Annotated in this window: 44 protein-coding genes and 2 tRNA genes (1 of these 46 running past the window's edge); 8 read left to right on the plus strand and 38 right to left on the minus strand. The window is 46.8% G+C overall.

All coding sequences use genetic code 11. The features are described from left to right. Positions 1-347: 347 nt before the first annotated feature. From G464_RS0101795 to G464_RS0101840, 10 genes are all read right to left on the minus strand, one after another. Positions 348-420 (minus strand) — tRNA-Ala (locus G464_RS0101795). Between the two features lie 67 nt (positions 421-487). After that, positions 488-1,237 carry a histidine phosphatase family protein gene (locus tag G464_RS0101800; RefSeq protein ID WP_022856496.1) on the minus strand — a complete coding sequence of 250 codons (750 nt, stop codon included), beginning with the start codon at positions 1,235-1,237 and terminating at the stop codon, positions 488-490. A gap of 10 nt (positions 1,238-1,247) precedes the next feature. After that, the gene (rsfS, locus tag G464_RS0101805) at positions 1,248-1,637 is read right to left on the minus strand and encodes a ribosome silencing factor (RefSeq protein ID WP_022856497.1); all 390 of its coding nucleotides are present in this window, start codon (positions 1,635-1,637) and stop codon (positions 1,248-1,250) included. Between the two features lie 15 nt (positions 1,638-1,652). Further along, on the minus strand, positions 1,653-3,053 hold the full coding sequence (gene glmU / locus G464_RS0101810; protein WP_022856498.1) for a bifunctional UDP-N-acetylglucosamine diphosphorylase/glucosamine-1-phosphate N-acetyltransferase GlmU: 1,401 nt from the start codon (positions 3,051-3,053) through the stop codon (positions 1,653-1,655). Positions 3,054-3,065: 12 nt separating this feature from the next. Continuing rightward, positions 3,066-3,869: an HAD-IIA family hydrolase gene (locus G464_RS0101815; RefSeq protein ID WP_022856499.1), complete on the minus strand. Its 804-nt coding sequence runs from the start codon at positions 3,867-3,869 to the stop codon at positions 3,066-3,068. A gap of 77 nt (positions 3,870-3,946) precedes the next feature. Then, positions 3,947-4,017, minus strand: a tRNA-Gln gene (locus G464_RS0101820). A gap of 202 nt (positions 4,018-4,219) precedes the next feature. After that, entirely contained in the window at positions 4,220-5,233 is a 1,014-nt protein-coding gene (locus G464_RS0101825) for a ribose-phosphate diphosphokinase (RefSeq protein WP_021618037.1), read from the minus strand. A gap of 248 nt (positions 5,234-5,481) precedes the next feature. Further along, the gene (gene nadD / locus G464_RS0101830) at positions 5,482-6,168 is read right to left on the minus strand and encodes a nicotinate-nucleotide adenylyltransferase (RefSeq protein ID WP_375712269.1); all 687 of its coding nucleotides are present in this window, start codon (positions 6,166-6,168) and stop codon (positions 5,482-5,484) included. Positions 6,169-6,252: 84 nt separating this feature from the next. Next, positions 6,253-6,792, minus strand: coding sequence for a hypothetical protein (locus G464_RS08515; protein ID WP_080651123.1), 540 nt, complete (start codon positions 6,790-6,792; stop codon positions 6,253-6,255). A 32-nt stretch (positions 6,793-6,824) separates the two neighbouring features. Continuing rightward, entirely contained in the window at positions 6,825-8,210 is a 1,386-nt protein-coding gene (locus tag G464_RS0101840; protein WP_022856502.1) for a glutamate-5-semialdehyde dehydrogenase, read from the minus strand. 231 nt (positions 8,211-8,441) lie between these two features. On the opposite strand from G464_RS0101840, the gene thrC reads away from it, so the two are divergent. After that, positions 8,442-9,965, plus strand: coding sequence for a threonine synthase (gene thrC / locus G464_RS0101845; protein WP_208853774.1), 1,524 nt, complete (start codon positions 8,442-8,444; stop codon positions 9,963-9,965). Between the two features lie 736 nt (positions 9,966-10,701). Here thrC and recN read toward each other — a convergent pair. The 22 genes from recN to G464_RS0101960 all read right to left on the minus strand — a co-directional run bounded on the left by recN (position 10,702) and on the right by G464_RS0101960 (position 38,322). Continuing rightward, the gene (gene recN, locus G464_RS0101850) at positions 10,702-12,405 is read right to left on the minus strand and encodes a DNA repair protein RecN (protein WP_021618032.1); all 1,704 of its coding nucleotides are present in this window, start codon (positions 12,403-12,405) and stop codon (positions 10,702-10,704) included. Beyond that, entirely contained in the window at positions 12,405-13,319 is a 915-nt protein-coding gene (locus G464_RS0101855; RefSeq protein WP_021618031.1) for an NAD kinase, read from the minus strand. Before G464_RS0101855 ends, recN begins: the two co-directional genes overlap by 1 nt. A gap of 62 nt (positions 13,320-13,381) precedes the next feature. Beyond that, the gene (locus tag G464_RS0101860; RefSeq protein ID WP_022856504.1) at positions 13,382-14,137 is read right to left on the minus strand and encodes a TlyA family RNA methyltransferase; all 756 of its coding nucleotides are present in this window, start codon (positions 14,135-14,137) and stop codon (positions 13,382-13,384) included. A 124-nt stretch (positions 14,138-14,261) separates the two neighbouring features. Then, the gene (locus tag G464_RS0101870; RefSeq protein WP_022856506.1) at positions 14,262-15,317 is read right to left on the minus strand and encodes an HAD-IIA family hydrolase; all 1,056 of its coding nucleotides are present in this window, start codon (positions 15,315-15,317) and stop codon (positions 14,262-14,264) included. Between the two features lie 3 nt (positions 15,318-15,320). Then, positions 15,321-16,637, minus strand: a complete 1,317-nt coding sequence (locus G464_RS08520; RefSeq protein WP_022856507.1) for a tetratricopeptide repeat protein — start codon at positions 16,635-16,637, stop codon at positions 15,321-15,323. 2 nt (positions 16,638-16,639) lie between these two features. Beyond that, positions 16,640-17,959 carry a tyrosine--tRNA ligase gene (gene tyrS, locus G464_RS0101880; RefSeq protein WP_026472532.1) on the minus strand — a complete coding sequence of 440 codons (1,320 nt, stop codon included), beginning with the start codon at positions 17,957-17,959 and terminating at the stop codon, positions 16,640-16,642. A 192-nt stretch (positions 17,960-18,151) separates the two neighbouring features. Continuing rightward, complete coding sequence (locus G464_RS0101885; RefSeq protein WP_022856509.1) at positions 18,152-18,448, minus strand: thiamine-binding protein; 297 nt, start codon at positions 18,446-18,448, stop codon at positions 18,152-18,154. Between the two features lie 158 nt (positions 18,449-18,606). Continuing rightward, on the minus strand, positions 18,607-20,094 hold the full coding sequence (gene argH / locus G464_RS0101890) for an argininosuccinate lyase (RefSeq protein WP_022856510.1): 1,488 nt from the start codon (positions 20,092-20,094) through the stop codon (positions 18,607-18,609). A gap of 101 nt (positions 20,095-20,195) precedes the next feature. Then, on the minus strand, positions 20,196-21,434 hold the full coding sequence (locus G464_RS0101895) for an argininosuccinate synthase (protein ID WP_022856511.1): 1,239 nt from the start codon (positions 21,432-21,434) through the stop codon (positions 20,196-20,198). Positions 21,435-21,549: 115 nt separating this feature from the next. Further along, entirely contained in the window at positions 21,550-22,083 is a 534-nt protein-coding gene (locus G464_RS0101900; RefSeq protein ID WP_022856512.1) for an arginine repressor, read from the minus strand. Positions 22,084-22,135: 52 nt separating this feature from the next. Further along, a complete protein-coding gene (gene argF / locus G464_RS0101905) occupies positions 22,136-23,110 on the minus strand; it encodes an ornithine carbamoyltransferase (RefSeq protein ID WP_022856513.1) in 975 nt (324 codons plus the stop codon). A 41-nt stretch (positions 23,111-23,151) separates the two neighbouring features. Further along, positions 23,152-24,378 (minus strand): acetylornithine transaminase, encoded by a 1,227-nt coding sequence (locus G464_RS0101910; protein WP_022856514.1) that lies wholly within the window; start codon positions 24,376-24,378, stop codon positions 23,152-23,154. Then, the gene (gene argB / locus G464_RS0101915; protein ID WP_022856515.1) at positions 24,365-25,324 is read right to left on the minus strand and encodes an acetylglutamate kinase; all 960 of its coding nucleotides are present in this window, start codon (positions 25,322-25,324) and stop codon (positions 24,365-24,367) included. The genes G464_RS0101910 and argB overlap by 14 nt, the downstream gene beginning before the upstream one ends. 5 nt (positions 25,325-25,329) lie before the next feature. Continuing rightward, positions 25,330-26,502 carry a bifunctional glutamate N-acetyltransferase/amino-acid acetyltransferase ArgJ gene (argJ, locus tag G464_RS0101920; RefSeq protein WP_022856516.1) on the minus strand — a complete coding sequence of 391 codons (1,173 nt, stop codon included), beginning with the start codon at positions 26,500-26,502 and terminating at the stop codon, positions 25,330-25,332. Beyond that, a complete protein-coding gene (gene argC / locus G464_RS0101925; RefSeq protein WP_022856517.1) occupies positions 26,499-27,617 on the minus strand; it encodes an N-acetyl-gamma-glutamyl-phosphate reductase in 1,119 nt (372 codons plus the stop codon). Before argC ends, argJ begins: the two co-directional genes overlap by 4 nt. A 171-nt stretch (positions 27,618-27,788) precedes the next feature. Further along, positions 27,789-28,445 carry a DUF4190 domain-containing protein gene (locus G464_RS0101930; protein ID WP_022856518.1) on the minus strand — a complete coding sequence of 219 codons (657 nt, stop codon included), beginning with the start codon at positions 28,443-28,445 and terminating at the stop codon, positions 27,789-27,791. A 61-nt stretch (positions 28,446-28,506) separates the two neighbouring features. After that, positions 28,507-31,104, minus strand: a complete 2,598-nt coding sequence (gene pheT / locus G464_RS0101935) for a phenylalanine--tRNA ligase subunit beta (RefSeq protein WP_022856519.1) — start codon at positions 31,102-31,104, stop codon at positions 28,507-28,509. A 3-nt stretch (positions 31,105-31,107) separates the two neighbouring features. Continuing rightward, complete coding sequence (gene pheS, locus G464_RS0101940; protein ID WP_420834440.1) at positions 31,108-32,163, minus strand: phenylalanine--tRNA ligase subunit alpha; 1,056 nt, start codon at positions 32,161-32,163, stop codon at positions 31,108-31,110. 135 nt (positions 32,164-32,298) lie between these two features. Further along, positions 32,299-33,150 (minus strand): TrmH family RNA methyltransferase, encoded by an 852-nt coding sequence (locus tag G464_RS0101945; RefSeq protein WP_022856521.1) that lies wholly within the window; start codon positions 33,148-33,150, stop codon positions 32,299-32,301. Positions 33,151-33,895: 745 nt separating this feature from the next. Next, positions 33,896-36,037, minus strand: coding sequence for an ATP-binding cassette domain-containing protein (locus G464_RS0101950; protein ID WP_022856522.1), 2,142 nt, complete (start codon positions 36,035-36,037; stop codon positions 33,896-33,898). Next, positions 36,038-36,667 carry an ECF transporter S component gene (locus tag G464_RS0101955; protein WP_021618011.1) on the minus strand — a complete coding sequence of 210 codons (630 nt, stop codon included), beginning with the start codon at positions 36,665-36,667 and terminating at the stop codon, positions 36,038-36,040. Between the two features lie 284 nt (positions 36,668-36,951). Next, complete coding sequence (locus G464_RS0101960; protein WP_022856523.1) at positions 36,952-38,322, minus strand: dipeptidase; 1,371 nt, start codon at positions 38,320-38,322, stop codon at positions 36,952-36,954. 306 nt (positions 38,323-38,628) lie between these two features. Here G464_RS0101960 and G464_RS0101965 point away from each other — a divergent pair, with 306 nt between their 5' ends. Further along, positions 38,629-39,258 (plus strand): DUF3043 domain-containing protein, encoded by a 630-nt coding sequence (locus tag G464_RS0101965; protein ID WP_022856524.1) that lies wholly within the window; start codon positions 38,629-38,631, stop codon positions 39,256-39,258. A gap of 407 nt (positions 39,259-39,665) precedes the next feature. On the opposite strand, the gene G464_RS0101970 is transcribed toward G464_RS0101965, so the two are convergent. Next, positions 39,666-40,067, minus strand: coding sequence for a hypothetical protein (locus G464_RS0101970; RefSeq protein ID WP_155237042.1), 402 nt, complete (start codon positions 40,065-40,067; stop codon positions 39,666-39,668). Between the two features lie 522 nt (positions 40,068-40,589). Between G464_RS0101970 and G464_RS08525 the strand changes: the two genes are divergently transcribed. Then, on the plus strand, positions 40,590-41,798 hold the full coding sequence (locus G464_RS08525; RefSeq protein ID WP_022856526.1) for an MFS transporter: 1,209 nt from the start codon (positions 40,590-40,592) through the stop codon (positions 41,796-41,798). A 75-nt stretch (positions 41,799-41,873) separates the two neighbouring features. Here G464_RS08525 and G464_RS10025 read toward each other — a convergent pair whose 3' ends face one another. Beyond that, positions 41,874-42,173: a hypothetical protein gene (locus G464_RS10025; protein WP_152671128.1), complete on the minus strand. Its 300-nt coding sequence runs from the start codon at positions 42,171-42,173 to the stop codon at positions 41,874-41,876. A gap of 293 nt (positions 42,174-42,466) precedes the next feature. Here G464_RS10025 and G464_RS0101985 point away from each other — a divergent pair, with 293 nt between their 5' ends. The 4 genes from G464_RS0101985 to G464_RS08530 all read left to right on the plus strand — a co-directional run bounded on the left by G464_RS0101985 (position 42,467) and on the right by G464_RS08530 (position 47,797). Then, on the plus strand, positions 42,467-43,927 hold the full coding sequence (locus tag G464_RS0101985; RefSeq protein ID WP_022856528.1) for a dihydrolipoyl dehydrogenase family protein: 1,461 nt from the start codon (positions 42,467-42,469) through the stop codon (positions 43,925-43,927). 103 nt (positions 43,928-44,030) lie between these two features. Next, a complete protein-coding gene (locus tag G464_RS0101990) occupies positions 44,031-44,756 on the plus strand; it encodes a DUF4191 domain-containing protein (RefSeq protein WP_022856529.1) in 726 nt (241 codons plus the stop codon). Between the two features lie 604 nt (positions 44,757-45,360). Further along, entirely contained in the window at positions 45,361-46,794 is a 1,434-nt protein-coding gene (glnA, locus tag G464_RS0101995) for a type I glutamate--ammonia ligase (protein WP_021618001.1), read from the plus strand. A gap of 70 nt (positions 46,795-46,864) precedes the next feature. Next, on the plus strand, positions 46,865-47,797 hold the full coding sequence (locus G464_RS08530) for an alpha/beta hydrolase family protein (RefSeq protein ID WP_022856530.1): 933 nt from the start codon (positions 46,865-46,867) through the stop codon (positions 47,795-47,797). Here the strand turns inward: G464_RS08530 and G464_RS08535 are convergent. The 4 genes from G464_RS08535 to G464_RS0102020 are packed head-to-tail and all read right to left on the minus strand — an operon-like array spanning position 47,765 to position 55,460. Further along, entirely contained in the window at positions 47,765-48,424 is a 660-nt protein-coding gene (locus G464_RS08535) for an SGNH/GDSL hydrolase family protein (protein ID WP_022856531.1), read from the minus strand. The genes G464_RS08530 and G464_RS08535 overlap by 33 nt on opposite strands. Continuing rightward, on the minus strand, positions 48,414-49,544 hold the full coding sequence (locus G464_RS0102010; RefSeq protein ID WP_022856532.1) for a P-loop NTPase: 1,131 nt from the start codon (positions 49,542-49,544) through the stop codon (positions 48,414-48,416). Before G464_RS0102010 ends, G464_RS08535 begins: the two co-directional genes overlap by 11 nt. Next, complete coding sequence (gene ligA, locus G464_RS0102015) at positions 49,541-52,057, minus strand: NAD-dependent DNA ligase LigA (protein WP_022856533.1); 2,517 nt, start codon at positions 52,055-52,057, stop codon at positions 49,541-49,543. The genes G464_RS0102010 and ligA overlap by 4 nt, the downstream gene beginning before the upstream one ends. Then, positions 52,050-55,460, minus strand: a complete 3,411-nt coding sequence (locus tag G464_RS0102020) for a hypothetical protein (RefSeq protein ID WP_026472534.1) — start codon at positions 55,458-55,460, stop codon at positions 52,050-52,052. The genes ligA and G464_RS0102020 overlap by 8 nt, the downstream gene beginning before the upstream one ends. A 62-nt stretch (positions 55,461-55,522) precedes the next feature. On the opposite strand from G464_RS0102020, the gene G464_RS0102025 reads away from it, so the two are divergent. After that, positions 55,523-57,671 carry the 5' portion of a hypothetical protein gene (locus G464_RS0102025; protein ID WP_022856535.1) on the plus strand. 95 nt of this gene lie beyond the right edge of the window, so only the first 2,149 of its 2,244 coding nucleotides appear in the window; the start codon lies at positions 55,523-55,525; its stop codon lies beyond the right edge, outside the window.

Here is a 57,671-nt window from a genome sequence, read left to right on the forward strand (position 1 = left end):
AGACCCAGTAGACGTATCCTGTTTCTTGTCTTTATCTGTCTGTTCAGTCGTTACCGCCGACGTATCCGACTCAGCAGAGACAGCCACAGCAGTACCCAACGGAGCAAACATAGCCACCGCAAGCACCGCAGATATAATCATCCTACGGATTTTCATCTTCCTCTCCTCCTCTATACCTCGTAGAGAAAATACATTCCGCGTAGAACCAGTTTCTCTTAAAGCTAGTCCACACAGACCTAGCTTTAGGTTATCAAAACGAACAAGACAAAACTCTAGAAATTCTCATGACGTCGAGAAAAAAGAAACATCGCTTCCCCTTTATTTCAAGGGAAAGCGCTGTTATTTTGTGGAGCTAACGGGATTCGAACCCGTGACCCCCTGCATGCCATGCAGATGCGCTACCAGCTGCGCCATAGCCCCAAAGCCTTTTACACTATACACAAAGGTGCGAAAAAGTGCAACCAACCTGTGTCATGCAAGCAAAAGCCTAAATCTGCGGATTATTCCAATCCCCGCGATAAGCAGCGACCGGACCATGCGCGTAATCAATCAAACGGTAGCGTTCGCTACCATCAGGCATATCGAAAAGCATCAGACGCGTCCAAAAACCGTTAGACATGCTCACGAGATCCGCGAAATCATCGTGAAAATCGCTCCACCCCATCAGCGTGTTCACGGTCTGGTTAATCCACGCGCCATGCGAAAACACAAAAAGCTCAGTATCGGAATCAACGCGATGCGCCCACTCGTTTACTGCTTGCGCGCCACGAGCACCCACAACATCTTTAGGCTCTGCCCCATGGTTGAGCTCACCATTTCCAAAGTTGCGCCAGCTTTCGAAATCTTGCGGCCAACGCTCCTTCATCTCAGAAACAGGCATGCCCTCAAGCTCGCCAAAATTGCGCTCCTGCACACGCTCATCAACATGCACATCCAAACCGAGCGTATCGGCAAAAGCGTGCGCAGTTTCCTGAGCGCGACCCAACGTGGAGGCCACAACTAACTGTTTGCGCTCTGGCTGAGAATCAACGTAGAGAGAACGCAAATCTTCTGCAGTGCGCGCAACCTGCCAGCGACCAATCTCGTCAAGAGGAATATCAATCTGACCTTGCAAGCGGTGCTCAGCGTTATACTGCGTGCGGCCGTGACGAACAAGCGTCACAAAGCGTGCGTGATGTGCAAAACCCTGCGAGCTAGCCGTAATATCGTTCAGCGCGGATTCTTTTGCAGACGTCATAAAACTCGCTCTACTCTGCGTCTTCTGTATCCACGTGCTCAGGAAGCTGCAGATCGATGCGTGGGCACTGGCTCCACAAGCGTTCCAAATCGTAGAAGTCACGCGAATCCTGATCCATCACGTGCACCACGATATCACCAAAATCAAGCAGCACCCACTGGCCTTCATCCAAGCCTTCGCGTTCACGAGGGTTAGTACTCAACTGCAGGTGCATCTGCTTTTCTACTTCCTCAGCAATAGACAGCACGTGGCGAGGTGAAGAGCCAGTAGCAATCAGAAAAATATCTGTTAAGCCTAAAGTTTCAGATACGTCGAAGGCGACAATATCTGCGCCCTTCATCTCGTCTGCACCAGCGGCAGCAATTCGTGCTGCGTCAATAGATTCTTTAAAAGCTGTCACGTGTTATCCTTTAGTTTATTTTGACGACTTTTCGTCGCGTTCCCACTGTGGTTTCCAATTTTCTACTGTATGTTGAGTATTTTCGGAATACACCATGGCATCTGCTGGCACGTCGTGGCGCACAACCGAACCCGAGCCAGTCGTTACGTTATCGCCCACCGTTACTGGAGCAACAAACATATTGCCCGCACCCACATGCACATGCGCGCCAATCTCAGTATGATGCTTATGCACACCATCGTAGTTCGCGGTAATAGTGCCACCACCAATATTGGTGTGATGCGCCACATGAGCATCGCCCACATAGCTCAAATGTGGAACCTTCGTACCTTCATCAATATGAGCATTCTTCATTTCCACAAAAGCACCCGCCTTCGTATGTGCTGCAAGCTCATTACCTGGACGCAAATACGTCCATGGGCCAATCGTTGCTTCCTCGCCGATATGAGTCTTCTCGATGCGAGAACGCTCAACAGTGGCACCACGCTCAATAGCAGCATTAATCAGCGTTGTATCTGGGCCAATTACTGCATGAGCGGCTACGCGAGTATTACCTTGCAGATAAGAACCTGGCAAAATAACAGCATCAGCTTCTAACTGCACGTCATCCTCAATCCATGTAGTATCCGGATCGAGAATAGATACGCCCTGACGCATCCAATACTCACAAACTTCTTGATTATGCGCTTTCGCTAACTTCGATAATTGCACACGGTCGTTTACGCCTTCAACGCGCAAAGGATTATCAACAGTAACAATACCGACCGTACCCATTTCGCGCGCATACGCTAAGGCATCTGTTAAATAGAACTCTTGCTGAGCATTTGATGACTTGAGCTTTTCGATGGACTGCGCTAAAACTTGAGCATCGAAAGCGTAAACAGAGGTATTAACCTCATGAACAGCAAGCTCTTTCTCAGAACCATCTTTCTGCTCAACGATACGAATGAATCCGCCAGCAGAGTCACGAATAATACGTCCATAACCGAACGGATTATCCAAAACGCAGCTCAAAATAGTAGCAACGTTTTCACTTTTTTCATGTTCGCGCACTAAAGAGGTCAAAGTGTTACCGTCCAGCATTGGCATATCGCCTGCTGTAATAAGGATTGTGCCCTTATCTGCCCCGTTGTCTCGCAACTCGTTCATCGCGCACTGCACGGCGCGACCGGTTCCAGGAAGCTCATCCTGCTGCACGATAACGGCGTTCTGATTATAGGTGAGCGCTGCTTCGGCAACTTTTTGAGCTTGATGGCGCACTACAACAGCAATCGATGATGGTTGGGTAGCTTGAACTGCCAGCATGACGCGCTGTAAGAAAGTTTTTCCTGCTAAAGCATGCAATACTTTCGGCGTGGCTGACTTCATACGAGTGCCTTCACCGGCGGCTAATACGACTGCTGCTGTAATACTCATTCTGTGTGAATCCTACTCTTCTACTTCTTCTACAACGCCAGACTCTGCGATAGGAATAAGATCTGCGATGGAGTTAACCACGTGGCTTGGGCGGAATGGATAATCCTCCACCTGATCCTTCTGTGTTACACCGGTGAGGGTAAGGAAGGTATGCAAACCAGCTTCTACACCTGCAATAACGTCGGTATCCATGCGATCACCAATCATTGCAGTGTTGGCAGAGTGGCCACCTACGCGGTTCAAAGCGGTACGGAACATAATTGGGTTTGGCTTACCAATGAAGTATGGTTCGCGACCTGTTACATTCGTAATCAACGCCGCAACCGCACCTGTGGATGGCAAAATACCCTGGTCGCTTGGACCAGCATTATCTGGATTCGTGCAAATGAAGCGTGCGCCATCCAAGATCAAACGGATAGCAGTCGTAATTGCTTCAAACGAGTAGTTGCGCGTCTCACCCAAAATCACGTAATCCGGGTTGCGATCAGACAAAATGTAGCCTGCCTCATGCAAAGCGGTCGTCAAGCCTGCCTCGCCAATCACATATGCCGAACCGCGAGGAATAGTCTGCGAAACAAACTGTGCGGTTGCTAAAGCGGAAGTCCAAATATTTTCTTCTGGAATTTCAATGCCCGACAACTTCAAACGTGCAGACAAGTCACGAGGAGTATACATAGGATTATTGGTGAGCACCAAGAAATTGCGATCGTTATCGCGCAATGTCTTAATAAAATCGGCTGCACCCGGCAATGCACGTTGTTCGTGAACAAGCACACCATCCATGTCTGTGAGCCATGTATTGATTTGTACAGTCACTGTACACGACCTTTCTATTGTTATTTATATAAAAAAGCCGACGTCGCAGACCACGCTGGACGCCGGCTTCCCAGCAGCTCCCCCACCTGGATTCGAACCAAGACTAAGGGTTCCAAAGACCCGTGTGCTGCCATTACACCATGGGGGAATATCCACTAGAGAACTGTACCACAGGATAGAAACTTCTGTAACACACATGTCGAAATTCTCGTGGAAGTATTTAATTTTAGCGGTTTTTAAGCGTTTTAGCGCGTTAAAACGGTTTCGAGGTTGCGCTGTGAGCATGAAGCGTGTTGCACAATCTCTAAAGCACAAACGCTACGCACAACCTCTCTAGCCGTCATACGTCTTTAGCCGAACTGGAACTGACCCTGGTGATGTGTTGGATAATTATTAAACACATTCGCCATAGAGGTATCTTCGAATACCGCTCGAATACCAGAAGCCAAAAGTGGCGCAATACTTAAAACAGTTAAGCCATCCCAACGCTTTTCCTGAGGAACAGGAACAGTATTAGTAATAACTACTTCACGTGCACCGCAGTTCTTCAAACGCTCTACAGCAGGATCAGAAAGCACACCGTGTGTTGCCACAACAGTTACAGACTTTGCTCCTGCGTTCATAATCACATGGCAAGCTTCAGCAATAGTGCCGCCAGTATCAATCAAATCGTCTACAAGCACGCAATCCTTGCCTTCAACCTCACCCACTACGCGGTTAGCCACAGCATGATTTGGACGAGTAATATCGCGAGTCTTGTGCACGAAGGACAATGGTGCGCCACCCAGGCGCTGTGCCCACTGCTCAGCTACCTTAATACGACCTGCATCTGGAGAGACCACAGCAACATTAGATAAATCGAGGCAGTCGCGCACATAATCAACCAGAACAGGCATGGCCTGAAGATGATCTACAGGACCATCGAAGAAACCCTGAGACTGTGCTGCATGCAAATCCACAGACATAATGCGATCTGCACCTGCTGTGTGCAAAAGATCGAAAACGAGACGTGAAGAAATAGGTTCACGACCCTGATGCTTCTTATCCTGACGAGAATAAGGCATCAATGGGCATACTGCAGTAATGGAATTTGCAGAAGCACGCTTAAGAGCATCAATCATAATAAGATGCTCCATAATAAACTTGTTCGTTGGTTGTGTTGCAGTTTGCAGAACGAAAACATCTGCGCCACGAACAGATTGCGTATAGCGAATATACATTTCACCATTGGCAAAGTCGTATTGCGTAGTTTCGAGAACATCAACACCAAGTTCTTCTGCTACATCTTTGGCCAATTTAGGGTGGGAACGACCCGTTACCAAAATGAGATTCTTATCAGGCTTGCCTTCGAGGACTGCGCTCACAGTAACTCCAACCAATTGATGGACAACATTGCTTTTATGGTAACCGCCAATATTGACACTTGAGAGTACTCGAGTTTTGCGTTGAAAACACGATGAAAATGGGTGAACACAAGCTCAGATGAACACGTTAAGAACACGTTAGGAACACGTGGAGAAGTATGCGTTCCTCTAGGGCGGCAAGACTGTATAAGCTCGTTATATCTGCTCTTAGAACGCTCGTAAGTTTTAGCGCTCTCCTGCGTAATCTCCTAAACGCTCTCCTGCGCTTGAGATAAATACAAACCGTGTTTCGTAATATATTGCACCACGCCATCTGGTACCAAATACCACACTGGCTCTCCACGGCTAGACCGACGGCGAATATCTGTAGAAGAAATAGCCAAAGCAGGAATTTCAATCACGTCCACAACACCATCGGGAACATTTAAACTATTCGTATCCATAGCGTATCCAGGGCGCGTTACTCCTACGAAATGTGCCAAAGACCACATGTCGTCAGCATCTTTCCACTTCATAATTTCTGCCAATGCGTCCGCACCAGTAATAAAGAAAAGCTCAGCATCAGGACGCATAGTTCGAATATCGCGCAAAGTATCAATGGTATAGGTAATACCTGGACGATCAATATCTACACGCGAAACAGTAAAGCTAGGGTTAGATGCCGTGGCAATAACCGTCATCAGGTAACGATCTTCTGGGTTAGTTACCACTTTATTTTGTTTGAAAACAGGACGCCCTGTTGGAACGAAAATAACTTCATCTAAATCGTATACCCACGCAACCTCTGAAGCAGCAACCAAGTGACCGTTATGAATAGGATCAAAAGTGCCACCCATAATGCCCACACGAGGATGTTCATGGATACGTCCGCGCTTTGACCTCTTTTTAAGAGCTAAGCGAGACGGATCATTTAATCGAGACGTAATTTGAGACATAGATCGCATGTCTGCAGTATCCACCGTATGAACTTTTTCAGTCTTTTCGGTCGTAGATGTCATAGAGAGGATAATCCTTATATATTATTTCTTTTCAGTGCCGTTAGTAGCGTCTGTTTCAGCTTGATTATTGCTGTTTTCGCTGCTGTTCGCGTTATCAGCAGCCTCTTCGTCCGCGCGTAACTGCTCTTCTTCATCCCACTGACGTTGCACATAACGGCGGATTTCTGCGTACGTTGGCAACAGGAAGTCTGGTTGATACGCTTTGCGTACACGCGCAACGTATTCGCTGATATGAATAAGTGTATCCGCCATACGCGCTGCATCACCGTTAAGTTCTGCTTCGCGGAAAACGACGATGCGCTTTTCCAGCTCCATAACCAGTTCTGCTACGTTCTCTATATTCTGAGCATCTTGCACATCGTTTGCATCATTATCTGGCCAGCCAATGAGCACTGCATCGGAATATTCCAAAGCACTACGCTCCTCTACCCCAGCAATACCATCTTCAATAGCTACAACGAAAACGTAACGCACAGTACTTAAACGTTCAGAAGCTACACGCAGCAGGGTGCGAGGGTTCTCCTGCTCAGCCACAATAAGAATATCCGCGCTCGCTAGCATATCGTTTGCCTGAGTTTTCTCGTTCAGAGTCATTATGCACGCACCTGTCCTGTGCCGTAACCTACCCAATGAGTAGTTGTTAATTCTTTCAATCCCATTGGGCCGCGCACATGCATTTTCTGCGTGGAAATCCCCAATTCGGCGCCGAATCCAAACATTCCTCCATCGGTAAAGCGCGTGGAGGCATTGACCATAATCACAGCAGAATTTACAGTGCGTGTAAACTGCTCAATAATAGAATAATCTTCGCTCATAATAGCTTCAGTATGTCCGGTCGAATGAGCGTTAATATGCGCCACAGCTTCCTGCACACTATCGACCACGTGAATGCCGAGTATATAGTCTAAGTACTCTGTATCCCAATCTTCATCGGTGGCATGCTGTGCTTCATAGCCGGCAGCAGTTAAAATCTCAAAGGCACGTTGGTCTGCACGCAAACTCACATTAAACTCTTTCAAAACCTGGGCGGCGGCAGGTAAGAAATCAGCGGCTACGTCAGCATGCACAAGAAGTTTTTCAGCAGCATTGCACACGCCCACTCGCTGCGTTTTAGCATTGACCAAAATAGGCAATGCCTTAGCAAAATCAGCACTGGAATCTATATAAATATGCACATTGCCAGCGCCCGTTTCAATCACAGGAACAGTAGCGTTATTCGACACATATTGAATCAGACCAGTACTACCGCGAGGCACCAGCAAATCCACATAGCCACGCGCCTTCATAAGATCCTGAGCGCCTTCACGACCATAAGAATCTACAGAACTGACAGCATCTGCACTAATTCCCTGTTCTTCCAACACTTCTTGCACAATGGCAATAGTGGCAGCATTCGTACGCTCTGCCGCATGACCGCCACGCACAATAACAGCATTGCCTGACTTAAGACACAAGCCAATCACGTCCACTGTTACATTTGGACGAGCCTCATAAATCATACCCACAACACCCATAGGTACGCGCGACTGCACTAAACGCATACCGTTTTCCATAGTTATGCCATGCACAACCTCGCCCACAGGATCCGGCAAAGCAATAACTGTGCGCAAACCTTCCACACTGGCATGCACACGCTGAGCATTAAAGAGCAGACGATCGAGCAAACCTTCGCTCATGCCCTCTGCTCGAGCCGCTTGCATATCTAAGGCGTTTGCCTGCTCAATACGCTCGGCTTGGGCATCTAATGCATCACACACTGCTGCCAGCACTGTGTTTTTCTGATGTGTGGTCATGGTGTCGAGGGCGCGTTGCGCTTTTCGGGCGCGGGTTGCCAGGTCTTGGACGGCGCGCTGGGTTTGGTCTGCGGCAGTTTGGGTTTGGGCGTTCCCAGCTACAAGATTTTCGTCGGTTCCGCTCGAGCTAAAGTCAGCGCGAGAACCAGCCTGCGAGTCAGCTGCAGATTCAAAAGTGTCAGTCATAGTCTCATTGTATGCAATGGCTGGCACATTGAGGGCAGTACTCACGGTAAAATTGAGACATTATTCTTATAATTCTTCTAAGAGCTCATTCAAGTGGCAATATTAAGAAGACTAAGGGAAAATGACGAGATTAAAAGTAATCGACTAGATTAAAAGTAATCGCGTGAACGACCGAGAATAAACGTAGACACATAGTCACGTAGACACATAGACACTTAGAGTGAAAGGCAAATCGTGGAACTTTTTCACAGCACTCGCAGCACAGCTATTCAGGTGACCGCTAAGCAGGCCATTCGTCAAGGTATTGCCGATGACGGTGGTTTATTCGTTAACGATTCCTTAGGATCTACTCGTGTCGATGTAGAGTCTCTTCCTGGAAAAAGCTATCAGGAGATTGCTTTAGAAGTTTTAAACGCTTTGCTTCCTGATTTTACGCGCGAGGAACTGCTCTCCTGCATTGAAGGTGCATATGGCTCAAACTTTAAGGACGAAGATATTACTCCTTTGAAGTCTCTGGGCATGGACTACGTGCTTGAGCTTTTCCACGGTCCAACTTCCGCTTTTAAAGATGTTGCTTTACAGATTTTGCCTCGTTTTATGGCTCATACCACGGGTTCGCTGGCTGATGCACAGTCTCAGGAAGAGGCACAGGAGCAAGCTAATCGTGTGCTGATTTTGACTGCCACGAGTGGTGACACGGGCAAAGCTGCATTGGAAGGCTTTGCGGATGTTGATTCCACTGGCATTGTGGTCTTTTATCCGGCAGGTCAGGTTAGCGAAGTTCAGCGTTTGCAGATGGTTACTCAGACCGGCTCTAATGTGGGTGTGGTTGCTGTGCGCGGTAACTTTGACGATGCGCAAAGTGGAGTGAAGACTATTTTCGGCGATGCACAGCTTGCTACTGAGTTAGCAGAAACCGCTGGTACCCGCTTGTCGAGCGCGAACTCGATTAATGTTGGTCGCTTGGTTCCTCAGGTTGTGTATTACTTTACCGCTTATGCTCAGCTGCTCTTTACTCAGGAAATTAACTTTGGAGACGGGGTTGATTTTATTGTACCTACGGGCAATTTTGGCGATATTTTGGCGGGTTATTACGCTAAGCGATTGGGCTTGCCTGTTGGCAAGTTAGTCGTGGCCAGCGATAAGAACAACGTTTTGTATGACTTTTTGACGACGGGCGTATACGACCGTAACCGTGATTTCTTCACGACAATTTCTCCAAGTATGGATATTTTGATTTCTTCTAATTTGGAGCGCATGCTTTACTACTTCAGCGATGGAGATACCGAGTTAATTTCTCGTTTGATGAATGATTTGGCTACAACAGGTCGTTATGAAGTTCCTGCTGATATTATGACGAAGATTCGTGAGGTCTTTGACTGCGGTTGGGCAGATGAAGATCAAGTACGCACTGCTATTGCTGAATGCTGGCAAGATAATGAGTATGTGATCGATCCTCATACTGCTTGCGCTTACCATGTGCTTGGCACAACTGAGGGTACTCCAACTGCTCCTCGCGTTATTTTGTCTACTGCTAGCCCATATAAGTTCCCACGTGCGGTACTCGAAGCATTAGGACAAGATACTCCAGACAGCGATTTTGCTTGCATGGATGCCCTTCGCGATTTCAGCGGCATGCCTATTCCAGAGAATTTGCGTTCTTTGGAAGGTCAGTCTCCACGTTTTACCGACGAGATTGATGTTAGCGATATGCCTGAGTATGTGAAGACTATGGCAGCTCGTTTCGCAGCATAAACTTCTAACGCCACCATAATTGAGGATGACAGTCTACTTTGAACTGTCATCCTCAATTATTATCTCGGAAAACTCTTCAGTGATTCATGGGATTTTTAGCGGCTCTTCAGTTTTTAGCGGGGTTGAGCAGAAGATGTTGTTTAGTAGGTTCCATTTGATTCCTCCGGCTGTCAAGTGTTAAGACATTGCCCCGATGCGAATGTGGTTATTTTTATGAGTAAAATCGATACGCGCAACCGATATGCCACTTTTGACGCCATTTTTCCGCGTCAAAACTGGCATAACAGATGTATGAATCGGTTAAGCAGAATGCGTCAGAGCAATAGCTCTCCGAATTGAACGCAGTGTGAAGCCTGATTGTGCAAAACAGCTGCTAATCACACACCTGCAACCTAAAACCCCGCTAAAATCCCAGGAGCCTTTTTACTGGCTGAAAGACGTGTCATGTACTCATTGCTGTTGTATCTATTACAGCTGAACTTAAATGTAGCAGATACAGTAATCTCAAGCCAAAAATAGAGCTGGTAAAAGCTTTACCATTTACATCAAAACATAACTGCACTCAATACAGCAAAAACATGCAGACCTTAACACAACAGATCTCGCGTATTCAAAAAATCAAAGAACCATTTTAATGAGTGCATGGCTGAGTATGAGGTATAAACTACTCAATACGCTGTGCTCTCATTTCAGGTCAGATTCGTTACGAACGCTTGAATCCAATCCTACACAAGCCCTACAAAGTGCTCTGCTCTAATAGTTCTTGCGCGTGCTCTAGAGATGTATTGGATTGAGATCCTGCAAGCATACGAGCAATCTCACGAACACGGTCATCTCCTGTAACCGCCGTAACTGTTGTAGAAGCCGAATCACTCGTTTTCTCTTTTTCTACAACAAACTGTTGATCTGCCCATGCAGCAACCTGCGGTAAATGGGTAACCACAATAATCTGCGCTCCCTGAGCCAGAACAGCTAAACGCTGTCCTAACTGTGCAGCAGCAACACCGCCCACGCCAGCATCAATCTCATCAAAAATCAGTGTCGGCACAGTACCAGCAGCTCGGCTATCGCGAGCGTCATGCTTTTTCTCAAAAGCAGCTAATTCTAACGCCAACATTAAACGGCTCAGCTCACCACCAGACGCGCTTTTGCCCACAGGAAGAGCTGGTGAACCAGGGAAAGGAATAAACTCAAAAACAATATTATCTGCACCATATGCGTCAATATCGTTGCGTGCGCTCACGCTAATCTGAAGAACCGAACCTTCCATAGCTAAGGAAGTCAGTTCGCTCGTCACGGTTCGCGATAATTCTTCAGCAGCTTGGGTTCGAGTTTGTGTAAGCACAGCCGCTTTTTTCACGCTGACCGTGTAGGCTTCTTTCAGTTCCTCTTCTAGCTGAGCAATTTTCTCTGGAGAAGCATCTAAATCTTCAAGCTCGAACTGCGCTTTTTCTTTCCACTCCAAGACATGCGCAATATCTGGTCCCCATCTTTTCAGAAGCTCATCAATATCGTGAATACGCTCATTGATTGCATCGAGTTCAGCAGGATTCAAATCCTCGGTATCGCTACGAGATAAAGTAAAAACGATATCCTGAAGTTCATCCGAAGCATTTTCCAAACGCTCACTCAACTCTGCTGCTTGATCAATATGGTCAAGACTCTGTAAGGCGTGCGTTGCACGAGCAATCAGATCGAGAACCGACTGTCCGCTGGCATCGTCTCCAGAACCTTCTAAAGCCTGCAAAGCAGTACCATAAGCAGCAATAATTTCAGCAGAATGTTCAATAACATCGCGACGAGCTTTAAGTTCTTCATCCTCCCCTACCTGCGGATGAACTTCCTCTATGCGCGCTATAGATTCGCGTAAATAATCGATACGAGCAATGGACTGCGTCTGCTCGTTATGCACACGCTCCAGTTTGCTCTTTAACTCGGTATAGGCGCGAAAAGCTTGACTATATTCCTCACGTTGCTCGATATTATCTGCATAAGTGTCGAGAAAGTCACGCTGTTTTGAGGTGCTAGCAATTTTGAGCTGTTCGGATTGTCCGTGGATAGTAACCAATTGCTCGCTAATATCCGATAGAACGGTTCGCGGCACGCTATGACCGTTGAGAACAGCTCGAGACCGTCCAGTGCACGGTACTGTGCGGTTAATAAAAAGCTGATTATCAACGCAGTCGCTTCCTGCAGATTGCGCTTGCTCTTCGACCTCGTTATTTCCAGTAACATCAAAAATAGCTTGAACCCAAGCGCGGTCTGCATCAGGACGGACACGTGAAGCTTGAGCAGGAGCGCCAGAAATAAGCTCCACAGCATTGAGAAGCATAGATTTACCTGCGCCAGTTTCACCCGTAATGGCGTTCATTCCCGGGTGCACATCAATATGAGCGCTGGTTATTGGACCTAATGAGTGAATTTCAAGTTCTTCGAGCACTACTTCGTGTACCCCTTCTTTTCCAAAGATGTTTCACGCCATCCTTTAACGGGTAAGTCAAATTTACGTACCAAACGGTCAGTAAATAAAGTGCCGCTTAAATGCGCTAAACGCAACACACTTGAAGACTGACGAATACGCACATGCGCGCCGCGCGGAACCACGCATTGGCGGCGACCATCGCAGCAAATCCATCCCTCGCAACTAGATGATTCAAGTACTCGAATATCGAAGGTGGAGGTCGATCCAATAATCAAAGGATGCGTAAACAGAGCATGCGCGGCAATAGGTGTTAATTCTAAAGCTTGAACATCTGGCCAAATAACCGGGCCGCCAGCAGAGAAAGCATAAGCAGTTGAACCTGTTGGTGTTGAAACAATCACGCCATCGCAACCGAAGGAACTTGTAGCAACATCATCAACACTAATGCCCACTTCTACCATGCGCGCGCGATCTTCATGCTCTAAAATCATGTCGTTCAAAGCCCAATCGCATAAAATCTCTTCGCGACCTGGCAAATAGAGTTCTACGGCTGCAATCATACGCTCTTCGATGGTGTAATCACGCTGCGCAATTTTTTCCATAGCAGTTGCCAGCTCGAAACTTTCAAACTCAGCTAAGAAACCCACATGACCAGTATTAATACCCACAATCGGAACATGTGTGCCTTTCACCAGTTCAGCTGCGCGCAAAATCGTACCGTCACCGCCAAGAACCACTACTATTTCCACATCATCGCTGACTGGAGTGGCATGATTACCAAAGTACTGTGTATCAGGAATATCGTCACGAACAATAACTGAAAAACCTAAATGTTGTAGCTGATTAATCGCTGTATTTACCGTAGCATCATTGCGTAGAGCTGCATGAGTAACCACCACTGCTGTGTGCTGTTGACCTGCTTCCTTGCTCATAGCTACCTCCTGATTGTCACGTGCGATTCACTATTCTAGCGTGCACTCATGCCACGATTATTTTATATGCGCGTTATCCACAGTATGTATTCTTGATTGCCATGCGTGCCCGTAATCGTCGATGGCGTAATAGCACGCACAGTAAAATGATGGTTCACAGCGCACTCTTGAACAGTTTCAATAGCTTCTTGACGGTATTGAGTGTTCGTTACAATACCTCCTTTACCCAGCTTGTGCGGCCCAACTTCAAACTGTGGTTTAACAAGCACAACAGCATGAGCGCCCGAATGCGTTATGCGCTCAATAATAGGAATAACGTAGGTGAGAGAAATAAACGAGACATCGGAGACAATAAAACGCGGACTATACTCTAAATCATCCAGATACACGTCGCGAATATTAACGCCACTCATTTCAATCACTCGATTATCGTTCGCAATAAGCGGATCGAGTTGACCATGTCCTACGTCCAAAGCAATAACCTGTTGGGCGCCTTTATCGAGCAGAACTTGAGTAAAGCCTCCTGTAGATGCTCCAATATCTAAGCATTTTTTCCCGCGTGGAGCAGGAAGTCCTTGAGGAATAAAAGTATCGAGAGCATCAACAAGCTTGATTGCTCCTCGTGACACATACATGCCGCTAGAACGTACAGTATCGCTCAGCTCGATACGGTCGTTCGCGCTTACAGACAGTGATGCTTTTACTTTGTCCGCGCTACCATTGACCAGCACAGCTCCCGATGCTATCAGTTGCTGCGCTCGGTTACGTGTGGGCGCTAAAGCCCTGTCTACCAGCTCTTTATCTAAACGTTGACCCATGATATGAATTACTGTTCGTCTAATTGTGCGTGTAAATCATCGAGAACCTGCGTATAGTACTCAATAACCTGCTCAAAATCAGCATCTTCAGCGGGTGCTAAGGGCGCGTAGCTCATTATGAGTCCTAGTTTTCGTGAAGATTCGAAGCGAAGAATGGCAGATGCAGGTCTTCTAGAGCGCACAATCCCTCATCTACAGCTGCCCATGCAGCGCTTGCTGCAGCACGCAAACCATCAAGACTCGTGTTAGATGCATCCATATGCACAGTATTACCATCAATCCAAGCGCGAGCATCACGGCAGATAAACTGACTATTCTCTCGTTTCACGTCTGGCTGAGCAAGGCTCAAACCGAGTAAATCAGCACAGATATATGTTGGACGTTCAATCGCACGAGCAGTCATAATCTGCCCAGCATCCGCTACTCCAGTGAGCACTACTGCACTGTCGTAGCCACCGCGATTTGCCGCTTCAATATCCGTATCTAAACGATCACCTACTGGTAAACAGTCTTCAGTTTCTACCATCTGTTCGGTTGGGCTGAACAGATGACGTGCTTGATGATACATAGCCGCTTCAGGCTTGCCAGCAGAAGCCTCAGGTTCTTGGTTAGTGGCGGCAATAACAGGAAGCTGCAAAGCACCGTTTCCTGGAGCAATACCTTCTTCGCGCGGAATAGTCATATCGCGATTCGTTACGAAATAGCGAGCACCATGCTGTATAGCATAGGCTGCCTGAGACAGATGCTGCCAGCTAATTTCCGGGAACCACGACTGAATAACAGCATCAGGATTATCTGCAGCACAATCAACTACAACGAGACCAGCCTGAGTAAGCTCGGTTTTAAGATGATCTTTACCCACAACCAGGACACGTGCACCTGGCTGCAGCTTCTCCTTCAACATTGCCGCACTCACCATAGCTGACGTAATAACATCACTGCCGTGAGCATCAACACCAAAACTACTAATCTGTTCTGCTACCACGTCTGGGTAGCGTGATGGATTATTCGTTGTATACGCAATATGCATACCTAATCGCGCAGCAGAGTCAATACCTTCGGCAGCATGCTCTACAGGATGAGCACCGCGATACACCACCCCATCCAAATCAAGTAGAGCCAATGAATATTGTGCTGCTAACGGTTGGTTACACCCCTTGATTGTGGTGGGATAGTTCACGTGTTACTCCTCGTTCTCGGTTTCGTCAGTAGCTTCTTTTTCAGCGGTTTCTTCTGGCTCGCTTTCTTCTGGCTCGTCAGGCTGAACACTGTCGAGATAATCAGCCATCTCGCGAGGGTCAATACCCAAGCCAGCAAGCATATCTTCATCAATAACTTCTAAATCGTTATCAACGAAAACATCATCTTCATCTATCTCTTCGTTATCGGCATACTGAGCTTCCAAACGATCGAGCAAATCGTTAAGCTTTTCTGCTTCCTGAGTGCGTCCTGCAAGCTCTAAGAAGTTCTGTTCCGCTTGCACAGCGCGCATACGGTATGCTCCTCCCACACCTTGGGCATGAGCAATAGTGTGCACAATTTCTACCGCTTTATCGAATAAATCTAGATCTGCTAAAGCACCCGCATAAACAAGGAAAAGTTCAGCTTTAGCCTCGCCCTGCAGATACTTTGCGTCATCAGACAATGCGATGTCTACAGCCTTTTGAGGATTGCCCAAACCGCGTTCGCAGTCTGCCATAAATGGCAAATAATCACCATATCCGTTCATACGGAATGCTGTGCGGAACTCGCGCAAAGCCAACTTGTAGTCACCTTGACGATAGGCTACAAAGGCTAAAGTTTCGCGGCTCACATCTACACGAGATGCTTGACGTGCCACCCACTTTGCGTGCTCCATAGCTGCCTGAGGATCGTCTTCTTCCAAAGCGTATGCCGCCAAAATATGCAAACCAATATTTTCTGCATGTTCTTTCGACAGACCGCGTAAACGTTCCTTTTCATCTGTGGAGAGCATGGACCATTCCAAACCCTTTGGCATCTTAGGCTCACCTGAGCGACGATCTGTATATGGATTTTGCGATGGGAAGCTTAAAGTGCCGTCAGAATTCTTGCGAGGCTTATCGTAGTTTGCCGAAGATGGGCGTCCCTGATGATTTCCTCGCTGATTGCTGAAACCTTTACGACGATCTGAACGACTGTCTGCACGACCCTCTGCTGCGTTCTCTGAGCGATTGTAACGAGGGTTACGCTCATCACGACGATTATTATTGCGACGGTCATCACGCCATGAACCGCGACGTTCACCATTGCTATTCTTTTTATCGAAACGACGCTCTTCACCATCTTCACGACGACGGTCGGAATTAAAGCGTTGCTGACCACCGCGACGAGAAGAATTCTTGCCGTCATTAAAACGACGTCCACCCGATTGCGGGCGTGAACCATGAGAGTTAGAACGACGTGAACCGCCTCCAAATGAGCGCTGTGAGCCGTGAGAGCCCTTGCCACCTGAACGACGACTAGACTGATTTTCTGCCATATTTATTGAGCCTCCACTGCTCCAAGTGCCTTCTTGCCTCGACGTACGAGGGCGAAACGATTAAAGAGGAAATCCTCGCTGCTTAATACAGCTTCAGGATCTTCTACTCGCTGATTATTGACGTAAACGCCACCACCAGCAATAGTTTTACGTGCTTCAGAAATTGATTTGAACAATCCGCTCGCTACCCCAGCTTCTACCACGCGCATACCCGGCTGAGCTGAAGCAAAAATCTTCTGACCGTCTTCACCGTCAATCTTCACGCCTTCTAAAGCAGCTTCTAGGGTATCTTCATCTAAGTCAGTCAGTTCTCCACGACCAAAGAGTGCTGCAGAAGCGTCAATAGCGCCTTGAGCTGCTTTATCTCCATGCACAAAACTGGTTACTTCCCAAGCCAACGTACGCTGTGCTTCGCGAGCGCCTGGATTGCTTTCTACTTCCTGTTCGAGACGTTCAATCTCTTCTTTAGGAAGGAAAGTAAAGAACTTTAACAGCTTAATAACCTCAGTATCTGGCTGGTTGAACCAGAACTGATAGAACTTGTATGGGCTGAACATGCTGGCATCTAACCAGATAGCTCCACCTTCAGATTTACCAAACTTCTTACCCTGAGAATCTGTAATGATTGGGCTAGTGAGCACATGAACAGATTCGCCACGTACTTTACGAATCAAATCTAAGCCAGAGGTGAGGTTACCCCACTGATCAGCTCCGCCGGTCTGCAAAGTGACGTCGAAGTTATCGTATAAGTATAAGAAGTCATTACCTTGAAGCACCTGGTAGCTAAACTCAGTGAAGGAAATACCTTCCTCGGAGTTCAAACGGCGTGCCACGGTATCTTTGGCGAGCATAGTTCCCAAACGGAAGTTCTTACCTACATCACGCAAAAAATCAATAACATTCATCTGTGCAGTCCAGTCGTAATTCGACACAAAACGCACAGGATTGTCTCCATCAGTAACAAGGAAACGTGAGATTTGGTTGCGTAAACGTTCAGTCCATGTGGCCACGATTTCTTTTGAATTCAAAACACGTTCGCCACTTTGACGAGGATCGCCAATAAGACCAGTAGCACCTCCTACTAAGGCAATAGGATGATGACCTGCTTCTTGCAAGTGACGCATCATAAGAACCTGAACGAGGTTGCCAATATGAATGGAGGCTGCTGTAGGGTCAAAACCGCAATAATATGTGATTGGCTCGGAATTGAGTGCTTCTGCGAGTTGTTCGCGATCTGTTGACTGGTTAATTAAACCACGCCATTCCAGTTCTTCAAGGAGCGTGTTAAAGCCAGCTTCCTTGTAGGTCCTTACCTGAGCCATTGGAAAATAATCCTCCACATCATAGCCAACGCTGAAAACGCTATTGCTTTGTTCCATAAACGGCGTAAAACCGTACCCTCTAGTCTCCCATAAAAGCCAGACTTTTAGCATATGTAAAACCCCGCAACTCAATGTTATTATGAACGCGAGTTGTGAGGTTTGGCGTATACGATTAGTTGTCGATTAATTGTCTTATTTTTCGAATTTCGAGGTTTTTTCTTCGCTACTTAGAATTTGACCATACGCAATTTTAGCGTTCACGATAATATCATCACTACCGTTTTGTGCAGCAATTAACGCGCACTGATGTAAAGCATCCATGCATTCCTCGTACTCTCCTTCAATCACTGTTTCGAAAGGAGTAACGCGTGCCTGCGGAAAACGATCTTGTAGATAGTAAATGACGCGATCAATATCTGGTAGGTAATCTGCAACTTTCATTGGCAAAACTTGGATGGCGATGCTGCAGTTATTCTGTGGTGTGTTCATCAATGTATTCCCTTTCGCTGGCATTATCCAGATCAAGTGCGGTCGAAGCGAGCACTTCCTCTCAGCTGTTAAGCTCCCGACAGTGTCAGCATAGCAAAAGGACGCCACCTCGAAGTGCTGTTGTGCTAAGATAACGTCCTTATGATGGAGAAGGAACTTTAGATGCTTCCTGGAGCTTTAAAAGCACTGCCATCGCTCGTAGAATCAGCAAACTGTTGAAGCGCATCTACTGCTACACGTCCTGTTTCTATTTGCTCGCTTACTCTGTCGAAGGCGGTGCCACCCTGACCTGCTCGAGCATTCACGCTGCCTTGTGTAGATAAAACTTCACGCACACCTGGAGCTACATCTGCACTCAAGAAGTTTTGGAAAATGCCGCAGTAATCCTCATCGCTCAAATCCCATAGCTCTACACCGCGTTCTTCAGCAATACGCACGCACTCGCCAGACAGCTCGTGTGCATTACGGAATGGGACTTTTTGCTTCACTAACCATTCAGCAATATCTGTTGCTAAGGCAAAACCTGTTGGAGCTTCTTCTTCCATGCGGGTAAAATTGAAAGTCATGGTAGCTACCATACCGGTGAAGGCTGGTAATAAGACGCTCAAAGTATCCACCTGATCGAATACTGCTTCCTTGTCTTCCTGTAAATCGCGTGCGTAGGCAGTTGGGAGTCCCTTTAAAGTGGCTAAGAGTCCAGTTAAATCACCGATAACACGACCAGCTTTACCACGAGCCAATTCTGCGATGTCTGGATTTTTCTTCTGAGGCATAATTGATGAGCCTGTGGAGTAAGCATCATGCAAACGAACAAAAGCGAACTCCTGAGTATTCCAGATAATGATTTCCTCGGAAAGGCGTGAAATATCTACACCAATCATGGCTGCTACGAAGGAGAACTCAGCCACAACATCGCGCGATGATGTGCCATCAATAGAGTTTTCTGTAACATCGCTAAAGCCTAGCTCTACAGCTACTGCGTGAGGATCTAGACCGAGAGTATTACCTGCTAAAGCTCCAGAACCGTATGGCGAGAAGTTAGCGCGTTTATCCCAATCTACTAAACGTTGCACATCACGCAACAGTGGCCATGCGTGAGCCATGAGCTGGTGAGATACAAGAACTGGCTGTGCATGCTGCATATGTGTGCGACCAGGCATAACAGCTTGTCCAGCCTTTTGAGACTGTTCAATAAGAGCACGCACCAAATCAAGCACATCGCGAGATATGAATCTCGCTTGGCGGCGCAACCACATGCGAATTAGTGTTGCAATCTGATCGTTACGGGAACGACCAGCACGCAATTTTCCACCCAATTCATCGCCTGCAATAGCAAGCAGACCGCGTTCCAAAGCTGTTGCTTCGTCTTCGTCACTCTCTTGAGGAACAAATTCTTGCGTATCTACCTGGCGTTGCAGCTCATCTAAAGCAGCTTCCATACGCTCTAGCTCGTCGGCTGTTAAATGTCCGGCACGACCTAAAGCACGCGCATGAGCACGTGAACCAGCGATATCGTCATCAGCTAAACGCCAATCAAATTGTGTGGATTTACTCAAACGTGCTAAAGCTTCAGATGGACCAGAGGTAAATCTGCCACCCCATAAAGCGATGCCATCATCGTGAGTAACCTGCGTTGTTTCTGCCATATCTTCCCTCACTTATGTATACGTCTTACAGTCAAACTAAGGATTGCTCATGCTGTACGTATGAACAATCCTTAGACGAAAACTATTCTTCAGGCAACAGCTTATGCCACAGTATTGTTTGGCACTTCTACAGCATTACCAAACTTCACATCACGAGCTGCTGCAACGCGAGTTGGCAGACCATAAATCTCAATGAAGCCGTTGGATGCGTTCTGATCGAAGGAATCACCAGATTCGTAAGTTGCCAAATTGTAGTCATACAAAGAGGACTCAGAACGACGACCCGCAACTACTGCGCGACCGCCATGCAGAACCATGCGAATTTCACCAGAAACATACTGCTGAGTATCGTCAATGAAAGCGTTCAAAGACTTCACTGCTGGAGAGAACCACTGAGCATCGTATACTAATTCTGCCCAACGTTTGTCAATATCGCGCTTAATGCGGTGCTGTTCACGTTCCAAGCAGAAGTTTTCCAACTCATTATGTGCTTCAATCAGAGCTACCGCACCTGGAGCTTCATATAATTCGCGGGACTTAATACCAACTAAGCGGTCTTCAATCAAATCGATGCGACCAATACCCTGAGCACCTGCACGGCGGTTCATCTCTTCAATAGCCTGCAATGGGGTTACATCGCGGCCATCAATCTTCACTGGAACACCCTGCTTGAATTCGATGGTAACTTCATCAGCTACTGGTGGGAATGCAGGATCGTCAGTGTAAGAATACACATCCTTAGTTGGAGCATTCCATGGGTCTTCCAAATAACCTGTTTCAATAGCGCGACCCCACACATTCTGATCGATAGAATATGGGCTCTTCTCAGTCTGCTCGATTGGAAGATTATGATCCTTCGCATACTGGATTTCGATGTCGCGAGTAAGAGACAAATCGCGAATTGGGCTAATAGCACCCAAGGTTGGATCAATAGACTGAATGGATACTTCGAAACGAACCTGATCATTACCCTTACCCGTGCAACCATGCGCAATAGTATCTGCACCAAACTGGTGAGCAGCACGCACCAAATGCTTAGTAATAAGAGGACGAGAAATAGCTGATACCAATGGGTATACACCCTCATACATAGCATTAGCTTTAAGAGCACGCATGCAGTATTCGTTAGCAAACTCATCACGAGCATCTACGATGTAGGATTCCACAGCGCCACACGCTAAAGCACGTTCACGAATTGTTTCGAGACGCTCGCCACCCTGACCAACATCTAGGGATACAGCGACAACGTCTTTTCCGGTACGATCTTTCAAATATGGAATAGCAACAGAGGTATCTAATCCTCCGGAATATGCAAGAACAATACGGTTCTGGTCAGTCATTACAACCCTTTCTAATACGGTCACATCACCATGTGCTGTTTTTAATTGTATGTATAGCTATGTCTTTTATAAGGCTCTCGCGTGAAGTTGTGTCTTATGTTATCTGTTGCGATAATTATCGAGCATCAGATGCTATGGAAACAAGCCAATCCATCTTTTCTTCTGCAGCTTCATTATCGGTGGTAATCATCATTACTGTATCGTCACCGGCAATAGTTCCCGCCACATTGTCGAGTGGTTGCTTGTCGATTGCACTTGCCACATATTGCGCAGCTCCAGGTGGCGTGTGAATAACAACAAGGTTTTGCGCACACACCACTTCAGTAATCAGTCCGCTAATTACTTTTGCTAACTGCTGTTCGATGCGTTGGCGTACTTTTTCTGCCATAACATCATCAATATAATGAGGTCCCACCGTAGCATGTTGATCATCAGAAGCTACCGAATAAGCAAAAACTCCCGATGGTAAACGTACTTTACTGGCTTTGAGATCATCTAAATCGCGGCTCAGTGTTGCCTGCGTCACCTGAATACCCTCACGAGCCAATAAATGAACGAGCTGTTGCTGCGACTCAATAATATTGTGCGTAATAAGTCGCTCAACTATGCGCAGACGTGCTGCGCGCGTAGTAGGAATACCTTCATTCATACTATGTAATTACTTTCTGTACTATCAACCTACACTTATGAGCACTGCTGATTTAAGCAATTCCAGCGAGAAGACTCGCATCATCACGCTGCTGAGCAATAAGCCATGTGAGCACTGCTTTTTGCGCGTGCAAACGATTTTCTGCCTCATCCCATACCACTGATTGTGGTCCATCGATAACACTAGCAGTTACTTCTTTACCACGGTATGCTGGCAGGCAGTGTTGGAAAAGAGCTGTTGGTTTTGCTAACTGCATAAGCTCATCATTAACCTGGTATGGAACAAATGGTTTGGAACGCAGTTGATATTCAGATTCTTCTCCCATAGATACCCACGTATCGGTAAAGACACAGTCCGCATCGTGCACTGCTTCTCGAGGGTCTGTTGTTACCAGAATAGATCCACCATTTTCTGCAGCAATACGCTGAGCATCGGCGAGAATATCTGCACGTGGCAAGAATCCTTGAGGTCCAGCTACACGCACATGCATACCTGCTACTGCTCCAGCTAACACATAGGAGTGAGACATATTATTTGCTGCGTCACCGAGATAAGCAATGGTTTTTCCTTGCAAAGTATCAACCCCACCTTGATGCTGAGCAATAGTCATCAAATCTGCTAAGACCTGGCATGGATGGAAGTCATCTGTTAATGCGTTAACCACAGGAACAGTTGCATACTTCGCCATCTCTTCAATACGATCTTGACCGAATGTGCGCCACACAATTGCAGAGGTCATACGTGTAAGCACGCGGGAGGTATCTGCTACTGGCTCTCCACGTCCAAGCTGTGATCCATCCTTATCGATAATCAGTGGATATCCGCCCAGCTCTGCTACTCCTGTGGCAAAACTTGAACGTGTGCGTGTGCTTGGCTTATCAAAAAGCACAGCTACAGACTGAGGACCTTCGAAAGGTCGAGACAAATAGCGATTGTTTCGGAAAGCTAAACCAAGCTTAAGAATGGTTTTCTGCTCGTCATGATTTAAATCATCATCGCGTAATAAATGACGTAATGTTCCTGCCATCATTTTCTCTTTCTTATGTAGTAATTCGCCTGAATGGACTGTTAGTCGCGTGGTAAATTCGATGGAATGCTATTGAGAATCTCAACGCCTTCTTCAATCTGCTCTGCAGTAATATTAAGAGGCGGAGCTATGCGTAGAGCATTCTCAGATACAGCATTCACAATAAGACCGTGGTCTAAAGCCCACGATGCTGCCGCATGAGCACATGGGTAAGCTAGCTGTACGGCATTGAGCAAACCAGCTCCTCGCACACCGACGAATAATGGATTCTTACTGTGTGCTAGGGCATCACGTAGCTGCTGACCACGTTCGCGTGCATTGTTCAGCAATTGCTCTTCTTCTACAATACGTACTGTAGCAAGCCCTGCGGCAGTAGCTAAAGGATTTCCAGCAAACGTGGAGCCGTGAGAACCCGGAGTGAACAGTTGTGAAACTTCCTGTCCAAAAGTTATGAGGCCTCCCATCGGGAAGCCACCAGCTACACCTTTTGCAAAACTTATGGCGTCAGGACGTATTCCTCCGCTTAACTCTTTATTTTGGAATGCAAACCAATATCCTGTGCGCCCCATACCTGTTTGTACTTCGTCAATAACAAGCAAAGCATTATGCTCGTCACATAAACAACGAGCTTCTTGCACATAGTCTGTTCCTACAGGTAACACGCCAGCTTCGCCCTGAATAAGCTCCATAATAATGCCCGCAACAGGACCTGCCTCGAATGCAGCTTGCAGGGCTTCTTTATTGCCAGCTTCCACAAATTCAACATGAGGAAGAAGTGGATTATATGGTTCACGAATAACTGGTTTCCACGTTACACTCAATGCACCAAGAGTTCGACCATGGAAACTATGTGTGAGCGCAAGAATACGAGCATTATCTGCATGACCACGCGCGTTTGCATGGAGCTTTATGAGTTTTAATGCGGCTTCGTTTCCTTCTGTACCAGAATTTGCAAAATATACACGTGACCCAGCAGGCGCATCGGCTAACTCGAGTAATTTTTCTGATAGTTCAATTTGAGGAACGGTAGCAAAATAATTTGACGTATGGGCAATACGACCAGCTTGCTGTGATACAGCTTGAACCCATGCTGGATGACTGTATCCCACACTGTTGACTGCGATGCCAGCAAGAAAATCAAGATATTTCTTACCATCCACATCCCACACATAGGAACCTTCACCGTGGTCAAGCACACGCAAAGGTGTTCCAAAAACATTCATGTGATGCTGTGCATACGACTCTAATAATGTATTACTTGTGCTCATGGAAACTCCTCATATGCATACCTTCACCACGAACAACCATGGTGCCAATACCTGCAGAAGTAAAAATCTCGTTGAGAATGGAATGTTTCTTACGTCCATCAATAATATGAGCTTGGTTTACCCCACCATCGATAGCTCGAATGCAAGCCTCCATTTTCGGCCGCATTCCCGATTCCAATTGAGGTAACATCTCACGCAAAGTTTCTACACCTACCTGACTGACCAACGATGATTGATCTGGCCACCGAGAATACAAACCTTCTACATCGGTTAGAATAACTAATTTGCTCGCTCCTAAGGCGCAGGCTAAAGCTGCGGCAGCAGTATCTGCATTAATATTAAGCACTTGAGTAACGTCATCTTCATCAGGAGCCACGGAGGAGACAACAGGAATGCGATTGGATGCAATGAGGTCTTCTACAGAACGCGCATCTACACTAACTACATCTCCGACTAATCCCACATCTATAGGCTCCCCATTGACCGTAGGCCTGCGTCTACATGCTGAGAAAAGACCACCATCTTCTCCAGAGAGTCCAACTGCATATGAACCGTAAGAATTAATCAGTCCCACCAATTCACGCGATACTTTACCAGTAAGCACCATGCGCACAATATCCATGGTTTGTTCATCTGTTACACGTAAACCACCACGGAATTCAGATTTAATACCCAATGTTGTGAGCATCTGATTAATCTGTGGTCCTCCACCATGCACAACAACTGGATGCAAACCAACTTGACGCAAAAATACCATATCTTCAGCGAAAGCAGCACGCAGTTCATCGTTAATCATGGCGTTGCCGCCATATTTAATAACAACGAGTGAGCCTGCAAATTCTTGAAGCCACGGAAGCATTTCCAATAATACTTCTGATTTTTGGCTATCGGTTAAATCTTGATGCACATCAATATGAAGTGCTTCGTGATTGTATTCGCTATCCATTATTCCTACGATTCATAGTCTGCATTAATATGCACATAGTCGAAAGTAAGGTCGTCGGTCCATACCACTGCCTGAGCTGAAGATCCGGTATGCAAATTGATATCAATATGCACTTCCCTCTCCTCCATAGACACTCGTTCGCGAGGCTCTCCTGGTTTACCCCCATCGCATACACGCACACCGTTAATATCTACAGTTACCTTCTGCGGGTCGAAAGCAGCAATATCTACAGGAACTGTTCCTAAGGATGAGACAACACGCCCCCAATTAGGATCATTTCCATAAATAGCGCATTTAAGAAGATTAGATGAAGACACCGCACGTGCGCATGCAAGCGCAGCCGCATAGCTTCCTGCACCACGAACTTCAATACGAATATCGTGGCTAGCTCCCTCGCCATCGCCAATAATCTGGCGAGCAAGCTGAGCACACGCATCACAGACTATAGCAGTAAATTCTTCTGCGCCCGGCTCAACGCCGCTAGCTCCCGATGCCAACACAATCACCGTATCGTTAGTAGACATACAACCATCTACATCAATACAGTCAAAGCTTCGCGATGTTGCCTCACGCAGAGCAGACTGAGCTAATTCAGAAGACACTACAGCATCTGTGGTAATAACGCTAATCATGGTGGCAAGCTGAGGCGCAATCATTCCGGAGCCTTTAACCATACCACCCACACGGTAGCCTGCTCCCTCTATACATACGGTTTTAGGCCTCGTATCAGTGGTCATAATGGCTTCAGCTGCATATGCACCAGCTTCCTCGGAGCTATCAAGCGCATTTACGGCCTTTTCTACTCCGTGGAATACAGCATCTAAAGGCAAAAGCTCACCAATTAATCCCGTAGATGCAATAAGCACATCGTCAGATGCGCATCCCAATAAAGAAGCTGCATAGTCAGCTGTTTGCTCTACTTGAGCATATCCAGCTTCACCAGTGCACGCATTAGCTCCACCAGAATTAATTACCATGGCGCGAGCATGACCCGATGCGATGATATTGCGTGAATACTGCACGGGAGCTGCTGCGAAACGGTTAGTAGTAAAAACACCAGCAGCCACATTGAGTGGACCGTTATTCACCACAACAGCCACGTCTTTTTTACCTTCAACTGAGGAAATTCCTCCTCGTACTCCGGCAGCAGAAAAACCTTGAGCAAAAACTACACTCATGGTGCAACTCCAATCTTGGTTAAGCCAGCATCTTCCGGCAATCCCAGTGCAATATTCAACGATTGAATAGCTTGTCCAGCTGTACCACGATTCAAATTATCAATCGCACTGAAGCCATACAATAACCCAGCACGACGGTCTACAGCTACTTGAATGTGCGCAGCATTTGAACCGATAACATCTGCAGTAGCCGGCAATACTGTTGGAGGTAGTAATTCAATAAAGAACTCATTGCCATACGCCTTTTCATAAACAGAACGGATTTCTTCATCGCTCATCTCAAGAGCTTCGTTACTCAAAGCAGCGCTTACCGTAGCCATAATTCCGCGAGACATGGGCGCAAGAACAGGAGTAAAGCCAAGCTTATACTGTTGAATCGCACTATAGTTTTGCCCATCTAATCCCTGAGCATGAGCAAAATTTTGTTGAATTTCTGGAATATGGCGGTGGCTTCCTGCAACTGAATAGGCAGTGGCATTGCCTAAAGCCTCAGAAGCAAGCAAATTCACTCGTCCTGTTTTACGGCCCGCACCAGAATATCCCACGACTGCATGTGCCGAGATCTGCGAGTTAACCAAACCCGCAGCAAGAGCTGGTTGAAAAGCCAAAGTTACTGCCGTAACATTGCAACCAGGTCCGGCAAGTCGATGAGCACTAGACAAATGAGAACGCTGATACGAAAAACCAAAGTTTTCGTCTCCTCCTGTAATCAGTTCTGGAAGAGCATACGTCCATGGCGCACAGTAACCGTCACCATAAAAGTCTTGCCATGCTTCAGCTGATTCCAAACGATGATCAGCTCCTAAATCAATAACAATGCGCACATCTTCAAGCTGAGCTGCTAAAGCACCAGATGCTCCATGAGGCAAAGCTAAAATAACAACATCATGACCGCTTAATACTTCTGGTGTTGTGTCTTCAATAGTCAGCGAAGAGAGCTGAGGTATATGAGGAGTAAATTCTCCCAGTCGCTTGCCAGCAGACGAGTGACCAGCCACACACGTGACTTCGAAATTTGGATGCGCTGCCAGTATTCGCAACGCTTCACCACCCGCGTATCCTGTGGCACCAGCTACAGCAACAGTGAGTGGATAATCAAGATGAAGATCTTGCATAATCACACCTACTTATTCATATATTTGTATAATTATGCAACATTTACTCGACGAATGATGCCTATTCACAACATGCGCGTGTCGTATATTTTCAAGGCTTCATGCACTGTATTGTCAACATACAAAAACCGATGCTCATCGAGAACATCGGTTTGTATATTCATACATATTTTATGCACCTATATGCGCACGAATCCATGCTGTCACCATATTGAGGAATTCTAATTCAGTCATTCCTGTAGCCACAATATAAGCGAATAATATTATCTGCAGAACACATAGAATAATAGCAATAATAGCCAGCGTACGGCCTTTCATATGCAATATCTTGGTTCGGTTTAACGACATAATTGCCAAAAAGAGAGCCAAAAGAGTGGTCTGCGTAAAGAAAGAACCAATAAAAGCAATAATCGCATAGAAATCCCAACGACCATAAGCCGGGTTCTTCTTCGGATCATCTGGATCGAATTCAAAACGCTCAAAAGATGATGCAACAGGATTCCCATCGCGATCATAGAACTGAGGCGTATTCACATTATGAGACGTATAATCCGTATTAGCTGACTGTCCAGAGTGAGACTGCTGTCCATGTGCTTGATTATTACCCTGAGTAGAAGTGTCACTCGGAGCGCCAAAAGGACTAACCACCATAATGCGCTTCGACTTCGCCTGAGCTTTAGGCCCCTGGCTTGGTTCAGGCTTGCCGTACACATAAGGATCCCAACCAGGAAATTCGGATGCCAAACGACCGTAAGCAGGACCTGTCTGCTCTGCGTCTGTATCGTCAGTGTGCTTGGAATCATCAAGCGTGTTCAGATCGTCTGTCATGAACAATACCTTTTTCCTTCAGTTGGTTCCTTATGTATTTCCGTGCCAGTACGTAGCTTTATTACGCGCGCAGCACAGCTCTTGCTGCTGCAGTAGCGTCAATAATAGCAGCACGCACAGCATCAGTATCTTCTGCTGTCAGTGTACGGTCAGCAGCACGCAATGTTACAGCGTATGCCAAAGATTTCTTCGCCTCACCCAAGCTGTCATCAGTAAAGACATCGAACAAAGTAATGGACTCAAGCAAATCTCCTGCAGCTGTACGAATAATATCGCTTAACTGTGCAGAAGTCATAGCTTGTGGAACCACAAAAGCGAAGTCCTGATGCACCGGAGGATAGCTCGACACTGGTCGTGCTTGTACAGGCTCGTAGGTGACCTCATCAAATACAGCATCCAAATCGAGCTCAAATGCAGCAGTATGAGCTGGCAATCCCAAGGACTCGTTAATACGAGGATGGAATTCGCCCACAATTCCTACTACACGCTCCCCTACCTTCACCTGTGCGAAACGACCAGGATGCCATGTTGCTGGAACATCATCACCGTGCAGCTGGTCTAACGTAAAGTTCGCAGCTAAACGCTCGGAAATACGGGTCACGGCTTCTACTACATCTGTCCAGTCAGCCGTGCGCTTCTCGCCCATCCAGCCTGTTTCTTGCACATCACCAGTGAGAATAGCAGCAACATGCAATGGCTGATATGGCAAACCTGCATCCAAAGCTGCCAACTGCTCATCGCTTGGACGAACCCCGCCAGGTAATGCAGGAATTGCTGGAGCTTGTGGATCCCATTCGAAAACATGACCTACTTCGTAGGAGCTTGCCTGTGGATTACCACGGCGAATATTGCGTTGAACGGTACGCATAAGGGTCAACAAGATGTCGCGGCGCAAATATGGACGGTCTCCTGCTAATGGATTAGCAAGTTCTACACTGATTGGCTTGATGGCATCAGCATCGTATGCGAAGTCCTTATAATCCTCGTCGCCCACAAACGGATAACTGATAGTTTCTGTTAAACCATATTCAGCTAATGTATCTGCTACTTGGCGACGACGTAACTGTGAGTCTGTTAAGCCAGTCATAGATGTAGCAGGAACTGCTGGAACAGTTACAGCAATCTGGTCATAACCCACCAAACGAGCTACTTCTTCTACTAAATCGCAGGCTTCAGTAAGATCTGGACGCCAGCTTGGAACAGTAACAGACAAAACGCCTTCAGACACAGTACTTACGATGCTACCAATATCGCTAAGAATCTGTGCAATCTGTTCATCTGTGGTGGTTAAACCGGTTAAACGTGCCACCTCGGATGTGTGGAATTCAATAGTGCGGGGCTGTTCAGTGTTATTCACATCTGTTGGATTCTCGCTGGCAACACCGCCGCAGACACCCATAAGCAATTCGATTGCTTCGAAGGCAGCAGCAGCTTGAAGCTGAGTATCTACTCCGCGCTCAAAACGACGGCTTGCTTCCGAAGGAATCTTATGGCGGCGAGCAGAGCGTGCAATAGAAATAGGGTCAAAGTGTGCTGCTTCAATCAGCACATTGGTGGTTTCTTCGGTAACTTCACCGTACAAACCACCCATAACGCCCGCAATACCGAGCACACGAGAACCACGCTCTCCGTTTGGAGAATCGGTAATCAGCAAATCTTCGCTGACCAAGTCATGCCCTTTACCATCCAAAGTAACAAGCTTTTCGCCATCTACAGCGCGACGCACCACGATTGGCTGAACAATCTTATCGAGATCGTATGCATGCAATGGCTGGCCTACATCAAGCATCACGTAGTTCGTAACATCCACTGCAGCTGAAATAGGACGCATACCCGAGCGCAGTAAACGCTGACGCATCTGATGAGTAGAACGACCTTCGCGATTAATACCCGTAAGAGTACGTGCATAAAAACGGTCACAGCCTGGAACACCGTGAATAGGATTGGTGTCGTCAATAATAACCTCAACATCGCCATGTTCGCTTGCATGAAGCTGTTCGGCACGCTCAAGGTATGATGCTACAACATCGTTAAATTGAGCACCAGTAGAATGGTGGAATTCACGTGCAACACCGCGGTAGGAGAAGGCATAACCGCGATCTGGCGTAATATTAATTTCCAAAGTTGCTTCATTTAAGCCAAGCAATCCCAGCGCATCGTCGCCAGGCTGGAGAGCCTCAACCTGCTCATCACTTAAACCATAATCATTGAGCACAATAATGCCATTGTGATCCGAACCCAATCCCAACTCGCGCTCAGATGCGCACATACCGTCAGAAATATGCCCATAGGTCTTGCGAGGCTCAATCTTAAAATCGCCAGGCAACACAGCCCCCGGCAGCGTCACAACCACCTTCTGACCAGCCGCAATATTAGGCGCTCCACACACAATACCGCGAGGAACCTTATTACCCTCCTCGTCAAGCACATTGTGTTCTCCCACGTCAATATGGCACCAGTTAATAACCTTGCCATTCTTCTGCGGTTCAGGAGTCAAGTCAACAACATAACCCACAACAATAGGTCCGGTTACCTGAGAGGTATGAATCTCTTCCTCTTCCAAGCCTACCTTCACCAAATCAGCCGCAAGCTGCTCATAAGTTTCTTCAGCTGGCACGTCTACATGGTCGCGCAGCCAGTTCATATCAATAAGTGGCATCTTTTACTCTCCCATCGCAAACTGCTGGCTGAAACGCACATCTCCCTCAACGAGATCGTGCATATCGTTAATATCGTGACGCAGCAGCAAAGTACGTTCCATACCCACGCCAAAAGCAAAACCGGAATACACATCAGGATCAATTCCCGCAGAGCGCAGCACATTCGGATTCACCATGCCGCAACCGCCCCACTCAATCCAACCAGGACCGCCCTTCTTATCTGGGAACCATAAATCCATTTCTGCGCTTGGCTCAGTAAATGGGAAGTAACTTGGACGCAAGCGAGTCTTTGCTTCAGGACCAAACATAGCCACAGCAAGCTTATCTAAAACGCCCTTCAAATCTGCCATCGTCAAGCCTTTATCTACAGCTAAAGCTTCACACTGATGGAAAACAGGGGTATGTGTAGCATCCAATTCATCGGTGCGGAACACGCGACCTGGGCACGCAATATACAGTGGCACACCGCGCGAGAGCAAAGAACGCGCCTGAACCGGCGAAGTATGGGTACGCATAACCATGTTAGACCCCACAAAACCAGCGGAATCTTTCGCCTGATTACCCTTAATATAGAAGGTATCTTGCATCTGACGAGCAGGATGATCTGGACCAAAGTTCAAGGCATCGAAATCATGCCATTCAGTTTCAACTTCTGGACCTTCAGCAATTTGCCAGCCCATCGATACAAAGAAGTCTTCCACATCTTCAAGCAACTTTGGCAAAGGATGACGCGCTCCTAAAGGATTGCGGCGCACTGGCTGAGTCATATCCACAGTTTCTGCCGCTAATGCAATACGCTCAGCCTCTTCTTTTAGCGCAGTCTCACGCTGAGCATATGCACGCCCAAAATCAGCGCGAAGTTTGCCCACAACTTTGCCGGCTTCCTTCTTCTGATCTGCGGCCAAAGAACCAATTGCTTTGCTAGCTTGAGCCATTGCAGAGTTATTGCCCGCATATTCGCTTCGAATTGCATGTAACTCATCGAGAGTTGCAGCACTGTTGAGCTTGCCAATGCCTTCTTGAACAGCAGCTTGCACTGCTGCAGCATCGAACTGAATATTATCAGCCACTTGCTTATACCTTCCCTTAGAACAGTCTGTATGCCATTTTTCCTTTTGGCTTAGACTTTCCACAGCCTGTGTATTGTCTTGTGTCTAGGAATTATTCTTCGTGATTTTTTACTGCGCGCACGTTTACTCAGTAGGAGTATCGCGCATATGCATGGCGAAAGAATACAGCATAATGGACGCACTCATAGCCACATTAAGAGATTCCGCTTTTCCATATAATGGAATAATGGCTGCACGATCGCACTGATTAACGATATCTGCAGGTAAACCACGCGCCTCGTTTCCGAAAAGTATAACGTTCGCTTGACGCTTATCTGTGTAAGTTAAAGCCTGCTGAAGAGGAACAACAGGAGTGCTGTCTGTTCCGTAAATTTCCGCTGCTGTTATGCAGGCTGACCGTGCGCGCATAACCTCGAAAAACTCTTCCTCGCGTGCATAGAACACGGGGATGTGGAAGAGAGAGCCTGCTGTAGAGCGCACAACTTTCGGATTAGTAATATCAACGCAATCGCCCACTAAAACTACTGCTTGACATCCACTAGCATCGGCTGCGCGAATAATAGTTCCCGCATTACCCGGATCGCGTAACTGCCAACAAGCAGCGCTTAGACTGCCAGCATCTGTTTGAAACTCGTCTGCAGAACGCACAACTGCTTCCATGTGTACAACTGCCGCAATGCCTTGGCAATCAGAGCTGATGGCATGCATTACTTTGTCTGTTGCCTGATGAACATACAGGTTTTTATCTATTGATTCGCGCACGACCGCACGCAAAACCTCGGATGTAGCGTAATCATTGCGCACATAGATATCGCGCACACTGTCGGCAGCATAACGCACAGCTTCACGCACTGCTTGAGGACCTTCAACGAGAAATAATCCGCTCCTTTTGCGCGCTTTACGGTTTATTAAATCTGATACAAGACGCACTCGTTGAGCTTGAAGGTTGTCCATAATATCGCGATGCAATGGCATGACTATATCTGCTTTCTTCTCAGGTACAAGTGAGGTCACAAAAGTATGCATGTATTCTATGAAGTATTGTAGCGGTTTGACTGATTTCGCGTGGCGGATAGCAGCTTCTATGTGAGTTTCGAGGTTGTTAAGGTTGTCTATGATGCAGTACTGATATGAGTTAGATTGAGGGGAGCGCGAACGTTTTCTGGTTATAGCGTCCACATTGTCAGCGTTGCACGCGCACCTACGCCGTAAACCTGAACTCAACCTCGCTAAATAGGCTCTTCGAACTTAGCAGGGTTAAGCAGAAGATGTTGCCCAGTAGGTTCCAGTTGATTCCTCCGGCTGTCATGTGTCGAGACATCGTTGCCATGTGAATGTGCTTTGGTTTATTTTCCTTTTGTCGTCATGAGTGAACAGCCCTCGTTATGCGTAAAGTCGATACGCGCAACCGATATGCCAGTTTTGAAGCCATTTTTGCGCATCAAAACTGGCATAACAGGTGTATGAATCGGTTAAGCCAGTATATGTGAGAGCATAGCTCTCCGAATTTAACGCAGTATGAAGCCTGATTGTGAGGAACAGCCGCTAGTCACACACCTGCAACCTAAAACCCCGCTAAGTCCGAAGCTCCGCTACATATCGACCGAACTTCAGCGGATACAATTGCGCCCTACCGCCGCTGTGTAATGAGCACACGGTAGAGCACAATTGCCAGTTAATTTAGGAAGGAATATATGAGTTTGTGCTTATGTTTTCTTTCTTACACAAATTTGCCAAAAAGATTAAGCATTCCTGTGTAATACGCAGCAATCAGTCCTATCACAGGAATAAGAATGCTGATAACAAAAGCTATAACATCGCGCGTATGCATGCGTGATATGCGCACATTTGTTCGTTTATATGGTGCTCCAAATGCGCGTGCTTGCATAACTATGGCGAGCATCGTGGAGCGTCGAATAGCCAAAATAAGAATATTCAACGCATCATTCTTATATTTTTGAATCTTCGATTGCGATTGTATTCCTCGAATACGGCGTGCTTGATGTATGGACTCCATATCCTCTTGCAGTAAAGGAAGTAAGCGGAAACCTGCGAGCGCCGCATACACAAAACGGTCAGACATTTTCAGCTTTTGCACAAAAGCATCAGCTAAATCTGTTGGATCCATGCGCATGACTAGGGTTACAGCCGGAACTCCCATAGCAAGCACACGGATTGCTGTGGCGGCAGCCAACATCACGTTATGATCCTTATTATAAATAGCCACAGAAATGAAGGCCCCTGCAGCTCCAATAAGGATTGGCCACGTATACCTTAATACCGTACGAGGAGTAAAACCGAGAGCAAAAATAGCTATTAAAGATAGAACAAGAGCAGTGCTTGACGAAACAATATCCAGCGAGAAAATCAGTGGAAGACCAACAAAAAGTCCAGCAAATAAACGCGTTACTGGGTTAAGGCTTGCCACTATAGCAGACTGACTTTCGTTACGTAGCTGCTTATTCTCGTAGGAATCAGGATTCGCTTCAATCACTACTTCTACAGCACCAAGCGCATCAATAAACGCACGGTCATGCGTCACAGTAATAATGCAGGTTCCGTTATCGCGTAACTGAGCGAACATACGCACCAATGCTAACCATGTTTGAGGATCTTGACCATATGTTGGTTCGTCCACAATCATAATCTGAGGTTTTACTTCAATCGCGCACGCAACGGTTAAGCGGCGCTTCTGCCCGCCTGAAAGCGAATATGGATTATGATCGACCTGCTCGAGCAAATCATAATAATCCAAACGCTCCTTCGCCATCTGAGCCAGCTCGTCCGCGCTCGCCTCGCTGTGCGAGATGCGCAAAGCGCTTATCATTTCGTCACGCACGGAACTCGTAACAAACTGATGCTCCGGATTTTGGAAAACGTATTGAATGCGCTGAGCCAGTTCTTTGGTATTCCATTTCGAAGGTTCAGCACTTTGAGCAGTTCCACGAACCGTGTCGCTTGCACGAACCGCACCGCTCAGCTCTGGCCGCAAACCCGCTAAAGTAAGCGACAGTGTCGTTTTACCCGCTCCGTTTACGCCAGTAAGAGCCGTGATTGTTCCACTATTAAATGTATGGCTAAACGGGTAAGAAATCTGCTCACCCTCATAGCCAAAACATAAATTGTCGGCTATTAACGCAGCCGACGTACCCTCTTCTGTAGCCGGAGCATACTGTCCTGCATATTCTTCTAATTCAATCGGCTCTCCCAGAGCAACGTGTCTATCCATATGAGGAATCCACTGCCCTATATTATGATCCACCACAATAAGGGTGGCACCAGTTTGTGTAGCAGCATCCAGAATGGACGACACCACACGCTCGATTCCATCAGGATCGAGATTAGCTGTTGGCTCATCGCATACAATCACATCGGGGCGCATCGCCATAATACTGGCCACAGATAAACGTTGCGTTTGCCCTCCTGAGAGGCGCTGCGCTAAACGAGCTGGCTCGATACCGTGCGCAGGATCTAAATCAACCGTTGCTAAAGCGCTATCGCAGCGTTGAATAATTTCTGATCGGTCTACGCCCAAATTTTCTGCACCAAAAGTGGCGTTATCCATAACACGAGCAAAAATTACTTGACTTTCTGGGTCTTGCATAATCATGCCCACACGGCCGCGCGCTTTAAGAGCAGGAACGCCGTCTATGGTAATCGTTCCGCGCATCTCGCCGCCATCTTCGGCATCACCCAAAATACCGGTAATACCTTGAAGCAGCGTGCTTTTGCCCCATCCGGAGCGGCCAGTGAGCAAAACTTTCTCCCCAGCCGCCACGTTCAGGCTTAAATCATCAACCGCCCAACCCTCATTTAACGGGTAACGATATGACCAATGGTTAACGTCTACTCGAGAAGCCACTTATGCGTTAGCCTTCTGCTTGTTGCGCACATCGCGGCCGGACTCGAAGTGATCGAGAGCGCCCGTTGCAGCAATACCCAAGTAAAGCCACCAGGTGAACACACCAGCTACGATAGCGCCGGACAGAATCGTGGTAACCAAGTTAGCGAAACCGTAGGTACCGTTCCAATCGATAGCCTGCAAGTTAGTAAAGAAGGAATATGCCCAGCAAGCAACACCGGAGACTGCACCAGAAATAGTGGTAATCCAAATATTCCATACCTTGTAGAGCACTGCTGTAAAGACGATTTCTGCAGCTACACCCTGAGCCAAAGCAACGAGGAAGGTTGCTGTACCACCCCACTGGTTACCCAGCAAAGCTTCGACAACACCAGCAACAACTTCTGCGTAAATCGCAGCACCTGGCTTGCGCACGATAATCAAAGCCAAAGGACCAGCAAACAGCCAGAAGCCGTTAATAACACCCCACAAACCAGGGATAAAGGAATCCAAAGCAGATACTGGACCATAAGCCAAAGCAGCCAGCCAGTAAATAAGCGAAGATGCTACAGCAATAACGCTGGCTACAGTAATATCGACAACGCGCCACTTAAGATTTGGCTTTTCAGATACGGTTGAAGAAGAATTCATAAGTGCCTCCTATGATCTGTCGTCATACGCACATCCCCGTGATGCGCGTGAGGCACGGGTTAAGATGACATCCGTTGCTAGCATTACCTAGTAAACGTTCAATCGGTCAGAATTCGCTCTCATTATGTTATTGTTTTTGCGGCGAACGAATTCATATCTCAGCCGTACCCACTCTTCATGCATAGGCACAGCACCCGTGTCGATTAGCCACTATAGCAATATGGGACGAATATCCTCGTGGAATATTCGTCCCATGCGTGGGGCACTGTGGTGTTACTTGCGCTTTACCTGAGCGCCAAGCCTTGCAAAATCAAAGCTTCTGTAACCACGTTCTTCTTCAAAGCCGACAAAGAAATCGACTCGTTTGGCGAGTGTGCATTCGCCTTTGGATCTTCTGGGCCGGTTACCAATACTTCGGCATGTGGGAAGATGCGCTGCAATTCTGGAATGAATGGAATCGAACCGCCCTCCCCCTTATTGACTGGCTCAGTTGCGAAAGCAGTAGCCATCGCTTCTTCAGCAACTTGTACTGCCTGAGAATCAGGGTTCATAGCCCAACCCTGACCATTTTCCCCCAGCTCCACAGTTACTTGTGCACCGAATGGAGCGTGCTCTTCCAAGAATCGTGCCAAAGCCTTCTGCGCTTCGGCTGGCTTCTGGCTTGGAGCGGTACGCAGGGAGAGCCTAAAACGAGCGTGGTCGGCAATAACGTTAAATGAGCCTTCAACAGGGTGAGCGTCGAAACCGATCACACTCACGCTTGGCTTGGTCCACATGCGTGCAGCTAAGGAGCCGGTTCCCGCAAACTGGTAGGAATCCACAACAGCAGCATCGCGGCGAACGGTTGCTTCGTCCATATCGCGCTGCAAACCGCCCACTGGTTCTTGAGACTCAACGCCCGGAATAGCCAAGTCACCATTCTCGTCGTACATGGAGGCGATAAGCATAGCCGCTACCGTATTCGCGTCGAGAATCGGGCCACCGAACTGACCAGAATGCACAGGATGACCCAGCACGCGAACAGTCACATCTACTTCAGTATTACCGCGCAAAGACGTGGTCAAACTTGGAATTTCATCTGACCAGTTACCCGAGTCGGCCACAATAATCACATCTGATTCGAATTCCGCTTTATGCTTCTCAATGAAAGGAATAAAGCTTGGCGAGCCCATTTCCTCTTCACCCTCAATAAAGATGCGAATATTCACAGCCAAATCATCGCCCAAAGCATGCAAAGCTCCCGAATGAATAGCAATGCCGCCGCCATCGTCGGCAGCACCGCGACCGTAAAGGCGACCGTCTTTTTCTGTGCCCTCAAAAGCAGGAGTTTCCCATGCAGACTCATCTGGAACAGGCTGCACATCGTGATGCGCATACAACAACACGGTTGGCGCATTCTCATCAACAATATGCGAGCCAATAACTTCCCACGCTCCTGGTGTTCCATCTGGATTTGTAGACTGCACCACGCGAGCATCTACACCCACAGCGCGCATTTCTTCAGCCACGAACTCAGCCGACGCCTTCATATGGTCGGCCGTAATGCCTTTAGCAGATACTGCGCCTAGGGCAATTTTTCGTGAGAGCACATCAACAATGCGATTCCAATCAGACTCTACTCGTGTTCGAATCTCTTCATGCGATAAAGTAGCCATTATCTTCCTTCATATCTTCTCAGCTGCGCAGTTTGGCAACATGTGCTGTTCGGCAGCAAGTGCAGCCAAGTAGCAGCTCAGCCATGCGCCATGCGCCAGTCCCAAGCACGCCGCACATATATGTAGTATGCACACAATGTAGTACGCACACATCCGCTGCGAGTACGCCGCACAGCACTTCACGCCTCACAAGGCATGAATAACCTCACAAGGCATGAACGTATATGGTCATGTACATACGACTTTATTGCACGCGGTCGATACTTTCACATAAACGCGGTCTATACTTTTACATAATCTAAAGGAATGAAATGGAATCCTTTTGCTCAAAAAAACAAAACTGATAGCGACGATCAGCTAGACAATGCTGCCAATGCTGAGACGCATACCTCTAGTGAAACTGCTGGCAAAGGTCGTCCAACACCAAAGCGTCGCGACGCGGAAAACGCTCGTTTAACTCCGCTTGCGCCAAAAGACCGTAAGGCTCAGCGTAAAGCTGCTCAGGCTCGTCGCCGTGAGCGTGAAAATACTGAGTACGAGGCCATGCGTTCGGGAGATTTGCGCAAAATGCCTAAGAGCGAGCAGCTTCCATGGCGCGTATATATTCGCGACTATGTGGATGCCCGCTACAATTTGGGCGAATATTTCATGATTGTTGTGGTTGCCCTGCTCCTTATTTCTGTTGCGGCAACCTACTTTATGCCACAGCTGTCTTTGATTATTTTGGTGCTCATGTATGTATATTTGTTCGCCATTATTATTGATAGCTTTATTATGTGGCGCGGTTTGAAGAAAAAGCTGATTGCCAAGTTTGGCGAGCGCGCTGTTGCTAAGGGTATGCGCTCTGGTTATTACGCATGGAGTCGTGCTCTGCAGATTCGCGCATGGCGTTTGCCAAAGCCTCGTCATAAGAAGCATGGTGTATGGCCTGAATAAACTGACGATTTTCTCAGTTTTTACATAAGTTTTCAGGGTGCGTATTGTTAGCAATTTGCTAAGCAATATGCACCCTTAACTTTTGCGTTTTAGCTCAGCACTAATATTTCTGACTCGCTCTCCACCTTTTGAGCGCTTGCTGAGAAATAAGAGGGTGTCAGGGTTTTTGTGTAAGTGCGCAGGTCGCGATAGGTTTAGCTTTTGCGATGACACGGATGGCGACAATGGATTGACTACTTTGGATACGGAGCGAATATTCGTTTGATGAAAATATTTGCCAAGTCTGATCTGCTTCGACGGAACAAAAACCCGAGCCCCTTCAATACGACACGCCCAACGCACCGAGAAAAATAAAAGTTATCCTCATTCTTGTGGATAAATCTGATACAACGCTAATACACGACAAGTCATATCCCACGGATATGACTTGCTGTCCAGCAAGAGGTCACCTGATGGTGACCTCTTAGCATATCAAAAGAACCGCTCAACTGTCCGACACACCAACGGATAACAATCTGTGCACCAGACTCAGCAAGAATACGCATAGCAGCACGATAAATTCCCGCAGACTGAGAATGGAGACCCTTCATACGTTCCCAACCATACTTGTATTGGAACATACAGTGCCCATGAAATTCAACATCAGCTGGAACACCAAAACGTTGATGAACCCTATCCCTCAACTCTGAAAGCTTCTGATCAATAAAACGCACCTGCTCATCATTAACAAGCAAAGCACCAATGTAATAAATATCTCCACCAATAGCCTTACCAGAGTCAGAATGAGATTCATCAATGTAAGCGTACATACCGCCAATGTACAGCACTCTCATCACTAAACTAAACCGAGACAATCCTGGTTATACGACAAAATTGTTGGTGGAGTGTTATTCGTTGATTGTGAAGTGTCTCGGGTTTTGTTTCATCGAAGTTGATGGGGAAATAGTGATTATACATAGAAAACAAAACCTTAGACACTTCAATCCAAGCAGATTCAACAACAAAACCATATGCTTGTCATAACTCTGAGAACTGCCAAACCTGAGATACCCTCAATCAGCAGGAATTGCACAGTTTCGCATAGTGACCCTACGATTTCATATCGTTATTTTCAAAAACCTAAGATGGAAATCATGCTCATAAGAAATCAAGCACCATAAAATAAAGAGCCTGCGGAATACTGCTTAGCTTAAACCAAAATCGCTCCCCTCGCGGCAACGCCCGCAGAAACATCACGACCAACATCAACCGTCATCAGAAAACCGCCGCCTTCACCAACCACCGCTACAAAACATCACTACCATCAATCTCGCGCGTAAAAAATATAACTCATGAAAAATTTATTCAAACTATCTACTGCCCTCAGATGGGCTCTTCTTGGTCTCACATTCTCAGAAATAAGTAATTCCATTTTCGAAGGTTCTGTTGTTCCATCCATTATTATTGTGGGTCTTCCTGCGTGGGCGTTGGCTTTTAACCGCACATTCGGTGTAATAAGCGATTTTATGTCTCCTGCTGCTGCATGGATTGTAGATAAATTCGGCAGTTTCGCTTCCCTGTCTGCTGCTGAATTTTGCGAAGGCCTTCTCTGCCTTATTGTGGCTATTCTTCCCCACAGTTGGCTCGGATGGAAATGGTCATTACTCGCCCTAGGATGCTTACTGCTCGTTACAGGACAAATAATTGACGTAGCCAGCGAAATTTTTGAAGTAGATATTTCTGGCGATAATGAAGAGATGCTTATTGAATATAGCGGTTATGTAGGCATTATTATGTCTGTGGGTGGAACACTGTTTGGAACGGTTCTGGGCTCGGCGCTCACATCTATCTCTATTACTCTCGTTCTGATCATATCTTCTGTTTTATCTTTCGCCTGTACGCTAACTCGTTTTCTTTCTCGAGGTAGCATACTATCAGCTACCAGCGCTTCCCTTAATGACGATAACGACGATAATGAAACAGACGCACAGCACGGCATATCACAGCGTCATACCACCAAATCTATGCGCATTATTTTGCTCTCGTGCACTTTCTTTCTTAGCCTTATTCCTTCCCTCTACGGAGGGTACACAACGCTGGGATATGCGGATAAGCTCGGTTCGCATATTACTACAGTTATTTATGCTGTAACGGGTGTTGCCACGATTGCAAGTTCATATATGTATTTGAGAGCATCGAAAAAGTTGAGCCTCAGAATCATTGGATGTGCTGGGGTCATCAGCATGATTATAGGGTTAATATTCTTAAGTATTCCGATTTTTTGGAGCGCTCTGATTGGATGGGCTTTGATGGATTTAGGATATTCCTGCACAGCTCGCCCTCTTATAGTATCTCGCCAGCTTTTGATTGAGCATGATCTTCTGACTAAGTTTAGCGGCTGGGCACGTTTAGCTTCTGCTCTTGCAGCTGCAGGAGGAAGCTGGTTGGGGTGGATTATCTCTCAGCATTACACGTGGCAGATACTTCCAACATTAAGTCTTGTACCAGCAATTATTTTGCTACCAGCAGTATGGTCAAGTTTGCATAAGGGCAGAAAATAAAACACACATAACATACATGGGTGCTCCTTGCTTCACAAACAAGAAGCACCCATGGCTCTCATAATCATCATATAATCATGCTTTTATAGCCTGAATAATATGTATTATTCCGCTAATCGCAAGAAGAACAGCGCTCACAAATAATACTGCTATTTCAAGCAGAGGAATATTTGTTCCCCCGTCCATCAGCGCTAAACGTAACACAGCTATAAAATGTATGCACAGCAGAACTATAAAATACGTTCTTCTGGTTTGCGCTATACTTTTCGCAACGTTCATAAAAAGTGCGGATAGCATAATTCCTAAGAAGTACAGCGCCACAAGAAGAAATCTCATACCCGCTTTGTATTGCGCATGTCCTTGAATAACAGGCATATTACCCACGTAGATACATACTGCGCACGATATCCATGACCCAAGTAAAGCGAGCACCGCAGGTAAAACACTATGACGTGTGGATAAAACTTTCATCATCATAACCCTCACTATGAAATGTGCTCGGAACATCATTGTTTCAAGAAATCCAATGCTACTCTTGTGAAGCGTGATTGAATACATATAGTTTACTCGTGACCAGAACCTCACACGCCGCGCTTTAATGTCCAATAAAGTTCATCTCCTAGCAAGTACCCTACATCCGCTAACCTTTACACGCTAAACTTGAGCGTATGACTTATGATTATGACGTTCTGATAATAGGTTCTGGCCCGGGCGGTTATGCCACTGCTTTGCGCACAAGTGAGCTGGGACTATCAACTGCTGTTATTGAAAAAACCGATGTTGTGGGTGGCACATGCTTAAATCGCGGCTGTATTCCTACGAAAGCATATCTAACCGCAGCTCATACTCTTCATGACGTTCATCGCGCAAGCTCATGGGGATTGGATATTAGCGTCAACAGTATTAATATGCCAGCGCTTAAAACCGCGAAAGATAAAACTGTAGCAGGCGTAGTAAAAGGTCTCACCCAGCATATGAAAGCGCGATCTATCGATATTATTCACGGTGAAGGCTCGCTGAGCGGCGCACATAACGTAAGCGTTACTGATGGCGAAAGCACGCGCGAATTAAGCGCTCACCATATTGTTTTAGCAACTGGATCATATGCCATGCCGCTGCCAGGTTTTGACTTCTTTCACGAAACTTCTGCCGCTGTATCTGAGGCTATTGCCGATAAGAAAGTTCCTGTATTATCATCCGATGAAGCCTTAGACCTCGATATTCCTCTCAATAATATTGTTATTGTGGGAGCTGGTGCTATTGCTCTGGAGTTTGCACAATTTTGGAATGCTCTCGGAACTCATGTAACAGTTCTTCTTCGTAAAGATACGCCTCTATCACGGTGGGATTCGCACGTTAGTTCAACGCTTATGCGCACGCTTAAACGCGATGGTGTGCGTTTTGAATCGCATAGCACTCTTACTGGTGCAGGCGATGGTGAGGTGACCTACTCTATTGCTGATCCTAAAAAAGATACGGTTACAGAAAAAACTATTCCTGCTGATTTCGTCTTGGCTGCTATTGGACGCTCCCCTCGCACAACTGCTTCATGGTTTAAGCAAGCAGGCATAGCTCTCACATCTACAAACCGCGTGATTACTGATGAATATGGTCGCACAAATCTTGAAAATGTGTGGGCTGTAGGAGATATTACGGACGGTTATATGCTTGCTCACGAGGCTTTTGAACAAGCTCTTGTTGTGTCTGAAAGTATTGCTGGTCTTCCTACTCAGCCAGTTGATCCTTTGACTATTCCTCAAGTGGTGTATGGCATGATTGACGCTGTATCTATCGGTTACACGTCAAGCCAAGCGCAAAACGCTGGTTTCGAACAGGTAGAAGAAACTGTTGTGCCGCAATTATCTAATCCGCGCGTCGCTATGTTAGGTTCAAATGGAACAACGGTTATAGTTTCAGCTCTTAATAGTGAGAAAACAGAACGGGTTGTTCTTGGTGTGCATATGGCAGGACCTCAAGCATCAGAAATTGCTGGAGCAGCACGCGAAATAATACAAAATCGTATTCCTCTCAGTCAGGCTGCGCGCGCTCTGTTTGCTCATCCTACTATAAGCGAAAGTTTGGGAGAAAGTTTACTGAAAGCAGATGGACGCCCTCTTAACGTGCGTTAAGGTAGCTTATACTAGGGTTTTCGACTCGATACAGTATGATGTATCGAAGATTACACGATCGTTATCCACTGTTGGACGAGATAAGGCAAGGTTAAAATAGGTTATGGCAGAAGAAAAGAAGAAGCCAGAGCGTAATAGCACTCTGCGTCAGATGAAGCAGCTCTATGATTTTACGCGCGCGGATGATCCTCAAGTTACGTGGTGGCTCATTGGTGCGTTTGCTATTCCATTCGTAGCGATTATAGTTATTGCTTTCTTCCTCAAACTGCACTGGTTCACATGGATTATGACTGTTATTCTCGCCTTTATGTTGGGTGTCTTGGCTGCAACTTTCGTGCTGTCTCGACGTAGCGAAACTGTGGGATATAAGAAGATTGAAGGTAATCCAGGTGCTGCTGGTGCTGTTTTGCAGTCTTTGAGCAAACGCATTTTTACTTTCTCTGAACAGCCAGTTTGGGTTGATCCTCGCACAAAAGATATGATTTGGCGCGGAACCAGCTTGTATGGCGTATACCTCGTTTCTGAAGGCCCAACAAAGCGCGTAGCTAAAGCTATTGAGTCTGAAAAGGCTAAGATTCGTCGCGTAACAAAAGGTTCTGAAATCCGCATTATTGTTATTAACGCTGGTAATGATGAGGGACAAACTCCTATTTCCAAACTCAATAAAGCAATGCGTAAGCGCTATAAGAAGCCGCTGACTACTGAGGAACTCGATCACTTAAACGGTCGTTTGCGTACACTTGAGCGTATGGGAGGCATGGGCGTTCCTGCTGGTATTGATCCTTACGCAGCGCAGCATCAAAGCCGCCGTGCTATGCGCGGACGTTAAAGCGCTGTATAGCTCTATCTCTTAGATCGCAGAATCGATTTACCTCTTTTAGTGAGTTGTCGGTTCTGCGATTTTTTATGCGTTGGGTGAGGTGAGGTGCTAACGTCCGTACTACCCAATCCGTTCCGAGCGTTTGAGTGGCACTGCTCTGCAAGCATTGATTTTAGGGGGTTCGGCGGCTGTTTCTCCCAAACACTACGCACGGTTTAAGCGTTACTGCTTTTGGGAACGTTCACACAGAGCGGGAAACTGCCGCAACACTCAAAGCGCTTTTACAAAGTGAGCGATACAGGCGAAACAGGGTGCTTTGAAGGTGCGTTTGGGACTGTACTGCTCAAACGTTACGTAACGATTGGGAGGTACGGCAGACACCCCCGATTCCGTGGCATAAGTATCGTTACAACGGAGTTTATTCCACGGAAAAACAGCACACCTCCGTAAAGTCGCTAACCTATGTACCGTCACGACGCTACATAGCTAACCGCCTTCAGGCCCCACCGCGTAACTAACCGTAACAAACTTGTAACCTGAAAAGACGTTTTCAGACTGCCCTGTCTCTTAGAATGGGGAATGTACGTGATCCCAACAAACGAAGGTTAGTCTCATGACTCTTTCTACAAAGGAAGATGTAGAAGCTCTCATCAATTCTGAGGGCATTGAATATGTATCTGTTCGATTCACTGATTTGATTGGCGTTCAGCAGCACTTTAATGTACCAGCAAGCGAGTTCCTCGACAGTGCATTTACTGATGGCATGCCATTCGATGGTTCCTCAGTGCAGGGTTTCCAGGCAATTAACGAGTCGGACATGAACTTGATTCCTGATGTATCCACTGCCTATATCGATCCTTTCCGTAAGCACAAGACTTTGAATGTAGCCTTCTCTATTGTTGACCCAATTACGGGTGAGGCTTATTCTCGAGATCCTCGTCAGGTTGCTGCTAAGGCGGAAGCATATTTGAAGTCCACCGGTATTGCAGATACTGCTTCTTTCGCCCCTGAAGCTGAGTTCTTCGTATTCGATAAGGTTCGTTTCGAAAACTCTATGCGCACCTCCTTCTATGAGGTTGATTCCGATGAAGCTGGTTGGAACTCCGGAGCTCAGACCAACTTGGACGGCACTCCAAACATTGGTTTTAAGAACCAGGCTAAGCGTGGCTACTTCCCTGTTCCACCCTTGGATCAGAGCGCAGATCTTCGCGATGAAATGGTGCACAACCTCCAGGAAGTTGGTTTAGTTCTTGAACGTTCTCACCACGAAGTAGGTGGCGCAGGTCAGCAGGAAATTAACTACCGCTACAACACTTTGATGCACGCTGGCGACGACCTCATGAAGTTTAAGTATGTCGTGCACAACACTGCAGCTCAGATGGGTAAGGCTGCAACCTTTATGCCTAAGCCAATTGCAGGCGATAACGGTACCGGTATGCACTGCCATCAGTCGCTGTGGAAGGACGGCAAGCCACTGTTCTACGATGAGAACGGTTACGGCGGCCTGTCTGACATTGCTCGCTGGTATATTGGCGGTCTTATTAAGCATGCTGATGCTGTACTCGCCTTCACCAACCCATCCCTCAACTCTTACAAGCGTTTGGTTCCAGGCTACGAAGCTCCAGTAAACCTCGTGTATTCTGCACGTAACCGTTCTGCTGCAATTCGTATTCCTTTGGCAGGTAAGTCTCCTGCTGCTAAGCGCATTGAGTTCCGTGCTCCAGATCCAAGCTCTAACCCATTCTTGGCTTTCTCTGCTCAGTTAATGGCTGGCTTGGACGGTATTTTGAACCGTATTGAGCCACCTGCTCCAGTAGATAAGGATCTGTATGAGCTTCCACCAGAAGAAATGGTGGGCATTAAGACGGTTCCAGCTTCTCTCGATGACGCTTTGAAGGCATTGGAAGAAGATCATGACTTCTTAACTGCAGGTAACGTATTTACAGAAGATTTGATTGAAACATGGATTGATTTGAAGAAGCAAGAGATTGACGCTGCTCGTTTGCAGCCAACTCCTTTGGAGTATCAGCTCTACTTCCATATCTAAAAGTTCACTGCGCATCTGTGTGCCTCATCGTTGTGAAAACAATGATGAGGCACACTGCTATAGTAAAGATATGTCTAAGAAAATCCGTACAGCACTTATTCTTCTTCTGGCTCTCGCCCTCGTTATTGGCGGCGGATATGCAGCTATTACTTCGCTTGTTCCAGATTTCTTTAAGCCGCAATCAGCAGCGCGCAAGCTGAAGAACAAGGAACTGAAGCAAGCCGATACTAAAAATATTGTGACTGAAGATATTTCCGTGTCTCACGATGGGCGCAATCTGTACGGTTATCTTGTGGCACCAGGAAATTATAAAGATATTAGTTTGCCGTTGATTATTGTGTCACACGGATATAATTCCAATGCTGATGTGAGCTCAAAATTTGCTACTTTAGCAGCTCAACGCGGCTATATGGTCTACTCTTTTGATTTTTATGGTGGTGGTAATTCAACCCGCAGCGGAGACCCCGATATGCTCGACATGTCTGCTTTAACCGAAAAAGCAGATTTGAATGCTGTGCTTGATTATTGGAAGTCTCAGAAAACTGTTGACTCATCTCATATCTATCTTGCGGGGATTAGTCATGGAGCTTTAATCAGTACTTTGGTAGCAGCAGAGCGCGCCCAAGATATTGCTGCAATGGTTCTTTTCGCTCCTGCTTTCCATGTTACCGACCTCGTCAAGCAAGGTATGCAAGAGCTCGGCTACACAGATATTTCTCAGGTACCCGATACGGTCTCCTACAAAGACCACACTGTGGGTAAACGCTATATTGCTGATGCCTTAACTCTTGATATTCCTACAGCACAGCGCGCATATGCTGGACCTGTTCTTATTATTCACGGCACTGCGGATACAGTTGTTCCGTACAGTTATAGCGAAACTGCGCAGAAAACTTTCCCCCATGCTCAGCTCATGTCGATTGACGGAGCAGATCATTCTATAAGCGATTTCGTTTCTGTTGGCACTCTCTTAAAACTTGACGAGTTTATGAAGAAGAACTGATAATTCCTGAGCAACCTGCGGACCCCACCATTGAATATATCCTGCACGTGTAGGGTGAATAGGATCTGCCATATAGGTTGTGCGAGACTGCGAGTTAAAAGCTTCATTATTGAATAAATCAATAATCTCGAAATCTGCGCGCTTAACCTGTACATCATGCACAGCAGTAACAAGCTGAGCATAATCATCACTCTTAAACCACGCATTCGTATACATAATCACGGGCGCTTGCCATTGATTATGCACGTAATCAATAATCTGTTCTATCGCAGCAATACTTTCTGCAGTGCTGTAGCCAAGGCGCGCATCATTCGTCGATAACTGAAGTAAGAAAATATCCACATCATCGGTAAGCGCAGTATGTGCACGCAAACGTGCCACATACGTATCTGCCCCATCACCAGCTAAAGATGTTCCGTTCACAGCGTCCTTGGTAACCTGCAATCCGAAACGTTGAGCCAAAAATTCAGGCAGAGCCACCCCACCAGAAGCAAAACCCCACGTCACTGACGAGCCTAAAACAAACAGTCTCTTACCGCGTAAATCCGAGCGTATAGGTTCTACTGTATCGAGGGAAACTTTGTTACCGCGCAGCCAACGCCATCCTGGCAGGAACTTAATCACCATAATCGCGCTCCATTAAACTGTTCACCATAGAACTAAAAGCGTGAGCTAGTGGCGTGCTGGCTAAAGAACCATCAGCATTCAAAACAGCTGGACGACCTGATTCACCCACCTCACGAATATCTGTTTCTAAAGGAAGCTGAGCCAATAAAGGCACACGATGTCCGAGCTTATTTTCTAACTGTTCGCTCAGTTGAGCTGCTACACGCGCACCTCCTCCTTCGCCGAACAAACGTAGCTTTTCGCCCTTATGCTCGTACCAAGACATGTTTTCTACAACACCTGCCACATCCATCGGTACTTGTAATGCTACTAAGCCAGCGCGCACAGCAATATCGGAAGCGGAAGGCTGTGGTGTAGTAACCACTATCAGTTCAGCATTAGGTAAGGCTTGAGCCACGGAAATAGCCATATCTCCTGTGCCTGGAGCCATATCAATAAGAAGAACATCTGGCTCCCCCCACCACACATCAGAGAGGAATTGTTCTAAAGAACGTTGTAAGCGAGGACCGCGCCATAAAATCGCACGATCAGAGCCAGCAAACATGCCAATAGACATGACTTTTGTTCCCCATGCCTCAACAGGCATAAGCATGCCGTTCAAATTCGTAGGATGTGTTGTAACACCCATTAAGCGAGGCATGGAAAAACCATAAATATCAGCATCAATAACCGCAGTATCATATCCAGCGGCGGCAAAGGCGGCAGCTAAGTTTGCCGTTACGCTCGACTTTCCTACCCCACCCTTACCTGAGGCAACAGCAAAAATACGTGTTTTAATGCCCTTCTTATGGAAAGGATTTTCGCGGCGAGCCTGCTTCAATTGAGTTACTAAATTATTGAGTTTTTCCTCGCTCATCGAACTAACATCAAGGTCAAGCGTTAACGAAACATCAGGGTAACTTGCCACTGCCTGCTCAATTTTCTCGCGGATAACATCGGAGAGCGGACAGTGAGGAACAGTCAACTCAATATGGAGGTGAACAGTAAAATGTCCAGCTTCCATCTGATCGACTTCTACGCCGGTTACCATTCCCAAGTCAGTAATTGATTTACCCAGTTCAGGATCAATTACTCCCGTTAAGCGTGCATAAATCTCACGAGCAATGCGTTCTTCTGTCATGCGTCCATCTGTCCAGTTGCCATAAGCTGCAGGAAAGTTGCAGAATCCATAATCGGCACACCCAACTTTTCTGCCTTCGTTACTTTAGACGCTCCAGGCTTATCTCCGGTAACCAGATACGAGGTTTTCTTACTCACCGATGATGTGGTTTGCCCACCGTGAGCAATAATCGCTTCTTGAATACTTTCGCGCGTATATCCTTCAATACTGCCCGACACAATAAGTGTTAAACCTGCTAGGGTTTGTTCGCCCTCGTCGAGCTGAGGCTTCTCCTCTACGCGCATACCTACACCGGCTTGCATCCATTCATGCAGAATGCGACCACGCCAATCGTCTAAGTCAGCAATATGACTCATCCAGTCATAGACGGATTGCGCTAGAGCGTCTCCTACACCATTAATTTCTAGCAGTTCTTCTTTCGACACTCCAGTAAAAGATGGTAAAGATGGGTAACGGTTTGCTAAACTGCGTGCAGATTCAGGTCCAATATGACGAATAGATAACGCCACTAGAACACGCCACATATCCGCTTGGCTGGCTTGCGATAACTGCTTAAGCATAGACTGCACATTCTTCGTAAGCTCTGGTATTTCACCATTCTTAGCCCTCTTAGCAAAGGCAGGAACTTGCCTCCACAAGCCCGATCCGGTAGTGCTCAATTTTTTCTTTACTGTGCGACCTGTATCAGGATTTATGTAATTCGTGTAGCGTTCGAGTGGTATTTCTTTCCACACACACACATCTCGCAAAGAGCGCTCATCCAAGCTAAACATATCAGCTAAAGTACGTACTGCCGGTATTTGTGCTGGGGGAAGTTGCAGACCCTCTACTGGTTTGTATACAGGTATGTCTTCGCCGTCCATCACCTCAATTTTTTTGAGGTTCGGAGCATACACATCAACAGATGATGGACGATTCAGTTCAGGATTGCCCAATGCTTCGGCAACTTTATCGCCTAAAGAATCAATATCGAAAGCTTTACGACTGCCGAACATAGAAATACGTTCGGTAAGCTGGGCTGGGCAGCTTTCAGTATTAGGGCAACGGAAATCCTTATCTCCCTCTTTTTCGGGAGCAATAGGTGTGCCGCAACTTGGGCATACCGTTGGCATCACAAAATCACGAAGCTCGTTTTCTCGTCCTTCGCGTGCAGATAAAACTGGCCCCACAATTTCTGGAATAACATCACCGGCTTTACGCACCACAACAGTGTCACCAATTTTTACGCCTTTTGCCTTAACTTCAAAAGGATTATGCAAGGTGGCGCGCGAGATTGTAGAACCAGCTACCAGCACAGGTTCTAGCTGACCTACTGGGGTAACTCGACCAGTACGCCCCACTTGGACGGTGATATCACGTAAACGAGTATTGACTTCTTCTGGCGGATACTTGTATGCCACAGCCCACCGCGGAGCTCTCGATGTTTCACCGAGCTGACGTTGGAGAGCGCGCTCGTCCACCTTAACCACAATACCGTCTAAGGCATGTTCAATGTCGTAGCGATGTTGACCGTAATAATCAATCATCTCCACAATCTCATTAAAGGAATGCACAATGCGATTATGGGGAGACACAGGAATCTGCCATGTTTTATACAACGTATAAGCATCGCTGAGACGTTCAAGATCAGAATCATGCGAGGAATGTGCGCCCCACTGCACACGACCCAAACCATGCGCATAGAAAGACAGTTTACGACGAGCAGTTATAGCTGGATCTTTTTGCCGCACGGATCCTGCTGCAGCATTGCGAGGATTAGCAAAAAGTGCTCGCCCTTCACGCTCATTAGCACGGTTGAGCTCTTCGAAATCATCGAAGCGCATAAAAACTTCGCCGCGAATTTCCACCAGCTCAGGAATATCATTGGCATCGCCTGCCAAGGTTACTGGAATATTGGCAATGGTACGCACATTAGCCGTAATATCTTCACCGGTTATGCCATCGCTTCGAGTTAAACCTTGGTCGAGCACGCCATTGCGATAAATAAGATTCAATGCTAAACCATCAATCTTCACTTCGCTCGTCATAGTAAAATGAGAAGCACCAGCATCAGCTAATTGACGATGAACACCCTCATACCAGCTTTCCAATTCTCCGAGAGAAAAGACGTCATCAAGACTAAACATCTGGGAAGGATGACGTGCAGAAGCGAAATCTTGTGAGGAATTACCTCCCACACGATGCGTAGGACTTTGCTCATTATCTAAGCTTGGAAATTGAGCTTCCAAGCGCTTAAGAAACTCCATGCGAGCATCATATGCAGCGTCGGAGGCTACCGGAGCATCCTTCACATAGTAGGCAATTTGGTCAGATTCTACCCATGCAGCCACACGCGCCCACACGCGGGCAGCATCATCCATGCTCAGCTCAGTAACATCGGCAGCATTGAGACTCAGAGCGCTAGAATCCGTATATTCCAAGGATTGCCACCACGGTTTATCGCCTTGTTCAGACAAGCTGCTGGCAATCACATTCTCATCATCAAAATCAAAAGCATCTTGAATATTAGGCATTGAGAGACCTCAAGAATTGAATATCAATAACATCTTCAAGTTCTGGATTATCGTCATCTAAGGAGAGAGTAGCAGAAGCTATGCGAGCAGCTGCGGCACTCAAGGTGCGACCAGCAACAAATAAATTACTATCCACAGCAGCAATAGCGCTTGGAGCCATTAACATAGCTGCCTCAGTAAAAGGCCAGATATCAATATCAAAATATGCCAAAGCATCTGTGCACTCATCGAAGGTCAGGGGCAAAGAAATATCCTGCGAGCGCGCGCGATCAATCAATTCTTCAAGCTCTGCACGTGCATGCGGTACCGTGCTTTCGCTAATACGAATGCTCATCACGTAACAGGCAGCAGCTATCTCAAAATCATCTTGCATCCATGCCGAGTAAGCCATGCGATAGTAGGCGTATGCAGCATCATCCTTATCGAGTGCCACATGCAGGGCGTTGCTTGCGGCCGCAAAAGAAGATTTCCAATCATTATTTTCCGATAAAGCAATTGCTAAACGTAAATGAGGAAGCGGATATGCCGGCGCATATGATACTGCGGTATTCAAATGGCGCAGAGCCACTTCAGGACGTCCTATATGCGAATACACTTCCACCATTTCCATATGTGCTTGGAAAAGATTATCTGGTATTAAAACAAGTTTCTTATCTGGTGATGCGAAAAGATGATTGTATACCACTCGTTCCGCATAGGAATTGAAATACACTGGAACACGATTTGAGCTTTTAAAAGCGTTATCAAGCTCGCTTAAACGTGTTTCCATCATATTTAAGGCTTCTGGCGGATTTCCCGACATGAAAGTTTCACGCGAGGATGTGCGCACAGCATCTAAATCCTGAGATAAGGTAAAACGCGTACGATCGATAGGTAAGCCATCAATCACACTGCGCACATAAGATTCCTTATGCTCATTGAGTTCCGGATCATTAATATCGTCAATATATTCGGAAATCTTTTGAGCGCGTTGCGGTACGCTCCACTGCTGCGCTGTGGCAAAAGCAGCAATATCTTCTTGAGCGCGTTCAAGGACATCCGAACGTTGAATAGACAAATCATGAGCAACGCTTGCAGCTAAGATTTCTTGAACTTCTGGTTCAATAACAGCGCGCGATACTTCTGGCTCATCTTGAGCACCCTGAGGAGTGAACAAAGCATCTCGTAAATCTAAAGCTGTTCCAATAGGCTGTAAAATACCGTGATCGTCCACATCTATACGGCTGAGTTCAAACGCCGCATAGAACTTGTACGGCTGAGATAAACCTTGTTCGTGCAGTAAGCGCATAAAACGGTCACGCTCAAAAACAACGGCTGCTACAGTATTCGTTAAAGCTGTGCGGCGAATAAGTTCTAACGGGTCTGTGCCTGGTGCAGACATAACACTGACGCGCGGTCCGCTCGTTTCATCCTCGTTATCGTTCTCGCTGCGGGTTACTTCTTCAAATAACGCGCGAATTTCGTCATCGCTTGGCTGATTATCTGCAGCTTCGAAAGCTTGTAACTGATCCGCAGAGAAGTTCGCAGACTGCATGATATCCATAAAAGCATCGTTATAGTTACTGTTTGACTCAGCTGAACCAGACTGCTCGCTTTTAGAACCATGAGCATGAGAATGCGCATGATGCGGATTATCCATACCCATACTGTCGAGAGCACGCATAAGTAAGGCGTACATAGTAGGATCGCGATCTTCAATATCTTGAGCGCCAGCCAAGTTATCGATGCGCACGGCAACACGGGAAATATTATCGCTAGCACCGAACGCTAAAGCCGCCAAAATAATACCCACACGGAGGTTATAACGTGAGCTCATTTGTTGACGTTCTACTTCGTTCACATCTACCCATTGCAAAGTGTACGCGTCAAAACGACGAGTAGGCATAACTGTTGATGCTGTGCTCGTAAAATCAATAACTGTTGCTCCAGAGGACTGCACATCCGCACGGAAATCAATATCGCTCCGCAGCGGCAATCGCAAATGCGCAATCAGCTTCGACAATGCCCGCCTATACACCCACTGGCTGGTATGCATGCCATGCTGTTGCTCCAATTGCGGATTCTGCGCATAACGTTCATGCGAGGCGGCAATATGGTAGGCGGTTTCGCGCGCCGCCTGCACCATCGGGTACACAGCATTGACCTGTTCAATATTGTTCAAGCTAAGCCGCATGCCCCCAGTCTGAGAGTTTTCCCCATCCCGCCTAGCCTGCGCATAGAACTGCCCTAACCAGCTCGAGGAAAACGAGGTTTCCTGCGTTGCATCCGGACCTGTATTCGCATAGCGCAAAGCTGGTTGCGCCAACGCATCATCCACCCCATGAGTGGATAATGTACTAAGCGCATCGAAAGCCGGATTCTCGAGTAAATCTGTGCTTAATTGTGCAGCATACGCTAAGCTAATCTCATCTTCGGTCGGGGTAAAGTCATAATGGTAATTGTTTTCAATCACACTACTGACCGCGCTAAAACGGTTCAGATTCGACTCAATACGCAAAGTTTTTAATGCCGACTCAAAATCCACACCATTGCGAGAATGCAAATAATACAAATGCGATTTCGGATTAGTCATTAACTCCAAATTTTCTTGACCATGCGTAGCCTCCAACTGGGAGATGCGGTCTAAAGCACCCGACTCACGCATAGTATGAAGGAAATAATCTTCCAATCCAGAAATCTTCAAGCCTGCTGCACGAGCCTGCTCAATATCACGCACGCTGGTACGAATTGCACTCAAAGGCGCTTGTTGGCGAATACGACGATAAATATTCGACGTACCAAAACCGGTTACGTGCACTGCTTCCGTTGCTAAGGTCGGTTGCGCATAAATCACACAATAGGCTATGCACACCGCCGCATTATAGTCTAAATCAGCTGTGTCTTGACCAGATACCGCAGCAGAACGCACCTGCTCAAAAGTATAGGAATCTTTACCTTTCTTCGTTGCTCTCAGCCACGATGACAGCCATCTCAACCGCCCATCTTCTCCACGAGCAACCACTGCCCCATGATCTACAGTAATCGTTCCCGCAGTAGAAGGGGTAGGATCGGTACGCATAAAACGATACTGATGAACGCCTCCCTTGCCTTCTTCGGCTAACATAACGCGCGCATCAAGTTGAGTAATATCTGCGTCCAAAAAATTAGTTTCATACAAACGAGCATGAGCATCTGCGAGAGCTACAGGAACAAAATGATTTTTTGCCGTAAAAACGCCCACAGCAACACGAGAAGTATCCATAAGTGCAGGATCGCGCACCCATCCCACCTGAAAATCATGCGTGCCAATCGTAACTGTTTTCACTACTTTACGCGCTACAAAAATCCCTAAAGCGTACTCATTGCGTGCCCAGGGAAAGATATCAGTCACCTGTGATAGTTGCGTAGTTTGTTTGATTGGCATGGTCACATTCTCCCAAACCTATATGACATCGTTTGTGCACTCATGCTTATAGAATAACCTGCATGGCGTGGGCTTCATTCTTAGATTCTAACTTAGCTGGCAATGAGCACAGCGAACCACACAAGGGCAATAAAACATCGGTCTGGGAACGTTGTATGCGTAGCGCAGGCATACGTTTTTTCGTTCTAGCTCTTCTGATTATTTTCAGCCTCGAACTAACACTTTTTAATCTAGGAAGTTGGCTCTCGCCTTCATCGGCGCAACAGCAGACCTGCACGTTCACCTCGTCCTGCTCATTTTCCGCGCATAACCTTCAGATTTCTTCCCGCAGCGGTCAGCCGCGCGTGCTCGTTAAGAATGTTGATTCTTCTCTTTCTATACCTGTGCGAGCGAATACCCGCATTCGCACCTTAGAATTTGCTCCCGTTTCCGAGACGAAGACCTCGGAAGCAACTTCCTCAACGCAAAACGACACCTCCGCGCCGAATACCTCGGCAGACACCACCACCCCACAAGCCCCCGCCTCAAACTTCTTTACCCGCGTCACCATCGGATCTCAGCAAATTACCTTGCGTGCCGACCGCCCCACTTTTGCTTTCTTAAACAAAGAAACCAGCGATGCGATTGCACGCGAGGGTGCAGTAACTGTGCGCTTTGTGGAAGGCTCCTCAACACGCGTGAATTTAGCCTCCGTAACACTCAATGCACACAAACCATTACGCATCAATCTCCTGCGCGTGTGCGTTTTGCTTCTTATTGCTGGATTCTTGTGGGCTATGCGCCCTCGCTCACGTGTGCACAGTATTAAGCTTAATTCTCAGTCTCGCGCACAACGCTTGACTTTTTGGGCTTGTTTTGGTGTGCCTTTGATTGTGCTCGGTATTATTGTGGTTGCTATTGCTGGTGTTTTTGTGGGCACAGATCAGTGGTGGGATCGGGGCAATTATATTTATTCGTATCATCACTATATTTTGGTGGCTCAAAGTCTGCTTGAAGGTCATGCATGGCTCAATATTCCTGTTGATCCAATTTTCGATGCTTTAAGCAATCCTTATAATCCTCAGCTGCGCAATACTGCTTTAGCTCAGGGCGCTTCAATTTACTGGGATTACGCCTTCTACAATCACCACTGGTATTCCTATTTCGGCATGTTGCCGAGCGCTCTTATTTATATTCCATTCCATCTGCTTACTGGGCGATGGCCGTCCATTATGGCTGTGGTTATTCCTCTTCTTATGCTCACAGTTCTTCTTCTGTGCGGTATTGTTGTGCGCTTACTTGAACGTTATTTTCCGCATACTACGGTGGGAACAGCCATTATTGCCATGACAACCGTTTTTATTGGCACAAATATTATTTCGCTGATTGTTGTAACAAACCTCTATATTATGGCTTTTGCCAGTGGTTTATGCATATCATCTTTAGGCGTTTTTATCTGGATGAAAGTTAGCCCTGATGCGAGCGCGCGCTCGAATATGTGGCGTATGATTCTCGGCTCTCTCTGCATTGCTTTGAGCACATCGTGCCGTCCAACATTTATTTTTATCGCTATTCTTGTTGCTCCAGTTTTCCTTGAGCTGGTATGGAAGAAACCATTGCGCACAGTTCTTGACGCAACTGCTGTAAATATTGCGGCTGCTTTTGCCGGTTTAGCTCCTGCTTTGTGGTACAACTGGTGGCGTTTTGGCTCTATTACTGATTTTGGTGCTGCGTATCAGATTACTGTGGCAGATATGCGTCATCTGCATGTTCCTGCGCTTTCACTGCTGCAAGGAGTGAATATTTATCTATTCCGCCCTCTTGAAGCCAGCGCTAACCCTCCGTTTATTGAAGCTCCATTTGTTTCTACTGCTACATGGATTCATCACGAAAGTATTATTGGCGGTTTCTTTATTTTTGCCCCGTTAGTACTGCTCAGCTTGTTCAGTCTTATGTTTCGAGAGGTTCGTTCACGTTTGCACAAAAATTTCGTATGGCTCTACTGTGTGCTGGGAGTGGTGATTGGATTATTCCTGTGCGTTTTTGTGACGCGCAGCGGCGGTATAGCATGGCGTTATTTTGTTGATTTTAGCTGGGCTTTCGTTTTTGCTTCACTTCCCGCTTTTTCGGCTGTGATGGATTATGCTGCCAGTGTGCGCAATACTTGGCGAGGAAAGCTTGTCTATTCAACCGTCAGTATTATTGCACTGTACCAAATTCTTATACTTCTGG

The organism is Alloscardovia omnicolens DSM 21503 (assembly GCF_000420505.1).
GTDB classification, from domain to species: domain Bacteria; phylum Actinomycetota; class Actinomycetes; order Actinomycetales; family Bifidobacteriaceae; genus Alloscardovia; species Alloscardovia omnicolens.

Bases quoted from the DNA above. Each gene is read 5' to 3' on its own strand.
- G464_RS0101985 (WP_022856528.1), top strand. From the start codon at position 42,467: ATGACTTATGATTATGACGTTCTGATAATAGGTTCTGGCCCGGGCGGT.
- G464_RS0101955 (WP_021618011.1), bottom strand. From the start codon at position 36,667: ATGAATTCTTCTTCAACCGTATCTGAAAAGCCAAATCTTAAGTGGCGC.
- G464_RS0102020 (WP_026472534.1), bottom strand. From the start codon at position 55,460: ATGCCAATCAAACAAACTACGCAACTATCACAGGTGACTGATATCTTT.
- G464_RS0101840 (WP_022856502.1), bottom strand. From the start codon at position 8,210: ATGACTGACACTTTTGAATCTGCAGCTGACTCGCAGGCTGGTTCTCGC.
- G464_RS0102010 (WP_022856532.1), bottom strand. From the start codon at position 49,544: ATGACAGAAGAACGCATTGCTCGTGAGATTTATGCACGCTTAACGGGA.
- G464_RS0101990 (WP_022856529.1), top strand. From the start codon at position 44,031: ATGGCAGAAGAAAAGAAGAAGCCAGAGCGTAATAGCACTCTGCGTCAG.
- G464_RS0101800 (WP_022856496.1), bottom strand. From the start codon at position 1,237: ATGACGTCTGCAAAAGAATCCGCGCTGAACGATATTACGGCTAGCTCG.
- tyrS (WP_026472532.1), bottom strand. From the start codon at position 17,959: ATGGCTCAGGTAAGGACCTACAAGGAAGCTGGCTTTAACACGCTCCTT.
- G464_RS0101900 (WP_022856512.1), bottom strand. From the start codon at position 22,083: ATGAATGAAGGTATTCCTACTACGCGCGCAGCACGTCTGCGCATAGTT.
- glmU (WP_022856498.1), bottom strand. From the start codon at position 3,053: ATGAGTATTACAGCAGCAGTCGTATTAGCCGCCGGTGAAGGCACTCGT.
- G464_RS0101970 (WP_155237042.1), bottom strand. From the start codon at position 40,067: ATGTACGCTTACATTGATGAATCTCATTCTGACTCTGGTAAGGCTATT.
- G464_RS0101855 (WP_021618031.1), bottom strand. From the start codon at position 13,319: ATGAGCAAGGAAGCAGGTCAACAGCACACAGCAGTGGTGGTTACTCAT.
- argF (WP_022856513.1), bottom strand. From the start codon at position 23,110: ATGGCAGGAACATTACGTCATTTATTACGCGATGATGATTTAAATCAT.
- G464_RS08520 (WP_022856507.1), bottom strand. From the start codon at position 16,637: ATGGCAGAAAATCAGTCTAGTCGTCGTTCAGGTGGCAAGGGCTCTCAC.
- G464_RS10025 (WP_152671128.1), bottom strand. From the start codon at position 42,173: ATGCCTGTTATTCAAGGACATGCGCAATACAAAGCGGGTATGAGATTT.
- G464_RS08535 (WP_022856531.1), bottom strand. From the start codon at position 48,424: ATGGTGATTAAGTTCCTGCCAGGATGGCGTTGGCTGCGCGGTAACAAA.
- ligA (WP_022856533.1), bottom strand. From the start codon at position 52,057: ATGCCTAATATTCAAGATGCTTTTGATTTTGATGATGAGAATGTGATT.
- argC (WP_022856517.1), bottom strand. From the start codon at position 27,617: ATGCAAGATCTTCATCTTGATTATCCACTCACTGTTGCTGTAGCTGGT.
- G464_RS08515 (WP_080651123.1), bottom strand. From the start codon at position 6,792: ATGCTAGCGAGCGCGGATATTCTTATTGTGGCTGAGCAGGAGAACCCT.
- argB (WP_022856515.1), bottom strand. From the start codon at position 25,324: ATGGATAGCGAATACAATCACGAAGCACTTCATATTGATGTGCATCAA.
- glnA (WP_021618001.1), top strand. From the start codon at position 45,361: ATGACTCTTTCTACAAAGGAAGATGTAGAAGCTCTCATCAATTCTGAG.
- G464_RS0101895 (WP_022856511.1), bottom strand. From the start codon at position 21,434: ATGACTGACCAGAACCGTATTGTTCTTGCATATTCCGGAGGATTAGAT.
- G464_RS0101860 (WP_022856504.1), bottom strand. From the start codon at position 14,137: ATGGGTCAACGTTTAGATAAAGAGCTGGTAGACAGGGCTTTAGCGCCC.
- argJ (WP_022856516.1), bottom strand. From the start codon at position 26,502: ATGAGTGTAGTTTTTGCTCAAGGTTTTTCTGCTGCCGGAGTACGAGGA.
- G464_RS08530 (WP_022856530.1), top strand. From the start codon at position 46,865: ATGTCTAAGAAAATCCGTACAGCACTTATTCTTCTTCTGGCTCTCGCC.
- argH (WP_022856510.1), bottom strand. From the start codon at position 20,094: ATGGCAGAAACAACGCAGGTTACTCACGATGATGGCATCGCTTTATGG.
- G464_RS0101965 (WP_022856524.1), top strand. From the start codon at position 38,629: ATGAAATGGAATCCTTTTGCTCAAAAAAACAAAACTGATAGCGACGAT.
- nadD (WP_375712269.1), bottom strand. From the start codon at position 6,168: ATGTCTCAAATTACGTCTCGATTAAATGATCCGTCTCGCTTAGCTCTT.
- pheT (WP_022856519.1), bottom strand. From the start codon at position 31,104: ATGCCACTTATTGATATGAACTGGCTGCGCGACCATGTAGACGTGCCA.
- G464_RS0101945 (WP_022856521.1), bottom strand. From the start codon at position 33,150: ATGCCATTGCATCGCGATATTATGGACAACCTTCAAGCTCAACGAGTG.
- G464_RS08525 (WP_022856526.1), top strand. From the start codon at position 40,590: ATGAAAAATTTATTCAAACTATCTACTGCCCTCAGATGGGCTCTTCTT.
- G464_RS0101885 (WP_022856509.1), bottom strand. From the start codon at position 18,448: ATGAACACACCACAGAATAACTGCAGCATCGCCATCCAAGTTTTGCCA.
- G464_RS0101960 (WP_022856523.1), bottom strand. From the start codon at position 38,322: ATGGCTACTTTATCGCATGAAGAGATTCGAACACGAGTAGAGTCTGAT.
- G464_RS0101910 (WP_022856514.1), bottom strand. From the start codon at position 24,378: ATGAGCACAAGTAATACATTATTAGAGTCGTATGCACAGCATCACATG.
- G464_RS0101930 (WP_022856518.1), bottom strand. From the start codon at position 28,445: ATGACAGACGATCTGAACACGCTTGATGATTCCAAGCACACTGACGAT.